Source organism: Clostridium sp. JS66, from assembly GCF_033561535.1.
Taxonomy (GTDB): Bacteria; Bacillota; Clostridia; order Clostridiales; family Clostridiaceae; genus Clostridium_AM; species Clostridium_AM carboxidivorans.
This window is the reverse complement of record NZ_CP131467.1, coordinates 2,018,507-2,076,177: the sequence shown is the minus strand read 5'-3', so window position 1 is coordinate 2,076,177 and position 57,671 is coordinate 2,018,507. Positions and strand designations below refer to the sequence as shown.

Genomic DNA, 57,671 nt, shown 5'->3' with positions numbered 1-57,671 from the left:
TCCCCTTGAATAATTACTTCTTTTGGCACATTTGTTTGAAAAGTAATATTGTGCAGCTCCATTGGTATCAAAAAACGACGAAGCGATGCGCATATCAAGTTGTTTACATCTATCTGCTCGCTTTTAAACACCACAATGCCCGCGTCTATTCGGGATAATTTCAACAGGGAAGTAAGCAGCCAATCCATCTGTACAAACAATTCCTTTGTTTCCCATATCAATGATTTTCGTTCATTTTCGTCAGGGTTATTCTCTAACAGTGATAGAATAAGGTTAACGGATGTAAGAGGGGTTCGGAGTTGGTGTGCTATGTCAGCCATGGAATCAGCAAGATGTTCTTTTTCTTTTTTTAATGCGTCGTTTTGCTCTCGAATACGCAGCGTCATTTTTGTTATTTCGCTTTGCAGAATGGAAAGTTCGCCCTCCTCCGATTCAGCAATATACAGATGGTCAGCATTATGAAGCACAACATCAATTTGATCTGAAATCTGCGCAATGCTTTTATATCGGGCTTTAGTAAAAGCAAAAAACGCTGTTCCAAAGGCGGTGTCAGAAATAGTGGCAAGGATTCCAGCATCTGTATTTATTGCAAATCCAAGTATTATAGTTACGGCAGCTATTAAGGAGAATAAAATGGCAAACTTACGAAACTCTCTATTCCGAAGCATAATTATCCCCCAATCTATAGCCTGTCCCACGAACGGTCAAAATGATTTGCGGGCTTGTTGGGTTATTTTCTATCTTCTCCCTCAGGCGTTTAATGTACACGGTTAATGTATTGTCATTGACAAACTCCCCTGCAGCATCCCACAATTCGTCAAGGAGCCTAGCCCTGGTGATAATACTTTTGGGGTTATTAATAAACACCAACAACAAGCGATATTCTAAGGCTGAAAGAAAAATCTCGCTGCCATCTTTTTTTACTACGCCGCTTGCCATATCCACATGAAGTCCGCAGATTTCAGAAGCCGATGGAGAACATCCGCTTTTTCTTAGGGCAGTTCTGATTCGTGCGATAAGTTCACGGGGACGAAAAGGCTTGGTAACATAGTCGTCTGCACCCATGTTAAGTCCGGTAACAACACTGGACTCATCGCCGGAAGCCGTTAGAAAGATAACGGGAACATCTTGAGTTTCTTTGATTTCTGTACAAACCGTAAAGCCATTTCCGTCAGGCAAAGAAATATCTATAAGCGCCAAGTCAAATTTATTCTCAGCAAGTGCGCCGAGGGCTTCACTTCGTGTAGGGGCGTGGGTGACTGTAAATCCCTCCGAACGTAGCAAAAGTATAAGGTTTTTAGCAATTGCCTTATCGTCCTCAACCAAAAATATATGTTTCATTTATTTTCACCATCCTTTACTTTAATGATCCTATATCGTCCGTCAGCCGATTTTTCAGCATCAGCAGGAACAAGCCATATATTTCCCATACTTTTATCTTTTTTATTTATTATCAACAACATTATAGCTAATTGAACAATTTGTTTCAATGCACTGCAACTCAATCTATTCTATTATCCATTTCAAAATTCCTTAAAAGATAACTGAAAGCACCTGATCCCTGCTTATATCCAAAATCAAAAAAATAATTGTCAAACCATCTGTTGATAAAATATATCTTTAAGATTTATTTATTTCATTATGAAACTAACCATATTTTCTTGACAAGTGCATATCAATGCACATATAATGAAAATATGGATACTAAAACTACTAAAAAAGAAAATGTAAATTCTAAACAATTAGATACTCTTTTAATGCAGGAATTTTTTAAGATTCTTACAGAGCCTATTCGTATTGAATTGATAAAATATTTAGCAATTAATGGTCCTTCTGATATTAGTACTATAGCGAGTAATTTTACACAAGATCGTTCTGTCATATCAAAGCACCTAAAAATGATGAATAAAGCTGGTATTCTGATTTTAACTAAATCGTCAAGACACAGTATTTATCAAGTCGATGGTATAGAGATTTTGTTAAAAATGGAATCTATGGTAGAAGCTATGAAGACACTTCTTAAATATACCTGCAAAGATACTTTTGATTATTTGTATTCTAAGAATATGAATTATAAAAATTATTTAAAACAATTAGAGGAGGATGCACCCATTAAATAGCAAATAAAATTTGCTATTTTTTAAAAGTATAATATGTGCATTCTTGTGCACTAATTAAGGAGGCTTAATATGAAAACCTAATTTTACTTTTTAAAAATATTATGAACTTATTAAAATTAGTAAATGATGTAGGGAGAAATATCTATGATAGAATATATAAATAAATTTGACTTAAGTATACTTGAATTTATACATAACAATTTACAAAACTGTTTTTTTGATAAAATAATGCCACCCATAACGTCACTTGGAGAATATTCAACATTTTGGTTTGTACTAGGATTTGTTTTAATTATAAGTAAAAAATATAGAAAAGCTGGAATCTTAACTGTCCTAGCAGTTCTTTTTACTATTATTATAGATGGAGCTATAATTAAAAACATTGTACAGCGTCCAAGACCTTTTTTACAGGTAACAACAATTAATATGATAATCGCCAAACCATTAGATTACTCATTTCCGTCAGTGCACACGGCAGCAGCTGTTGCAGCATGTTTAGTATTATTTAAAACAATAAAAAAGTATAGTATCCCTTTTATATTTTTAGCCATATTAATTGCATTTTCAAGGCTATATTTATTTGTACATTATCCTTCTGATGTATTGGCAGGTGCTATTTTAGGTCTTATTTCCTCAAAAATCGTATTATATTTTTCAAAAAAGAGTAAATATTTTTCGATATTACGTGAAAATAGTGCATCCAACTAATATTAAATATATAAAGCCAGAAATGCTGTATTGCAAAATTTAGCCAAGCACCAGTACTTAATATTAAAATTATAATGGTGACATTATATTCTCATCCTTGATGCTTTAGTAAAAAAAAAGAACAATACAGAAATAAATTTGATTGAATTAAATTAAATGATTAAAAATTAGGAATAAGGTGATTAATAATGAAAAATATAATATTTTATTTTACAGGAACCGGAAATAGCTTGGCAGTAGCTAGAGATATTGCTGGTAAAATGGAGGATGTAAAGCTTATGTCAATTGCAAAGGGGATAAAAGAAGCTAATATTGATTTGTCACCTTATGACCGCATTGGTTTTGTTATTCCTGTCTATTATCAAAAAGTGCCTACTATTGTAAAACGCTTTATAGAAAAATTAAATTTTAATAAATCACAATATATTTTTGCTGTAGTTACTTTGGTAGGACATTATGGAACAATATTTTCAGAGTTAAAACATTATATATTGCAGCGGAGCGGAACATTAAGTGCAGGTTTTCTAGTGTTTATGCCTGGAAATTATATTATAGACTATAATGCTTTCCCCAAAATAATTCAGCGAATATTTTTCAGCTGGAAAAATAAAAAGGTAATTTATATTTCTTTTACTGTAAGAGAAAAGAAAACTTTATTTGAAAAAAAATGGGCATGGTTTTCTGGACCTTCTGGAATTTTAGGGATTATTAAAAAATCTACAAAATCTGTTGATAAGCCAATGGAAACTCTTGTTGAAAAATCCACAAACTTCAATGCAGATAATAAATGTATAGGATGTGCTTTGTGCGAAAAGATATGTCCTGTAAATAATATACAAATAAAAAACAAACAGCCAAGCTGGGAAAATCAATGTGAACGATGTATGGCTTGTATCCAATGGTGTCCTACACAAGCTATTCAGTACGGCAGTAGAACACAAAAAAGGAATCAATATCATAATCCAGAAATCAAAATATCAGATATGATATCAATTAATTCATGAATCTAAGTACTTCATCTTTATGCAAAGCTAGACGCTCAACAAGACTTTTGCTACTGCTAATTTTTAGAATAAAAATCTACGTTATAAGAAAAAAAGAGACATTTCTAGTTCAAATGTCTCTTTCATCACTTAATATTGTATATATTAACATTTCCATATCACCAAGTATTTCCTTTACATCTTCATGGATCTATTTAACAAGCATATTCCAGAATCCTCCGGCACTAAATGACAATATACATTCCAACATCCTGCCATTAAACATTTGTTTTAATTCGCTTTTACTGCATAACATTAGATTTATAAAAATCCGCAGGCAGCTTAATCTTAAAGGCTGTTCCTATACCAGTTTCACTTTTTACCTCTATAGTCCCTTTGTGACTTTCTACTATCCATTTAGCAATAGCAAGACCTAAACCAGAACCTCCTCTTTTTCTAGAATTTGCTTTATCTACACGATAAAATCGATTAAAAATTTTCTTCAAATCCTCTTTATTTATTCCTTCACCTGTATCCTTTACTTGGAGTTCAATTTGCTTTCTGTTAATCTCCACTTCAACTGTTATTCTACCTAAACATCCCATATGTTTTAAAGCATTATCTATTAATATAACGATAAGCTGCTGAATTCTCTTTTGGTCACCATAAAAATCTAATGAATTTTTTAATTTATTATTAAAAACAATTTCTATTCCTTGCTTTTCTCCAATAGGATAATATGGTTTAAGAGTTTCTTCTATCATATAAGCCAAATTAAAGGTTTCTAAATTTAGCATTTGTTCATTTGTATCTGCTCTTGATAAGGTTAATAAGTCATCTACTAAGGCAGCCATTCTTTTAGTTTCATTCATTGCATTTTCAAGCCATATTATTTGACTTGATACCGTTTCCTCTGTATTATCTAATACAACTTCTAGATTAGTTAGCATTACAGCAAGTGGCGTTCTTAATTCATGAGAAGCATCTGCAGTAAAGTCTAGCTGTCTTTGCCATGCTGCTTGTATAGATTTTAAAACAACTTTAGATAGAAGGGTACTCATACAAAATACCAATATCAAGCATATCCCCGTAGTGATTAAAAGCCTTTGTAATGAAATAGAATTATTAGGTCCGAAATAAATAATTATTGTTAATAAAATAACAACTGAACTAATGACTAGCATATTAAATAGGATAAATCGTATTTGCTTGTCGTATCTACTATAGTAAGCTTACTAAAAAAGGAGCTGTCACAGGTGGTATTTACAAATATATCCGTCATCCTCAATATATCTCTTTGATTATATGTAGTTTAGGTCTTTTACTTATTTGGTCTAGATATATTGTTCTTGTAAGCTTTATAACAATGATTTTTGTATATTACTTTTTAGCACAAGCCGAAGAACAAGAATGCTGTAATAAGTTTGGTAAAAGTTATATTGCTTATATGAACTCAACTAATATGTTTATCCCCTTTATTAAATTCAACAGAAAAAGCATCACCATAAGCTCAGCTTCTAAAACAGTGCGTATATTTAAAATTTTAACACTTTACATTATTACTCTTATAGTTTCTCTCTCTATCGCTTATGGACTACAAAACCTTACTATAGATAGTCTTTACTCTAGCTATACAGATCATTCTGCTAATATCTCGCTTTGCAAAATGAATGATGGCACTATTTCTAAGGTCATGGATATTGCAGAAGAAAACTCTGAATTTAAAGCCTATCTTAATAACTATAATAAAGATACATTTTACCTAAACTACATTTTGCCAACCACTTGGTTTGCTGCTGAAGTACCCATGAATGGCCTTGTTTATCATGCTGGTCACAAATCTCCTGATGATTATGATAAGACTGAGTATAAAATTATATTTACAAAAGCTGTCCTTAAAGAAGGTTCTCCTACCTCTGTAAAAGACATTCTAACTCACCTTGATGTACGTTATGGTATTGTAGAAGTGTGGATAGATTTAAAAACAAATGCAGTAACTAAAGTTTTACCAATGCCTAAAAATGTAAAATATAATGGTATTCCGGAAGCACTTTATTAAATTGATTATCAAATTTGAGAGTTTCATGGGTTTCATTAGTAGAACGAAACCCACGAAATTTCTATTACAAAAAATCCACGTTATTTACGGTACTGTCCACTATATCTAATCTTAAATTTCATCAATGTCATCACTTTTTAATTCCGCTACTATATTAAGTAATATATTTCTACATACAAGAGCATCATATAGTGCATTATGGTCACTAATCATTACATATATTCTTTGGATAAATTTATCCTATTTATTCATTAATTTGCTCAAGTATTTCGACGTATCCTTCTGTTCCATTTACACGGATTCTCTGTCCATCCTTTATAAGCTTTGTAGCATTTTCCACGCTCACTACTGCTGGAAGTCCATATTCTCTTGCAACAACTGCTCCGTGAGTCATCATTCCACCAACTTCTGTAACTAATCCCTTGATAGATACAAATACTGGTGTCCAGCTAGGATCAGTAAAAGTAGTAACTAGTATATCACCTTCTTCAATATTTGCATCTTCGATTTTTAATATTATTCTTGCCCTGCCTTCAATGATACCTGCTGATACTGCTACCCCTGCTAAGGCACCCTCAGGAATCTTGCTTATATCATATTGACTAGAAATAATCTCTCCATCAGAGGTAATTACACGAGGTGGTGTAAGTTTTTGGTAAATCTCATAATCTTCTTGTCTTTTCTGTATGATGCTATAATCTAATTCATTAGTTTTAATCACTTCTCTCAGTTCTTCATATTCAAGATAGAATATATCGCTTGCTTTCTTTATAAGCCCCTGCTGCATTAATCTTTCAGCTTCTTCCATAATAACCTGTTTCACAACCCATTCATACCAGATTAAGACATACTTGTTAAATTCACGATATCCTGCATAATTGCGTAGGACACTGATTACTTTCTTTGCCTTTTTAGCTTTTCCTCTACCTCCTGGCATCTTTTCAAGCTTTCTTAAAATTTCCTGCTCCTTCTCTTCAGCTTCCTTAAGTCCTTGTTTGAATTTAGTTTCGTGAAAATTAGGAGGATAAACCTTAATATTTCCTAGAATCAACGGAACCAATATTGTTGGTTTCTCATTCCATCTAGTCCTGCTTATATCTATTTCAGCAGAGCAACGCATACCATATTTCTTCAGAAAGTTCTTCATTGCATCCTCTACTTCTATTCCTCCTGGAATTTCAATAAGATCCTCAAAAAATCTCTCATCGTTAGGACTTTCCAAATATTTAATTACCTCTGGATACTTTCTTACTACATCTGATACATCTAAAAGTTCAAGACCCATATCTGAAGTAACATTATTGGATACGGATTGAGCTAACATATCTGCTGGATTCTTTTCCTTAAACCATTTCCCCAAATTCTTGTTAATCCAGCTAGAAGCATAGGCTCCAGCAAAAACAACTCCATAAGTATCCATCATATTATCCTTTATTTTAGTCATACTCTTCTCAATAAAATCAAATAACTCACTACCTGAAATTTTTTGTGACTGCTGCTCTAAATCCTTCATAATAGTCCTGCTGCGATCCATATAGAATTCTGCAATAGTAGGATCATTTTTCCTGTAGCATTCTATAGTTTTAACAAGCCACCTGAAAGCCAGTTTAATAGAAACCATTGGCTTTTTTGATTTATAAAGATTATTCATAATATCTTCTCGCTTTAAAACATTATAATAAGCATTTTGCATAAGAACATCCACTGCTGCAAGCCCTTTGACAAAAGATTTCCTCATAATAGGTGATCTTAATTCATTTGATGAGTCCACATATATTCTTCCACCTGCATAGTACATTGGTGTATCTACCATCATCTTAAACAAAACTGCAAAGAAGGTCATGCTTAAAGGTGACATTGCTTCAGTCATCATCTGCCTATGACCAAAGGAAAAAAACACATGAGTTTTATCATCTTTAACTTCTGGGGCAGGATATAAAGTAGTAATAGGACGACTTTGAACAATATATATATTACCTTCATGGATACACCATTCTATATCCTGTGGTCGTCCAAAATATTTTTCTACTTTCCTGCCTATTTGTTCAAGCTGCAGAATCTGCTGGTCCGTTAGGGTTTGAATATTCTGTCTTTGATTATCAATATCTCTTTGCTCAGTTCCACCTTGTTTAAGTCCATAAATAGCAATCTTCTTTGTAGATATCTTTTTATCTATAATCTTGCTTTCTTTAACTTTATATATATCCGCATTCACAAGTCCTGACACTAGCGCTTCCCCTAGTCCATAACTTGCATCTATTGAAACAACCTTCCTATTTGCTGATATTGGATCTGCCGTAAACATAATTCCTGAAGTCTCTGGAAAAACCATCATTTGGATAACTACAGAAAGATATACTTTACGATGATCAAAGTTATTCTGCATACGATATATTACCGCTCTATCTGTAAATAGTGATGCCCAGCACTTGCTAACATGATGAATAATAGAATCTTTTCCTATTATATTTAAATAGGTATCCTGCTGTCCTGCAAAGGAGGCCAAAGGTAAATCCTCAGCAGTAGCACTTGAACGAACTGCATACGCATTTTTTTCACCAAACTTTTTAATAAATGTTGCTATGCCTTCTTCTATATCTTTAGGAATAGTTATGCTTTCAATTAATTTGCGAATTTGGCCACTGATTTCACATATTTTTTCTCTATCTTCAACCTTAAGATGGGATAACTCTTCTAGAAGACTGTTGAAATTTTTATTATTATCAACTACTTTTTTATAGGCAAAAGTAGTAATACAAAAACCTTCAGGAACTTGTATACCGTCAATTCTTGAAAGTTCTCCAAGGTTTGCACCTTTTCCTCCTACTACTGAAAGCTGTGATTTATCAATGTCTTTAAAGCCTAATAAATATGAATTCATTTTTATTCCCCTCTCATCACAATTCATTTAAAAAATCTTTCAACAGTTAACTTTGTATACATCCTACAAATATTCTTCCTTATAAAAATTATTTTTAAGCATATCCAAGCATTTGTTAAACTCATCCAGCATAATTTCAAAATTAATTTCTGTTTTATCTGACATCTGTTTTGTGTACCCATCCGCCATCCACAGAAGCATTTTCATAAGTAACTTTAGATCCACCCCCTCTTTAAACTTAAAAGTATCCACACCATCAAAAGCTATTCTATTTCTAAATTCATCTCCACTATTAAATATATCTCTTAAGTCATCTTTTACCTCTTCATCATTTTCAAAGTATGCACTAGTTAAAAATGAAGGAATTGCAGCATGTTTTTTCATTACAGAGATTTCTATACTAGATGACATTTTAATTCTGTCAAAGAAGTCAGTAATGCTGTTATCAAACTTTTCATTAACTACAGTCATCATAATATTGCCGCATAGATTAACTAGATAAAGGTATAATGCTTTCTTTGTGCCAAAATAGTGAAATACCATAGCCTTTGATATTCCTGCCGCAGTAGCAATATCGCTTATGGAAGTTTTTTTATAGCCATTGGCTCCAAAGGTTTTAAGAGCGGCATCTATAATTACATTTTGTTTTTCCTTAGGTAAACTAAAAAATTTCTCCATACTTTCACCTTCTCATTATATGAACCGAATCGATTTATATAATTATACCTTTATAAACCGATTCGGTCAATATGTTTACACTAAAGAAATTTCTATGTTGTCGATGGTTTCATTGGTAGACAAGAAGTATACCCTTTAAAATTGGCTATATTTCTGATAAAAATCCAGTCTTCACTAACATATTTTCTACTTCACTATATTGATTATTAGGTTCCATTTGACTATCATTTTTCTCATTTGTCCTTGAACATCCACACCACTTTTCATAAAAATATTCTAGGTAATGCTTGTATCCTTTTTCTCTCCAATCATCAATTAAAGACAGAAAGTGTTTATCTTCACTATCGTATTCTAAAACTATATTTTTCAATTCTTCATCATTCAGTTTCTTATATTTGCTAAAATGTATTACTCCTTCTCCACTTAATCGACCTTTCTTTGTCAATTTTATTTTTTCCTCACTTGAATAGCCAAGTATCAATGCAACTATTGGAAAACAATATTTTTTCGGTAAGTTTAAACAATCATATATTCTATTAATGTTTCCCCTGTGTACACAATTGCTGAAAAAAGAATCAATCCCAAGAGATTTTGCAGTAATAGCAGCAGTCTGTGCAGCAAGAATTGTATCGGTGCTACCCGTTATAAAAGCTACAATAGGTATTTCATGTTTATATTGAAATTCTAAATATTCAGCTGAGTCTATCACTCTATTAAAATCAACACAAAATACCAGCATTTTGTCACCAACATATCCTATCTTTTTCATAACTTTTTTATCATCTACAACTATAATAGAATAGGTTTGTCTAGCTGATGCTGTAGCTGCATTTACACATGATTTTAGTATAAGTTCCAAATTATCCTCTGATATATTTTTATCAGAAAACTTCCTAACAGTTTTAAGACTTTTTATTATTTCTATAGTTTCATTCATTTTAATATCTCCTTCAAATATTTTTTAATTTTATAGTGTAAAATATGCTGCATTAATTTATGTCATTTTTTATTCTCCTCCTTTACTAGTTCGGCACCGAACTATAATTGTAAAAAAATTATCGGGTAAAGTTGTTTATTACCCGATCTAATAACATAAGTAAACTTTCAGCTTCTTCTTCTGTAAAATCATAAAAAAACTCTTTAATCACATTATCTGAAATTTCTTTGAAATCTTTCTTTATACCTAACCCTTTTTCGGTTAATACTATATAAGATGATCTCCTATCTTCTAAATTTGCTTCTTTGACAACGTATCCGTTTAATAATAATTTATCCACTAACTGAGTAACTGTAGACTTTGTACGATTAATTCCTTCACTTATTTCTTTCATAGTTAATTTTCCATTATTATCATAGAGTATATCTAATATATTACCATGTGACACTACAAGCCCCTCAATTCCTCGCTTTTTAAGTTCACATTCAATATAATTAAAAATCTCACTTCTTATTTTTGAAACTTTAGATATAGCCAAGTATTTATTCATAATAAGTAATACTCCCATTTTTTTCACTTGATGTTAATACAAGTATAGTACGCTATCGAACTAATGTCAAGTTATATACTGTTTAATCAGTTATCCTTATATAAAAATGCTTGAAGTTAAAATGAATTTTTTACTATTTACACATCCTTCATAGTGCTTCGTAAAATTTCCTAATTATGATATAATATGTGCGTATTGGGGGTGATTTTTTATGAAGGTCTATGATACATTCAGCTTTACATCAGCTTGCTCCTTGCAAGGACTACAACAAACTCAGCTATGCTTTGTTTGGAGCCTAAGTTGTTAAATTAGCTGAACTGCGCACATATTTTAGGCTCTGTAACACATAGCTTTTGTGTATTCTTTGCTTCAATTCTATGATAAGAGTGAAGGAGTAAGGAAATGAAACATTTAAAAGCACAAGATGTGTTGCCAGAGGAAATTGTTAAAATAATACAAAAATATGTAGATGGAGAATATCTTTACATCCCCAGAAAAAATGAAAATCATAAGGCTTGGGGAGAAAAGAGTGGTATAAAGAGTATCCTTAAATTAAGAAATAGAGAAATTTATAAAAAATATATTAATGGGGCTACTATTGATGAGTTAACTCAAGAATATTATCTATCAGAAAAAAGTATAAGAAGAATAATAGGTCAGGAAAAACTTCTATACTCATAATCATTGCGGAGTTATTTATTAGATTGAATGCTTATTTTAAACTATGTTATGATTTCATTGTGGCAATCCAATGAAAGTATCATTTGTATTTTAAGACAAGGTTCAAAAATAAAATGATTGTGAATATGAAATATGTCTTAAATCAAGATGATTATTGTTACTTTCCACTGGAATAATAATAGTCATCTTTTTTAATGGGTTCATAATATAGCTAAATTAAAACAATTCCATACCTATTTTTATTCATAATTAAAATAACACATATTAGAAAGAGGTGCTAATTTTTATGGAAACTTTCATAAAAAAACATGAATATAATTATATAAAAAAATGTTTAAATGATTTAAATAATACTTTTAAAAGCTGTGTAGATATTAATATTGTTGAATCTAGTAAGGCATATATATCTGACAAAATATTAAATACTTTTACAAATTTATCCCATGAACAAAAAGAACTGCTTGATATTAATGAAATAAATGACTCATCACAAATTGATACATATTTAGCTGGATTAGATAAATATGTATATGGAATGCCAAAAGTTACAAATACACAAATCAGCAAACTGTTTAAAAAAGAAAAGAAATTAAAATTGCAAAATCTAGATGCTGAGGATTCAAAAATCGTATATTTAGGTTGGATTGATGAGCCCACTAAAAAGTTATTTGTAGCATATAATATGAATGATAACCTCATAGGTATGACATGCAGAATGCCAAACCATAGTTCAAACAATACCCATATATGTTCACTTTGCAATCATGTAGGAAGACAAAATGAAGTAGCTTTTGTTTCACCTGTCTGTAAAACATCTAATTCAGGGGAAGGTGCCTATAAATCAATAGGCTTTTATATTTGTTTAGATAGTAAAAAATGTAATGAGCGAATTGTCTCTACTGAAAAACTTGAGAGAATTTTAAAAAACGTTAACAATATAAAATGTAAATGATATAGATGCAGCAGCTATTAATTTTCTTATACAAGCAATTACTCAAATATTAAAAATTTAAAGATTATATTGACAATTCAAATATATACTATTATAATAATTTTAAGGTAACTAATTAGTTATTAAAAAATGTTAAGTTAATGCATACTTTTAGTTTTGAAAATAGCTATTTTCAAACTGAAAGTAAATACACAAAAAAAGCGAGGTGAGTCCACCAAAACAGTTAGCTAATCCAAATGTATAATTAAATTAATTTTTAAGTCAAGTTCTCAATTAAAGCTATTTAAAAAAAGTTCTAACTCAGTAATTTTAGTTATTTGTTTAGATTAAAGTTATATGTCCTTATGTGATTTAAAAGCCCAATAGTTAACTATTTATTCTTGTTCGGTTAGTTTAGTTTAAAGGATTAAAGTTAGAAAAAATATAAAAATGGTTAATAAGTTTTAAATTGGAGTTAATAACGATTAAATATTAATATGTTATAGAAATTCTCTTACTATAGTGAGAATTGAGTTACAAAGTTAATTAATCAAGTGAAATTGGAAAATCTAGATGTTACATTTAGGCAAATTGTTTAAGGTGATTATTGTTTGAAAAATAAGTTTGTAAAAGGATAGAAACCAGAGTACCTAATTCAGTATTATAGGTAATCTGGTTTCTGTTTTTTTATTATTAATAAAAAGTACTAACTGAAATATATTTTGTTGAATTGTTAACCATTAATTTAAGTTCTTACTAAGAAAAACATAGTTATTAAATAAAGCAAGTTGTTTCTTTTAATTAGCACGTTTATCCGATCGCTACCATTTCTAATCCCCCCTTCTTCAAGTGTGGAATAAGCAATGCTACGCGCCTGGATAAGTTCTTCTAATACTCAGATGAAGATAGGTATTCCTCACAGGCAAACTCCACCTGAGTCTAAGAATCACTTGATATAAATTATTTGTTTAATTCTTATAAATAGTATATGATTAAAGGATATGGCAGCCAGAAGGTTCTAATTGAGCTTCCATTGAGAGGGAGGAACAATATGAAACTTATTCAGCCAATAAAGGATACTAACTTAATTAATACGGTAAAATCGGAATTGCTTAAGGCCGGATATAAAAATTATTTACTATTTGATATAGCAATAAATACGGGCTTAAAGATTATAGATATAATAAATCTTACAGTTTGGGATGTGAAAAATAAGTCTCAAATTGAAGTAAAGGAAGATAGAACCGGCAAGCTATTGAAATATGCCGTGTCTCCTGAAACTTACAAAGAACTTCAGAAGTTTATACTTGGAATGTCTGCAGGAGAACTGCTTTTTCCAAGTAGAAAAGGTGGAAAAAGTCCTATAACAAACAAGCAAGCCTATAAGTGGCTGAATGAAATAAGCCAAAAACTTGGTCTAGATAATCTTGGCACTCATACACTCAGAAAAACCTTTGGATATCACCATTATAAAAAGTATAATGATATAGCCTTGCTGCAGAACTTATTTAGTCACTCTACCCCTGATATGACTCTTAGATATATAGGTGTTGCTGATATTGAAGCCACCAGCATTGAGGATTTTTTTCAGTAATAACTAAAAGTGAGAACATACATAAGCTTTTATTATCTATGCTCTCATTTTTATTTTCTCCTTACACCATCTACTCTTAATTACAAAAACCTTCTTCCACATGTATTAATTTAACTTTATAAATGGAACACTATAACAATGGAGGTACAAAATAATGAATTTTAACCAATTAGGAATCAGCGAAGATATAGTAAAGATATTAAAAAGTAATGGCATCACTGAGCCCACACCGGTTCAAGCCGAAAGCATCAGTTTTATAAAGAATGGAAGAGATGTTATAGTGGAATCTCAAACCGGCACAGGAAAAACACTGGCGTTTTTGCTTCCCATTTTTGAAAATATCTCAACTAAGGTGGACGCAGTTCAAGCCTTGATTTTAACTCCTACAAGGGAGCTTGCCCTTCAGATAACCGAGGAAGCTCTAAAGCTTAAACAGGCTAAGGATATTAATATATTGGCAGCCTATGGAGGTAAGGATATAGGATCTCAGCTTAAGAAGCTAAAAACAGGTATCCATCTTATTATTGCAACCCCGGGAAGACTTCTTGATCATCTTGAAAGAAAAACCATAGATTTAAGTAAATTAAAAACCTTTGTACTAGATGAAGCAGATCAAATGCTTTTAATGGGCTTTAAAAATGATGTGGAGACAATTATAAAGGAAACCTCTAAAAAACGCCAAACCCTTTGTTTCTCTGCAACCATAAATTCAGATGTTAAAAGACTGGCTTATAGATATACGAAAGAACCGTTAGCAGTAACAATAAATAAAGAAGAAGTAACTCTTGATGCTATTAAACAACAGGTAGTAGAAACTACAGACAGAAGAAAACAGGATGCTTTGTGCGCTGTGCTCAATCAAGACAATCCATATATGGCTATAATATTTTGCAGAACTAAAAGAAGAGCAGACGAACTGGAATTAGCATTATATAAACGAGGCTACGACTGCAAAAAGCTGCACAGTGATATACTTCAATCAAAACGTGAAAGGATAATGAAAGCCTTTAGAAATGGTGATTTTCAATACTTAATAGCAACGGATGTTGCATCTAGGGGACTTGATATAAGCGGAGTCAGCCATATATATAACTATGACATACCTGAAAGTGCAGAAAGTTATATACATCGAATCGGCAGAACCGGAAGAGCCGGAGAGGAAGGCTACACCTGCCTATTTATTGACCCAAAAGACAGATTGAGACTTGAAGAAATAGAAAAAGCTATTAAATTTAAAATACCAAGAAGGGACTTAGGTGAAGAGAAGCATGGCAACAAATAGAAGTGTTACGGGAAATTTCAACTACAACAATATAGAAAAAAAAGATAAAAACTTTATGTACAAAAACCTAGAGAGAAGCAATTGTTATAACTGTGACTTTTCAGGCTCAATTTTTGATTTTGTAAGCTTTAGAGGGGCACATTTTAAATCTACCAATTTCTTAAAGTGCAGCTTTAAATATGCAGAATTTATTGGAACAAATTTAAAAGGCAGTGACTTTAAAAGTTCTATTTTTGAAAATGCTATTTTTGACTCTGTTAAGCTGGAAGATACTAATTTCAAGGATGTAAAGTTTATAAATACTATATTCTTATCTACTGATATGAGCAAAGCTAAAAATATTAATATAAATACCCCTGGCATCAGAATTTTTGAAGAAATGCCAAAATTGGAAATCAGTGACGAGTTAAGAAGTGCTGTTTTAACTGCTATGGAAAACAAGTATATAAAAAAAGCACGAGTCCTTGATACAAAAGACGGCGGCCTTAATACATTAAATATTATGCTTCTACTAGAAAATTTTACAGAAGAAAAAATAATTACAGGACTAAAGTCAATTGTTACAAAGCTAGACAGGGAATTTTACACTTTAAGTTATATAATAAAGTTTTTGAATTTGCAAGAATAACATTGCTTAGAACACTGCCTTTTATAATTTAAAATAGCTTTACCCAAGTAATATCAATGGTTAAAGCTATAAGCTTCACTTACTTATGATAGTCGAGTAGGGAAAGCCTTTACGAACTTTCCCCCTCACAGATTCTGTATGTGCCCAATTAAGGCATACAGCCATCCACTTTATCATTTACACTGGTCTATTGTTATATAAAAAATATAACCTTTAAAATCCACTAACCTTATTTTATTCCTAAAAACTCCTCTTCATTTAAAAACCTTATATTTTGTCCTTTTGCATTTAAATCCACTGCTCTTTTAAGCTTAGTACTCATTTCTTCTCTACACAAATCTTTTACATCTTTCATGTTAGTTACTAAAATTGTGGTTTTTCTTGTAACAGAACTTCCTGCACTTCCTCCAAGTACTCTGACTAATCTCATAGCTTCATCTCTTGGCATAGAGTCCAGCCTTCCAGTGAATACCACTACTTCATTTTTATATGCATCAGCTTTTAATCTTTTAAATACACTTCGTTTTTTAGGAACATAAATTCTATTAGACGTTTTTATTACCGATCCTTTAATACGTGACGGCTTATATCCAATACCATCTACAGTCCCAATACTTACTCCTACCAGTTTAGATATTTCCTCAATATCATCACATTTTAATTCCGCTGCTATATTAAGTAATATATTGCTGCATGCAAGAGCATCATATAATGCATCATGGTGTTTGAACTCATATCCTAAAAAGTCATTTACTGTGTTTAACTTTGCATTTTCAATTCCTTTATAAAAATTTTTGCTAAGTTTCATGGTACAAATATATTTAAACTCTGGCAAATCTATATCATAAAGTTCTGTAGTCTTCCTTAAAACTGATATATCAAAGGAAGCGTTATGAGCTATTACTAAATTCCCATTAAAATAATGCTTAATCTTTTCCCATACCTTATCAAACTCTGGTTCATTCTGAACCGTAGCTGGTCTTATTCCATGAATTCCAATATTAATTGGCATAAATCTCATTTCTTTAGGTCGTATTAAGTGATGTATTTTTTCTACAACATGTCCATTTTTCACAACAGCAATACCAATTGAGCATGGACTATTCCTTCTTTCATTTGCAGTTTCAAAATCTATAGCTGTAAAATTCATTTTTTCCTCCTTAATATTTCTCATTAAATTATATCATCACTTTAAATGAAAAAAAGCATAAGAATTGAGGATGTTCTTAATACCAAGCGTCCTCTTTCTTAAATCACATATCTCATAAGTATTAATTTATTGTTGACATTATCCAACATTATATATATACTAATTACATCCAATATTGGATAGGAGGTGTTTTTCATTATTAAAGTATTGATACTATACTATCTGAGTATTAAACCTACACATGGGTATGAAATTCAGAAATTTATACAAGTAAATCATATGGATAGTTGGACTAAAATCCAATCTGGCTCTATTTATTATGCTTTGAATAAGCTTGAAAAAGAAGGTCTTATTGTATTATCAGAGAAGGCAGGTATTGGAACTAAGGTTCGTAAAATTTATTCAATTACAGAAAAAGGTAAAAATGAATTAAAAGAATTGGTTAAACAAGAACTAAATTGCCAGATCTGTGAGGTTGGCTCTGACAAATTTATCATTTATCCATTGTTAAATACCCTTGATAAGAATGTTATGTTTACTGAGTTAAAAGAACATATTGAAAAGTTGAATGTTCAAAAAAAGCATCTTGAAAAATGGCAAAAAATTAAAGTTAATGAACAAACCTTAGCAGTAGAAAAAATTGCTTTTGAAATGATGTTATCTAATCTTGAATATCAAATTAAGTGGCATAATGCTCTGATTGACGACATGGACGCTTGCATTGAAGCAAGTAATGAAATATCCAATTTAATTTTAAAGTTTGATTTTTCAAATGCAAAAGATATAGAATTTGACATGGCAGAAGATATAGAAAGCCTAAAATATCAAATATTAAATAATCCGGATACTGCACCTGAGAAATTAGATCAATTGATTAAAGCTTTAAAAAGATAATCATTTATCCTATCCTTGAATGGATAGGATAAAAAAACAATGTTTATATCCAACGTTGGATACAAACAAGAAAGGATTGATAAAATGAAAGTTATTGTGCTAATGGGAAGTCCAAGAAAAAAAGATAGTTATAATGTGTGTAAACTAATTGAGGAGATATTACAAAAAAAATGTACTGCAGAGTTTGAATACGTATTTTTGAAGGATTATATGATTGAAGATTGTAAAGGATGTGATATGTGCTTCAAAAAAAGTGAAAACCTATGTCCTTGCAAAGATGATGTACCCCGAATTAAAGAAAAACTATTAAATGCAGATGGTATTGTTTTTGCAACACCTGTATATGCCTATCAAGTACCGTCACCACTAAAGCGATTGTTTGACAGGCTATCCTACCTGTTTCATCGTCAAGAGTTAATAGGAAAACCTGCGTTAACAGTTGTAACGACAGGCGGTGGTGGGCATAAGCAAGTGAGTAAATATCTTAAAATGACCATGTGCGGATGGGGGTGCAATTTAGTAGGAGCAATTAATATTATTTCCCCTATGTTTTTTGAAAACAAAAATGATACTTCAGCATGGGGATACGATGAATACTACCATAAAACAAATGTTCAAAAGATTGAAAGGTTTGGGAAAAACTTTATGGAAATTATAGAAAATAATAAACCACCTATTCCTACCTTTTATGACATTTTTATGTTCAACTGTTTAAGGAGCAAAACTTTCACTTCCCAAGCAGATTATGATTTTTGGAAGGAAAAAGGATGGATAAATTCTAATTATTTTTATGATGTACAAATCAATTTATTAAAAAGAGCATTTGGAAGTGTGTTAAAAACTATCATTAATTCAGTAGGTAAAAATTTAAAAGATAAATCAATCCAATAACGAATATTATGAGCTATTACTAAATTTCGATTAAAATAAAACTTAATCCTTTACCATACCTTATCAAACTCTAGTTCATTCTCAACCATAGCTAGTCTTGTTCAAGGAAAAGGACGTTCTTAATACCAAACGTCCTCTTTCTTAAATCACATATTTCATAAATATTAATCTATTTTCTAATACCCTTAACTTTATCAATTATAGATTTTATTTTTTCCTGTAAATTTATCTCTTTTACCTTTTCCCATACATTTATCATCCCTGTTTTTTTCAATAAACCATTAAACTGTAACTTTAAACTACCATCATCTAGCTTTGTGTTAACTATAGAATATACAACAGGAACTACTATAAAAGTAAGGAAGGTAGCTGCCAAAAGTCCAAACATTATAGTTACTGACATAGGTCCAAACAAGGCACTTTTTGAAAATGCAAGTGGAATTATACCTGTGATAGTTGCCACAGAACTTAATATTATAGGTCTAAATCTTTGGCTTACAGCATGAATACAAGCTTCATCTATGGAAAGTCCTTCTTTCATTCCTTCAATTATATATTCTATAAGCAGTATAGCATTTCTTATAACTACTCCAATTAAGCTTATTATTCCCATTACAGCAGTTAGAGATAATGGCATTTGGAATACTAGAAGTCCTATTACTACCCCTATTAAGGCTAATGGGAGTGAACACATAATTACAAGAGGCTGAACAAAAGATTTAAATTGAATAAATAGCAATATATAAATTATAAGTATAGTAAGTACCCCTGCTAAAGCAAGGCTGGTGAAGTTCTTTTCTATTTGATACTTTTCACCATCATAGATAACATTTACTCCATTTAAATCCATTTTACTTATTTTGCTGCTTAGTGTATCTTCCACATCTACTGAGTTATAACCTGTTTTTACATCGCTGTACACAGTGATAGTTTTATCCTTCTTATAATGTTTTATCTGATCTAGCTCTGAACTCAATTTAACAGAAGCTACTTGTGACAGCTGTACTTTATTACTTGTAACACTGGATTTAATCTGCAAATTTTCAAGATCCTTAACAGAAGCTATATTAGTTTTTACTAGTATGTCATACTCACTTCCATTTTTTCTGTATACAGAACTACTGTAACCTTTTAATGCAATGTTTATTTGTTTTAATATATCTGACTTTAATAAACCAAGGATTGATGCTTTTGCATCATCTATGTTTACTTCATATTGATAAGTCTTTTTTGCAGCATCATCCCTTACATTTAATGTTCCAGGAATGTTTTTTAACGCCTGCTGTATTTTATCGGAAGCTGCATATACTTGATCCAAATCTTCTCCAGTAAGTCTTAATCTTACAGGAGCACCTATAGGTTCAGCTACTTCTAATAACTTTACTGTAGCTGTACCTCCTGAAATTTTATTATCCAGTAAACCTTGTACATACTGAGTCAGCTCTTTATTAGTGCTGAATTTTTTAGTTTTATTTAAATCTACCTTTGCCAAAATTTGAGCAGTATCCTTTGATGGAGTTACCGTAGGCAATGTAATATAAAATCTAGGCATTCCACCACCTATGGCTGAAGTATAGGATGTAACTTCCTTTTGTGACTTTAATACATCTTCCACTTGTTTTACTAACTTTGATGTACTATTAATATCTTCAACTTTTTCATTAGTAACATCTATATATATTAGATTTTTATCTGCATAAGGGAAAAACTGCATTCCTAAAGTTTTTGTTATTCCTACAGATACTACAAATATTATCAAAGCTGCAATAATAACTTTCTTTTTATGAGCAAGTCCATAAGTTAAAAGCTTATGAAACATTCTTTTGATCTTACTTTCCTTGTTAACGCATTTACTCTTTTTAAAAGCTAAAGCAGACATAGCTGGAGTTACAAATAAAGCTGATATATAGGAGCAGGTTACGCAAATTATTACCACTTGAGGTAATGTTTTTAAAAACTCACCTACTTCTCCAGGTATAGTTAACAGTGGTAAAAAAGCTCCAACAATAATTAAGGTGGAAGTAAATACAGGTACAAACAACTTTTTTAAACCTTTAAAAGCCGCCTCATCAGGTTTTTCTCCTTCATCTATACCTACCTGTATAATATCGCCTATTACAATGGCATCGTCCACCAGTATTCCCAGTGCTATAATAAGTGCCGTAGTAGACATTTGCTGGACTTTTATTCCAAGTACGTACATTACTAAAAAGGACATTCCTATAGATATTGGAATAACTGATGATACTACTAAGGCATTTCTAAGCCCCATACCTATAAGTACAACTATAACTACTAAAATTACCCCTTCTTCAAGGTTCTTCATAAAAAATGATACTGAATCATTTACATCCTTAGGTTGATACGTAACTTGATCTATAGTTAAATCTTTTGGAAGCTGCTTTTTTATACTATCCAATTTTTTTGTTATATCATCACCTATTAAAACAATATTCTTATTATCCTGAAAATATCCTGAAAGCAGTACTGCATTGCTTCCATTATCGGTATATTTATAATTAGAATCATCATCATAATCCATAGATACCTTTGCTATATCTTTAATCTTTACAGTTTCTCCACTGTTTCCTGATACGCCAACAATAGTATTTTGTATATCCTGAAGAGATGTAAAAGTACCTGGTGTTTTAACCTTTATTTTTCCAGTAGCTAAATTTAAAGATCCTGAAGGAATATCTATATTTTGTGCTTTCAACACAGAACACACATCTTCAATGGAAATAGGATACTTATTTATCTTAGTCCAATCAACTTCTACCTTTACCTGCTTTTTCTGTTTACCTTCTATATCAAATCTAGAAATACCACTCACATTACTCAATTGTTTCTTTATATCATCTGCATAATTTCCAAGCTGTTCATAGGAATAATTTTTCCCTGATATACTTATAATCATACCTGTGGTTTCTGTTAGCTTAGTATCTATTTTACTCTCCTGACAACCCTCTGGAAGCTCAGATTGTAAATCCTTTATTTTATCTCTTAAATCCCTCCAAGCTTTATCCTTATCTGCATCATTGTTTAAATTTACAATAACTATGGAAGCACTGTTTTGTGAGTAAGATTCTACATAATCAAAACCACTTATTTCTTCCACCTTATCCTCTATTTTTTTTGATACCAGTTTTTCTATATCACTAGGTGAAGCACCAGGATATATGGTAGTAATCATGGCAGCAGGAGATGAAACATCAGGACTTTCTTGCTTAGGAATAATGTGATAACAATAGAAACCACTTATAATAGCAATAAGTACTAAGACAAATATAATCTTTTTATTTTTTATGGCTGCTTTAATTAATCTCATAATTAATTCTCCTTTACTTTATTGCAAGGCTGTAGCCAGCTTTTATGTTTTTCATACCTTCAATAATAAGCTTATCTCCAGACTTTAAACCTTCTGCTGAAACTTTACCCTCATCTGTAGCCCCTAAGGTTACATTTTTTCTAACAGCTCGTCCATTTTCCGATACATAAACATAGTCTTCTCCATCATTTAAAATACTGCTAATAGGAATCCATATTCCATTTTTATTTCCCATGCTAATATAAGTTTTTACAGTATCACCAACATAAAATGTATTATTATCTACAGGTTTTAAAAGCTTAATTTCAGCACTATAGGTTCCAGAGGTTTTATCTGACATTTGGACTATATTTGAAATTTCCCCATCTACCTTATTATTGCTAACTTTAACTTGAGCCTTTGCACCTATTTTTACTTTTTTAACATCATCAGAGGATAAACCTATGGTAACAACTTGATTTTTACTTCTTACTAAAATAACAGGGTTTCCTGCAGGCTGCATTTCTCCTTCTTTACAAAGTACATCTACAACATAACCATCTGAATCGGCAACCAAAGTTCCATCCTGAACTAAATTAGCCTTTGAATCATAATCAGCTTTTGCTGCATTTACTTGTGCTGATAAAGCTTGTTTATCTTCTGATCTACTTCCATTTTGAAGCTGCTGTAAGCTTTGTTTTGCACCATTTAAAGCACTGACAGTACTATCTAACTGAAGCTTACAACTATTTAAATCTTGTTTTGAAATCGCCCCAGCATTATATAATTTCACATTTTTATCATATAGGTCTTTATAATAATTGTAGTTATCCTGTGCATTTTTTACTGCTATATCAGCTTTACTTATGTCTTCTTGCTGTGCTCCATTTACTGCCTTATCATATTGTGCAGAAGCCGAATCCATCTGAGCTTTAGAAGCTTCCATTGCAAAGTTCAAATCACTTTTATCAAGCTCAACTAAAGTATCACCCTTCTTTATCTCCTGACCCTTTGACACATATATTTTAGATATCTTACCTGAACTTTTGAAGGAAAGTTTTCTCACCTCACTGCCACCTGTTATTCCTTCATATTCCAATGAAACAGGATTGTTTTCATTTTTCAGTTCTAAAACTTTAACTGGATAATTTTTAGAAGTATTTTTTTCTGAATCACCCTTACTACCACATCCACTTAGCATAATTACACTTATAAACAGTGAGCAAAAAGATAAAATTTTTTTATTCATGGTATACCTCCTCTAATTTCAATGATATAATGGCTGCAATGTGAAAACACCATAATATTTTGAGTTTCTTTTGTAAAACTTGTATTGAAGTATATAAAACGCTTGTGCAGTAATCAACATGTGTTTATTATAAAGTGTGTGTTGTGTAACTTCAATCATTAATCTACTTATGATTTGTTGGTTACTCAACATATAATAGACAAGTGTTGGATAAATATCATTTTTTTCTCATAGAAACTAAAATATTTTACAGAATGCTTTTTATGCGAAAAAACAAAAAATTTCTATGCAATAAAAAAAGAAGCACTATGCCATCTTTGATAGCAATATATGCTTCTCTAACTTTTTTCAAAAAATACATTATGTTTAATTATCTAATACTCTAACAGATTCCCTCTCGAATATTGATGTACTTAAAGTAATTTCAACTTTCTCTTTCCACTGTGTAATAACATCTACAGCCATTTGTCCCATTTCATAATGAGGAATTGTTAGTGTTGTAAGAGGAGGATTTGTGTACTTTGCATCCTTTATATCACCTATACTGATTACAGAAATATCCTTTGGAATGCTTAATCCATGTTCTCTAACAGCGCTCATAGCTCCAATAGCAATATTATCATTTGCACAACAAATTGCTGTTAATTCTTTACCCTTGGACATCAATGATTTACAAGCATCATATCCCCCTTTTTGAGAAAACTCACTACTGGTAATATACTTCTTATTGTACTCAATGCCAGCAGCATCAATTGCTGCTTTAAATCCCTTTAATCTCTCCATGGATGCAAATATTTTTTGCGGACCACCGATAAAACCGATTTTTGTATGTCTTCGTTGAATTAAGTATTCAGTAACTTTTCTGCCAGCATCAAAATCATTTATCATCACATAGGGAATTTGAATTCCTTGAGGAGCCAAGGATACAATTTTTAAGCCATATTTTTCATATCTCACAACTTGATTCTGAAGCTTTTCTTTATAATCCAGCTGATCAAATCCTCCACCTGCCAGTATTATACCTTTTACCCTATGCTGCCAAAGATGATAATGGTACCTCAATTCATCTTGAGGATTACGTCCTGTATTACAGACAAAAGACAAATAACCAAGTTCACTAGCTCTATTAGTTACTCCATTAGCTATTTCTCCAAAATAAGAATCTGAAACATCTCTTACAATTAGACCTATAATATCGCTAAACTTTCTCTTTAACCCCTGAGCAGCTTTATTAGGGGTATATTGTAATTCATCAATTACTTTCAATACTTTTTCACGCGTAATTGCCGCTACTGGATAATTAACATTATTTATTATACGCGACACAGTAGTAACTGAAACTCCTGCTTGTTTTGCTACATCTACAATCGAAACATTTTTCATATGTATACTCTCCTAAAAAACAAAATTAACGTCAAGTGATTCTTAGACTCAGGTGGAGTTTGCCTGTGAGGAATACCTCTCTACATCTGAGTCTTAGAAGAACTTATCCAGGCGCGTAGCAGTGCTTATCCCCAACTTGAGGTATTAGCAATGGTAGCGATCGGATAAAACGTTTTCTTTAATTTACATCATTCTTTAATTACATATAGTTAAAAATATTATAATATATACTTACATCTAGAAATTATCAAAAGCCACAGTCTTATAGAGATTAATATACATATACATTATAAAAAATTTGTATTTAAATTTTCTCATTCATGCATATTATATATAATTTTTAACATATTAACAATATAAAAAAGTAATAAGTATGATAAAAAAAAGCTTTTATTTTAAAAAAATCAATATTCACAAGAAATATTTCATTTTTTTACATTTAATTATAGCATTATTCAGTTGTATTGCAACAAGTATATTTCTATCCATAAACTTTTTAGAAAATATTATCTGTATTTTTCTTACATTAAGCTGATGGAACTGCTATTTTTTTAATGTACCCAGATTTAAATATTATAATAATAAAAGCATTAATTTTTCATATAAATATCTAAATGAAAAATTTAGATACTTAGCTGATGATGTTGACTTTATCGATATTTTTAAGTTTTATAAAAGTTTCATTTAGCTTATAATCATACTAGTCAAAATGGTACATATGTTCAAAAAACAGTATAATTTTTAAAAAATTTAAAAAATTGTTGACACGATAGAAAACGTTTTATATAATAAAATTACAGAAAACGTTCTCTATCAAATTATGACATACTTTTCCCACAATATATGCGTTTCTTAATATTAAGAAACGCATATTAAATAATATGATAAGTAAACGTTTTACCATTTTTTTGTGTTCTAGACACAGCGAAAGGAAGGATTGTTAATATGAATGAAAATGCAAATTTAAACTCTTCAACAAACCGTGCCTCAGAACTCCTTACTCGTCTAGCAAGTATCCCTTTTTCACGATGGCATATCAAACCACGTGTTATTATAGGTACTGCTACATTTTTTGATGGTTTTGATTCACTATCTCTTGCATATGCTATGCCAGTTTTAATTGGATTATGGCATTTAACTGCTGGTCAAATTGGAATGCTAATTGCAGCAGGTTACTTAGGTCAAGCAGTAGGTGCACTTATTTTTGGTGTTATAGCAGAACGCTTTGGTCGTGTAACTAGTGTAAAAGGTTCTATCTTTCTAATGTCTGTAATAGGAATTGCATGTATGTTTGCTGGCAATTATAATATATTGTTTACATTACGATTCCTGCAAGGTGTTGGATTGGGCGGTGAAGTTCCTGTTGCTGCCACTTATATAAACGAATTGTCAGCAGCACATGGGCGTGGAAAATTCTTTATGCTCTATGAGATGATATTTCCTATTAGTTTGATGCTAACTGCACAAATTGCAGCTTTTATTGTACCACATTACGGTTGGAAATGGATATTCTTGATAGGTGGTGCAGCAGGTTTAATTATTCTACCTCTTTTCTTTACACTTAAAGAATCACCACGTTGGTTAATTTCTAAAGGTAGACTTGATGAGGCTGAACGTGTTATTAAAGAAATGGAAGCAAGTACAGATGTGCGTGTACCTGTTAGTATGGATGTAAACAAACCAGTAGTTAAAGCAAAATGGACTGAACTATTCTCACCATTCTACCGCTGGAGAACACTAGTAGTATGGGGATTATGGTTTTCAGCATACTTTATATCTAATGGTTTAAATAACTGGCTTCCTAGCTTATACAAAACTGTTTACAAACTTCCACTTTCAGAATCTTTACATGCAGCATCCCTTACAAATATTGTTCAAGTAGTTATAGTATTAACATGTGCATTGCTAATTGATAAGATTGGACGTAGAAGATGGGCAACTGTGGCTTTCCTTGTTGCTGGTTGTTTACTTGCAACACTATTCTTAAATGGAGCAGGATCTGCAAAAAGTGTTATGTACTTGGGATCATTATCTTATGGTGTTATAGGATCAATTACTGTTTTGCTATACCTTTATACTCCAGAAATATATCCTACAAGAATGAGAGCTCTTGGAACAGCATTTGCTACAACATGGCTTCGTCTTGCTTCCGCAATAGGACCTATGATAATTGGAATCGTATTAGATGCTAAAGGAATTTCATATGTATTTCTTGGTTTTGCAGTTATTTGTATTATAGGTTCAATAATAGCTACACGAATGGTTGAAACAACCGGAAAATCCTTGGAAGAAATTGCACCTTAAACAAAAGTTAATTCACCCTTCCCTAATATAAAGAAAATTGGGATGCTGCCTAAATGCAGCATCCCAATTTGTTTTTGCCAAAGTATTTTATAACTTAAATTTATTCATTTGCACTTCAAGTTCTATTGATAATTGTTTTAAAGAATTTGCATTGGTTAAAAATTCATCCATTGTTGCTGTAATCTCTTCTCCAGATGCTGAAACTTCTTCTGTGCTTGCAGCAATTTCTTCTGAAACTGCAGATATGTTTTGCATTTTAGCTATTATTACATCTTTATTATTAGTAGTTTCTTCTGCCTTTTCCTTAACTAATTGAATTTGCGAAGTTAGTTTATTTATTGAAGCTAATATTTCTCCAAATATAGTTTTTGTTTCAAAAACAGCACTATTCTGTTCTTTTACACTGTTCTTTGTTTCCTCCATTGCTTTAACTGCTGTTTGTGCCTTTCCTCTAATACTACCAATCAATGCTTGAATCTGTTCAGTTGCATAAGTAGATTCTTCAGCAAGTTTACGAATTTCATCTGCCACTACAGAAAATCCTTTGCCAGCCTCACCTGCTCTTGCCGCCTCTATTGCAGCATTTAATGCTAACAGGTTAGTTTGTGATGATATTTGATTAATGGTATCAGTAATAGCACTAATTTCATTGGATGATTTATGTACATCCAGCACAATGTCATTAACCTCCATTGTAGATTTATCAGTATTGGCAGATTTTTCAGTAAGAATTTCCACTACTTCTAATCCTTTTTTGCTTAACCTATTGGTATTTTCTGATTCATTAGACATTTTATTTGTAAGTTCAGAAATATTATCTATTTTATTGCTAACCTGTTCTAATTCTTTAACTCCTTCATCTACATTCATTGACTGATTTGAAGTTCCATCTGCAATTTGACCTATTGTTGCTGCCACTTCTTTAACGGCATCATCACTTTCCTTAGCCATTGAAGTTATTGTATTTGAATTTTCATTTAAAATATCAGCAGATTCTTTTACATTGCATATCAATGTTCCTATACCTTCTACCATTTTATTAAAATCATTTCCTAATTTTCCGAACTCATCTTTGCTATTAATATCTGTCCGAATTGACAAGTCACCATAAGCCGCCTTATTAAATGCATTTTGTAATTTAAATATGTTTTTTGTGATCCTTCTACTCACAATTAATGCTGCTATTCCCGAAAGTACAAGCATTATAAAAATAAATGCAATTGAATACTTTTTTAAATAATTAAGATCATTGTTTATTTCAGAGTTAGGCATTGACGCAAATAACTTCCAATTGGTCAATTTATTTGTGTCATAAATAATAATATTATTGGCATTTTTAGCATTATCTTTTTGAAATCCTGATTCTCTGTTTTTTGCCATTTCCCATATTGACAATTTTTTTATTGTATCTGTACCTATTAGCTTTTTATCAGGATGAGCTACTAAAATACCCTTTGAATCAGTTACATATATATAACCTTTCTGTCCAATTTTTATACTTGATAGTTTATTGGATAACTTATCAAGATTTATAGTTATTCCTATAACTCCAATTACCTGATTATTATTTTCAACAGTCATAGAAATTGTGACAAGATTTTTCTTGGTCAATAAACCAACATATGGATCAGAGTAAAATACCTTTCCCTTTTTAGCCATAGCACCTATATACCAAGGTCTGGTTGTTGGATCTAGTGTAGTGCTGCTTTCAGGACATACATACACTGTTTTATCAGGTAATCCAAATATAACACTTTCAATGCATTCATTACTAGATTTTACATCTTTAAAAATAGAATTTAATATTGATACATTCTCCGGATGTGCTTTTATTTCTTTTATATATGAATTATTATCCATAAATATTAAAGGTGTAGACATTCCTTCAAAAAAGTTTTCTATTCCTCTATTAACTTCTTGAATTGTTTGGCTAGTTGAAACTTCAAACCTATTTCTCACAATACTGTCAGTTTTAATATTAGAGAAAATGCCTAAAGATATTATTGGAGCGATACCGATAACTATCATAATAAGCATTAACTTGTTTTTTATACTTGAAAATGTATTTTTAGTTTTCACAAATTTATCCCCCTCATTCTTTAACTTTTATAAAAATCAGCCTATATCTTGTATATGTCAATTGAAGATATAGGCTGATTTTTATTTTTTATCTTTATATAAATAATCTATTTTAATACATTTATGATATCACCAATTTTTTCAATAGAAACAGTAATTTCATCTCCAGACTTCAACCACTCTTGTTTATCTTCTGGATAAGTTGAAATAGCTCCTCCAGGTGTTCCAGTAAAGATGATATCTCCAGGCTTTAGTGTCATATAATTAGATATGTAACTTACCATTTCTGCACAATCAAAAATCATATCTCTAGTATTGCCATATTGCCTAAGTTCTCTATTTACTTTACACTGGATTTTTAAATTTGAAGCATCTATTTCATCAGCTGTTACCAAACAAGGTCCAATAGGTGCAAAATTATCACAGGTTTTTCCTATTAACCATTGATGAGTTTTGCGTTGAAGGTCTCTAGCAGATAAATCATTTCCAGCAGTATATCCAAACACACAGGAAAGTGCATCTTCTTTAGAAACATTTTTAGCTTCTTTTCCAATAACAATAACTAATTCTGCTTCATAGTCAAATTTTTCACCACACTTTGGTAGAGAAATAATTTGATTATGCGCAGCAAGTGCATTGTTGAATTTACTAAATATCACTGGCAAAGCTTTAACATCTGCATTAGATTTTTGTGAATGAGTTATGTAATTTGAAGCAATACAAAGAATTTTTTCTGGTTTTATCACAGGTGGAGCATAAATAATTTCATCTTCAGGAATTGTTTCTACTCCTTTTTTCATCAATTCATTTAATTGGAGTAAAGCTTTTTCTCCTTCATCAATAACTTCCTCTATAGTGTTATATGATTTAAGAGAATAATCTTCAGCAGCTTTTACTGCATCTATAATACCGTTCTCTGTCTTAATACCTAACCTAATTTTTTCTCCAACTTTAAAATTAACTAGCTTCATAGTAATCTCTCATCTCCTTTACTTTAATCTCATAATCTATAATAAAGAAAATACACACATTATCATACACACTTTAAAATATGTATGATAATATGCATATTTTCTTTATGTAAGGGTTAATCATAGCTTTATTTAAGGAGCAATCTCCTCAAGTACTTTTTCACGTGTTTCAATCATTCTTGTAGCTATTAATGAACCTATAATACAAATAATTGCAAAACCAACAAATACATATGAAATTCCTTTAGCATCTAATACAATTCCAATTATCATAGGCCCTATTGCAGAAGCAAGACGAAGCCACGTTGTAGCAAATGCTGTTCCAATAGCTCTCATCCTTGTAGGATATATTTCTGGAGTATATAAATAAAGAAGAACAGTAATTGATCCTATAACACCATAAGCTGATGATCCTAAGTACATAACACTTCTTGCAGATTTTGCTCCAGTAAGGAAAAGTACTAGTAGTAAACAACCAGCTATAAGGAAGGCCGCAGTTGCCCATCTCTTACGTCCAATCTTATCAATAAGAAATGCACATGCTAATACCATAACTACTTGTATAACATTTGTAAGTGATGCTGCATGTAAAGATTCTGATAGTGGAAGTTTGTAAACAGTTTTGTATAAGCTAGGAAGCCAGTTATTTAAACCATTAGATATGAAGTATGCCGAAAACCACAATCCCCATACCACTAAGGTTCTCCAGCGATAAAATGGAGAGAATAATTCTTTCCAATCAGCTTTTTTAGCTGGCTTGTTTATATTCGTCATATTTACAGGCAAACGCTTATCTGTACTTGCTTCCATTTCTTCAATGACACGTTCAGCTTCATCGAATTTTCCTTTACCTATCAACCAACGTGGTGATTCTCTAAGCATAAAGAAAAGTGGCAGCATAACTAAACCTATTGCACCACCCAGTAAAAACATCCATTTCCAACCCAAGCTTGGTACAACTATGGCTCCAATCTGTGCAGTTATCATTAAACTAATAGGAAATATCATTTCATACACCATAAAGAACTTTCCACGGCCTTGAGCTCGTGATAATTCATTTATATATGTAGCAGCAATAGGAACTTCTCCTCCTAGTCCAACGCCTTGTAAAAATCTTAGTGTAAATAATATATTATAATTGCCAGCAAACATACATGCAATTCCAACCACAGACATTAAAAATATGGAACCTTTTATACTAAATATACGACCAAAGCGTTCTGCTATAACACCAAAAATAAGTGCACCTACTGCTTGGCCTAAATATCCTGCTGCAATTAGCATTCCAATTTGACCAGCCTTTAAATGCCATAATCCAATTAAAACTGGCATAGCATATGCAAGGGTTAATGAATCAAAACCATCAAAAAAAGTAGCAGTACCTACAATAACTCGAGGCTTAATGTGCCATCGTGAAAAAGGAATACTTTCCATACGTGCAAGAAGCTGTGAAGCACGATTTGGTGAAGAATTAGAATCTGAAATTATTGAACTTTCACTCATATTAACTACTTCCTTTCACTGTGCTCAAAGCACACAAATAGTGATATCGTTTACTCATAACGTTATTTAATGTGCGTTTCTCAATGTTGAGAAACGCACATTTTATATCACACTAAACTAAATTAACTTTTTCAACACCTGAATCAGCTAATGCTTTAGTAACAACATCTATTTCATGTTGGTTTAAAGGCATTAGAGGTGGTCTCATCAATGGTGATGTGAATACTTTACGTTGTACTAAGAATTCTTTCATTCTTGCATGAGCTTCTCCTGTAGGTTCTCCTATTCCATAGATACCTTGAGCTGCTGCAAATAATTTTTCATTAACCTTTTTAGCTTCTTTTAAATCTTCATTTTGAACAGCTTTAAATAAAGCAGTTATTAATTCTGGTACGCAGCCAGAGAAACCTATTAATGCTCCATCAAGTCCTTGAATCATTGTTGATAAAACATTTTCATCGTGGCAAGTAAGCAATGTTGTTTCAGGTGTCTTTTCTCTTAATATACGAACGTCTCTTTCATATAGAGGCATGTCTCTAGTTCCCATCTTAACTGCTACAACATTTGGAATTTTGCACATTTCTAATAATAAATCTATTGGATAAAATGATTTTGTATTTGAAGGATAAAGATGTATAAATATTTTTATATTTATAGCTTCTGCAACATCTTTTACAAATTTAAGAGCTCCTTCTGGTTTAATACCAAATCTTAACCATAAGTGTGGTGGCATAAGTAAAATTCCATCAGCTCCTGCTGCTTCTGCTGCTTTAGCTTGATTTATAGCATCAAAAGTTCCTTCTGCACAAACTCCTGAAATGATCTTAACTTTGCCTTTAACTCTGTCAGCTGCTAATTTTGTAACATGTGCTCTTTCTTCATTTGAAAACCCTGTTATTTCTCCAGTATGTCCATTTGTAACTAATCCTGCTATTCCTTTGTCAGCATATTGAAGTAACCAGTCTATATAATTGTTGAACTCCTTTTCATTGATTGAATAATCATCGTTTAGTGGTACCATTATTGCTGGATATATTCCACCCCATTCTCTTTTCATTATTAAATTCCTCCATTTGTAAATGATTTTTTAAACAAACCCTCTTCAAAATTTTTGACACTATATTTTTTATAAAATAATTTTGATACAAAGTAACTTTATCAAAATTATGTCATATTTTGATAGGGAACGTTTTCTATGTCTTTATTATATAAAACGTTTTCTGTAATGTCAACAAGTTTTTTGAAAATTTTTAAGAATTATATTCATCAAATAAAAATATCATTTTATATTTTAAGCATTTGTGTTAATATCGACAACTTAATTTCAAGCCAACCATGAACCTTCAAAAGCTTTAAAAATCAACTATTTAGTAACTACTTAAATCTAAATAGTTATCCCAAAAACTATTTTTCTAATAATCTAATAATTGGCACAAACTTTATAATATCTAAATTTAACGACACTAAATAAGTAGCATTTATATCCATTTAACTTAAAAATATTACAGACAACGTTTTCTAATATTCTCTGTGAATTATAAATATTATGCATTGCCACAGAAAATAGTGTTATAATATGGGTACAGAAAATAGTAATATTTTTGTCATTCATATTTTAAAGGAATAGATGTTTTCTTATTGCACTCTATCTCTTTGCCACATTGTTAATATGCTAAAAATTGTATATAATATAAAAGTATGAATTTCTTTTTAATATAAATTTAAAGAAAACATTTTATCCGATCGCTACCATTGCTAATACCTCAAATTGGGGATAAGCACTGCTACGCGCCTGGATAAGTTCTTCTAAGACTCAGATGTAGAGAGGTATTCCTCACAGGCAAACTCCACCTGAGTCTAAGAATCACTTGACCTTAATTTTGTTTTTTAGGAGAGTATATATATGAAAAATGTTTCTATTATTGATGTTGCAAAACAGGCAGGTGTTTCAGTTACTACTGTCTCACGTATAATAAATAATGTTGATTATCCAGTAGCTGCAAGTACGCGTGAAAAAGTATTAAAAGTAATCGATGAGTTACAATATACCCCTAACAAAGCTGCTCAAGGATTAAAGAAAAAATTCAGTGACATTATAGGTTTAATTGTAAGAGATATTTCTGATTCTTATTTTGGAGAAATAGCTAATGGCGTAACTAATAGAGCCAGTGAACTTGGTTATTTATCTTTTGTATGTAATACAGGTCGTAACCCTGAAGATGAATTGAGATACCACGAGCATCTTTGGCAGCACAGGGTAAAAGGCATAATACTTGCTGGTGGAGGACTTGATCAATTGGATTACAAAAAAAAGCTTGAAAATCAACTTTTAAGACATGAAAAATATGGCTTAAAAATCGTATCTTTAGCTCCTCAGGGAATTGAGATCCCCTATGTAATGATAAATGACTTCGATGCGGGTAAGAAAGTTACAGAGTACTTGATTCAACGAGGACACAAAAAAATAGCTTTTATGGGAGGGCCATCAAAAGTATTTACTTCCATAGAAAGACTAAAAGGATTTAAAGCAGCAATTGATGCTGCTGGTATTGAATACAATAAGAACTATATTACTAGTAGTGATTTCTCACAAAAGGGAGGATACGAAGCCTGTAGTTCATTAATTTCTAAGGTTAGTGACCTAACTGCAATTTGTTGTGCAAATGATAATATTGCCATTGGAGCTATGAGCGCCATTAGAGAACATGGACTTAGCATTCCAAAAGATATTTCTATAATTAGTATAGGCGATATAAATGAGGCAAGATATACAACGCCTCCTCTTACCACTCTAACCATTCCTCATTATGAAATGGGACAAATGGCTGTGGATGTTATTACTCAATGGAAAGAAAAAGTTGAAATTACTTTAAATACATCAATTTTTGAAAGAGCTTCAGTGAAAGTACTGGATCATTAGTCATAAAGTATTTTTATATTTTATTAAACATAAAAAATAAATACGAAGAATATTAAAATGTACCCTACAAAATAGATATTTAAATCTATCTTGCAGGGTACATTTTATTTTACAAGTGCAGTCCATAAATAGGATATTGGCATTACGAGTATAAGCGCAGGTAACATATTGGCAATTGGAAAAGCTTTTATACCACTTATACGAAAGCCTGTTGCCAACATAATCATGCCACCACAAGCACTAAAATCTGCCACCATTGCAGGTGTGGTCATTGGCAATATAATTGACGCACTAAAAAATAAGCATATCAGTACAACAAATTGTGGAACACATATGGTCAAAACTATATAACCAAGGGCTGCTGCAAAAATTCCTGCTGTGAAAAGGTCAAGAAATGCCTTTGTTATTAGTATAGAATGATCACCTGTCATTCCTTCTTTTAATGCACCAAATATTCCTGTACCACTGGCGCAAAACAAAATTACTATACCAACAAACTTTTCCATAAATTCTTTTTGATCATTTACAGTCCCTTTATTAGAAAATATTTTTTCAATTGGTCCACGTATATGATGAACACACCATTCAATTCCATTTTCAAATTTAGTAAACTCACCTATAGCACTGCCAAGAATTAATGATAAGACAACTGCAGGCATTGCATTCATCTTTAATATTAAACTCACTCCCATAGCCATAGATGCCACACCAGAGGTTAAAGGTAAACTTGCACGTGCTCTTTCCGGAATTTTATCTCCTAAAAACGCCCCAACTAGGCCTCCTAAAAATACTGCCAAACTATTAATTATAACTCCAATAGGCATACTAATAATCTTCCTTTCGTTTATTGAAGCTTATGATCATAAACACTCAAATTCTATATTAAATATTCTCTAACCAAACCAAGTTTACAAGCTGTATCTACTACTGCCTTTGAAACAGCTTCACAAACACCTTTATCAAACACACTAGGAACTATATTATCTTCAGTTAATTCACTATCTTTTATTAAGTCTGCAATTCCTTTTGCAGCTGCAATCTTCATTTCGTCACATATCTCTTTTGCTCTAACCTTTAATACACCATTAAATAAACCTGGAAAAACTAATACATTATTAATTTGATTTGGGAAATCTGATCTTCCTGTAGCTATAACTCTAGCTCCACCTGCCTTTGCCAGATCTGGCATTATCTCTGGAGTAGGATTAGCCAATGCAAAAATTATACAGTCTTTATTCATTGCTTCAACCATTTCTTTAGTTAATACGTTGCCATCTGAAACACCTATAAATACATCTTTTGCCTTAATTACATCTGCTAAGGTTCCTTTTTCAAAATTTCTATTGGTTATTTGTGCCACCTTACTTTGTGCATCGTTTAAGGCACTATCACCTTCAACAAGTGCTCCATTTATATCACATAAAACTATATTTTTAACCCCAGCTGACATCAAAAGTTTAGCTGTAGCAATACCAGATGCCCCAGCACCATTTATAACAACCTTTACTTCTTCTATATCTTTGTTAACTAGTTTTAAAGCATTATACAAACCTGCAAGCACTGCAATTGCAGTTCCATGCTGATCATCATGATATACGGGTATATCCAGTAATTCTTTCAATTTATTTTCAATATAAAAACATTCTGGTGCTTTAATATCTTCTAAATGTATTCCGCCAAAACCTGGAGCAATATTCTTTATAGTATTTACTATATCATCTGGATCCATTGAGTCTAAGCTTATAGGAATAGCGTCAACATCCCCAAACCTTTTTAACAATAATGCTTTACCTTCCACTACTGGAAGTCCTGCTTCCGGTCCAATATTGCCCAAGCCAAGAACTGCCGTTCCATTTGTAATTACAGCAACAGTTTTTCCTTTCATTGTATACTGATATGCATTATTTTTATTTTTAGCTATTTCCAAACAAGGCTCAGCTACTCCAGGAGTGTATGCCACTGCTAAATCTGTACTATTAGCTACAGGCATTGTGCCTACAATTTCTATTTTACCTCTTTTTTCTTTATGTAATTTTAAAGATTTTTCCCTTACATTCATAGTTATTGTCCTCCCTTTTCATCCATTTCAGCATACTATACGTTTTATTTGCAGAAATATTTGATGAATTAAAAAATTTGTACTTACAAATATATATATTAATAATCTAAAAATACACATATCATCATACACATATCGGGTCCATGTGTATGATGATATGTGCACTCATCTTACTTGCATAAAATAACACTACCATTTATCTATAATATTAATTTAATATGCGTTTCTTTATACTAAGAAACGCATATATTGTCAAATTAAACTAAATTAACTTTTTCAACACCTGAATCAGATAATGCTTTAGTAACAACATCTATTTCATGTTGGTTTAAAGGCATTAGAGGTGGTCTCATTAATGGTGATGTGAATACTTTACGTTGTACTAAGAATTCTTTCATTCTTGCATGAGCTTCTCCTGTAGGTTCTCCTATTCCATAGATACCTTGTGCTGCTGCAAATAATTTTTCATTAACTTTTTTAGCTTCTTTTAAATCTTCGTTTTGAACAGCTTTAAATAAAGCAGTTATTAATTCTGGTACGCAGCCTGAGAAACCTATTAAAGCTCCATCAAGTCCTTGAATCATTGTTGATAAAACATTTTCATCATGACAAGTAAGTAATGTTGTTTCAGGTGTCTTTTCTCTTAATATACGAACGTCTCTTTCATATAGAGGCATGTCTCTAGTTCCCATCTTAACTGCTACAACATTTGGAATTTTGCACATTTCTAATAATAAATCTATTGGATAAAATGATTTTGTATTTGAAGGGTAAAGATGTATAAATATTTTTATATTTATAGCTTCTGCAACATCTTTTACAAATTTAAGAGCTCCTTCTGGTTTAATACCAAATCTTAACCATAGGTGTGGAGGCATAAGTAAAATTCCATCTGCTCCTGCTGCTTCTGCTGCTTTAGCTTGGTTTATAGCATCAAAAGTTCCTTCTGCACAAACTCCTGAAATGATCTTAACTTTGCCCTTAACTCTGTCAGCTGCTAATTTTGTAACATGTGCTCTTTCTTCATTTGAAAATCCTGTTATTTCTCCAGTATGTCCATTTGTAACTAATCCTGCTATTCCTTTGTCAGCATATTGAAGTAACCAATCTATATAATTGTTAAACTCCTTCTCATTGATTGAATAATCATCATTTAGTGGTACCATTATTGCTGGATATATTCCGCCCCATTCTCTTTTCATTATTAAATTCCTCCATTTGTAAATAATTTTTTAAACAAACCCTTTTCAAAACTTTTGACATTACATTTTTCACAAAAACATTTTATTATGTTACCTTTATTCCAATATTTTTAATGTAAAACATTTTTATCAAAATTATGTCATATTTTGATAGGGAACGTTTTCTATGTCTTTATTATATAAAACGATTTCTATAATGTCAACAAGTTTTTAAAAATTTTTAAGAATTGTTTCATTAAAGTAAGAATATTATGTGATACCTTAAATTCTTATAAATCTACATGCATTTCTCCCCCTCATTAAATGAATTACAAATCTCTTAATTTTATAGGCACTATAAGAGTTTACAGCTGTACAAGTAATATAATAATTCATATACTTACCTAAAAAATCAGAAACTTTATAATATCCTAATCCTTTGATTAATCATTATAATATTTAAATTTACTTGTACTAAAAGTATTAATTTAATGTAATTTTTTAACAGGAAACGTTATCCTAAAATTTTTCTATAGATATTGAATGTTGTATATTGTAAAATAGCAGATAGTGTTGCAATATGTAATGATACTCACTTTTTATACTTAAGAAAAAATTATTTTCAAAGCATAATTGCATTTTCTATGATTTATATTGATATAAAACACTTGTATTTTTATCAACATGTGTTTATTATGTAATATATATAGTATAATTTTAATCGTCAATCCATTTAAGATAAAAATATTCTTTCTGGAGGTTTTATTATGGAAGAAAAGAAGCTCGATAGGCGTATAAGAAAAACAAAACAAACCTTACTTCAAGCCTTAACAAAACTTATGTCTAAGAAGAAAATTAATAATATTACAGTAAAAGAACTTACTGATTTAGCTGATGTTAATAGATCAACTTTTTATCTTTATTATAAGGACATATTTGATATTGTAGATAAAATAGAAAGTGAACTCATTAACGATTTCAGCGAAACTTATGACAAATTTTCAAAAGAAGCTACTACCTATGATGATTTATTCCATTTTTTCATCTATCTATTTGAATTCGTACAAAATAATGGTGAAATGTTTGAAATATTTCTTTGCCAAAGTGGCGAATATACTTTTATAGAAAAACTTAAAGATGCTATAAAACACTGTAAAATTCCTCTAGATGATACATCATCAGAAGTAGAAGCTAAGTATTGTATGCCTTTTGCTATATCAGGCTGTATTGGGGTAGTACAACAATGGCTAATTGATGGCATGAAAACTTCTCCTAAAGATATGGCTGGCATTCTTGTTAAGATGCTTTAAATTTTAAAAGAAAAATTTATTATAAATATAGTAAAATGTCCTATTTTCAATATTGATTGGAGTTGAACTAAAATGAATAAACTTGTCAGTATTTTTAATGATGTCATTGGACCAGTTATGACAGGTCCTTCAAGTTCTCACACAGCTGGACCTACTAGAATAGGTAACCTTTCTAAACAATTTATTGCAAACGATTTATTAAAAGCAGACATATATTTTGAAACTAAAGGTTCCTTTGCTATGACTTATAAAGGTCAAAGAAGTGATAAAGGACTGGCAGGAGGACTTTTAGGCTGGGAACCTGAAGATGTAAGAATGGTTAACTCTCTAAATGAAGCCGAAAAATGTGGTATAAAAATTACATTTAGCATAGCTGATTTTAACGCACCGCATCCTAACACAGTAAAACTTGTACTAACAGATATCAATCATAATAAATTCTATATTACAGGCCTTTCAGTAGGTGGTGGAATGATAGAATTAATTGAATTTAATGGATATAATATTTCAATTTGTGGAGATTTCTATGAACTTATCTTAATATTCAATTCCTACAAAGATAATTATGGTAAAACAATTTTGAAAGTATTAAAGGAAAACAATATTGAACCAGAATATGTGAATACTTTTGAAAACTCACAAGGTACATTGATTAATATTAAATTATCTAAAAAATTGTCTAAAAAAATCCTTGATAAAATAAAAAAACTTACCTCTCCAGATTATATAAAATTGATTTCACCAATTTTACCTATATTGTCTAGAAAAAACTGCTCAGTACCCTTTAATAGTGCTAAGGAAATACTAAAATATGCAGAAAATGAAAATAAGGATTTATTTCAAGCTGCTGTGTTTTATGAATGCACTAGAGGAGGCATTACTGAACAAGAAGTTATAAATAAGATGAAATACATACTAAAAATAATGAAGGAGTCAATTGAAAAAGGTCTTCATGGAAATGCTAAAATGCCATATATTCTACAGCATCAAGCTCATCTAGTTAAAAAAGCAGAAGCTGAAGGACGTCTGATAAACGTTGGTGTTTTAAATAAAATAATATATTACTCCATGTCCTGCATGGAAACAAGCAGTTCCATGGGAGTTATTGCCGCCGCTCCTACTGCAGGTTCCTGTGGTATAATACCTGGTACACTAATTTCTATATGTGAAGAAATGAACTTAGATGATGAAAACTGTGTTAAAGCATTATTTTGTTCAGGACTTATAGGAGTCCTTATTGCATCTCACGCCACTTTTGCTGCTGAAACCTGTGGATGCCAAGCTGAATGCGGTTCTGCCTCCTGTATGGCTGCTGCTGGTATAGTGTACCTTGCTGGAGGAACAATTCAGCAGTCAATAACTGCAGCTTCTCTAGCATTGCAAAATGTATTGGGTTTGGTGTGTGATCCAGTGGCAGGACTTGCAGAAATACCATGCATGACTAGAAACATAATGGCAGCTTCCAATGCAGTTTCATGTGCAAACATGGCTCTTGCAGGCGTTAGTGAAGTTATTCCATTGGATGAAGTAATTGATTCAATGTACAGTGTTGGCAAGATGCTTCCAAGAGAGCTGAGATGTACATGTTTAGGTGGACTTGCGGATACTAAAACAGGCCAAAATTTTAACAAGAACCTTCAACAAATTGAGTATTAAATTTTCTCTTTAGTAAGCTTAAATATACCTTTCACTTATAGGTATCTTTTTGGATAGTATGCTACCTTTAAGTGCCTTCTATCTTTTTTGATTGCATTGTTATATATTAATAGTATGAATTTATTAATATATACAATCAAAATGAGGTGTAAAAATGAAAGTATTACTTATTAATGGTAGTCCTAAAAGTAATGGATGTACTTATACAGCTTTAACTGAAATTGCTAAAGAATTAGAAAAGGAAAACATCGAAGCTGAAATCTTCCATGTTGGAAACAAACCAATCCGTGGCTGCATGGCTTGTGGAGGTTGTTCAAAAACTGATGGCAAATGTGTATTTAATGATGATACTGTAAATTTAGCTTTAGAAAAAGCTAAACAAGCTGATGGATTCATTTTTGGTTCACCAGTACATTATGCTAGTGCTTCTGGTGCAATTACATCTTTTTTAGATAGATTCTTTTATGCTGGAAACTGTTTTCAATACAAACCTGGTGCAGCAATCGTAAGCTGTCGTCGTGGTGGTGCTACTGCCGCTTTTGAACAGTTAAATAAATACTTTACTATATCCAATATGCCTATTGTATCTTCTCAATATTGGAATATGGTTCATGGTAATACTCCAGAAGAAGTTAAACAAGATTTAGAAGGAATGCAGACAATGAGAACTTTAGGTAAAAACATGACCTGGCTTTTAAAATCTATCCAAGCCGGTAGGAAATCAGGAGTTCAATTACCAGAAAAAGAACCTAAAATCTTTACTAACTTCATACGTTAAAGCCAATAAAACTAAATTTAATGATATAAACATACTAAAACCATTCTTTATTATGACATGTTTTTGTTTTTTAACATGTCAAAAGCTGTTATAAAATTTTTATTTTATAACAGCTTTTATTAAATGTTCCTATTTTTGTTGTATACAAATATTAAAATTCATTTTAATTTAGCAAATTATTTCGTATTGTGAAATAATTACTTATACTATATTGAAATTTTTCCTATAGCCATCATATATGCACTTATAATCGCAAAGATTATTAATACTATTACTATAACCTTCTCTATATTATTAAAAGGGACTTGATTTTCTTCTTTCCTAGCTTTATAGAAAACTACAATTCCACCTGAAAATAATATAGTAAGAAGAAGCATATAGCTCAAACCTGCTGCATATATAAGCCAAATTGCATATATAACTGATAAACCTGATATCACCATATCTCTAATTCTTTTATTATCACCTGTATCATATGTTTCCTTAGTTATAGTTAATTTTAGCGAGTATAGTGCACAGAAAAAATATGGTACTAATACAGCAGAGCTTGCAATAGCATATAATATCTGGTAAGAACTTTTAGAAAAGAAAGCCCATATCAAGAAAAGTTGAGTTAGCACATTTGTAACCAAAAGAGCATTCTTAGGAGCACCATTTTTATTTTGTTCTGTGAAAAATTTTGGAAATGCTCCACCTTTACCTCCTGAATATGATAATTCTGAACATATCAAAGTCCATCCAAGGAATGCTCCCAATAAAGATATTATTAAACCTATATTTACTACTATTGCACCCCATTTACCAACCATGTATTCTAACGCATATGCCATAGAAGGACTTTTTAATTGAGCTAACTGAGATTGTTTCATTGTGCCAAGTGCCAATAATGATACTAGAACATAAATTACAAGTACGCCTAATAATCCTATTATAGTAGCTTTACTTATATCTTTTCTTACTTTTGCTTGTTTTGAAAATACAACTGCACTTTCTATGCCGATAAATGCCCATAAGGTTATAATCATCGTACTTTTCACCTGAGTTACTACGCTTCCAATATTTGTACTCATATTTCCCCAAAAATCTAATGTAAATATGTTAACTTTAAACATAATTATTGATACTATTATGAATACAAATATAGGTATAAGTTTTCCAATAGTAGTTAAAACGTTTACCCACGCAGCTGTTTTTACACCTTTTAATATGAGCGTATGAACTCCCCATATTAATATAGCTTCACCTATAAGTGCAGGTAAATTATTGCCATCTCCAAATATAGGCACAAAATACCCTATTGTGCAAAAGAGCATAACCAAATATGAAACATCACCTAACATTGAACTTACCCAATGTCCCCAGGCACAATTGAATCCTATATATTCACCAAAACCTTCTTTAGCGTAACTATATATTCCACAATCCAAATCTGGCTTTCGCTGAGATAAACTTTGGAATACAAACCCAAGTGCCAACATTCCAATTCCAGTAATGATCCATGCTATAATAATTGCACCAGCACTTGCTCCTTTTGCCATATCTGCTGGAAAAGAAAAAGCGCCTCCACCAATTATAGAACCAATTACTAATCCGATCAATGGTATAAGTCCTAATTTTCCTTCTTTTTGGCTTTCCACCTTGCTTTCCATACTAACACCCCTTCTTATAAATATTAATAATCTTTTGTTAGACTAAACAAACATTAATTTTATAATTTATGTATATATAATTTCTGCTGATATTTTTATATCTATTTTTTAATAAAGCTCACATAAAATTTAAGCCTACGAATTCTTTTCATTTATTTCATCGTATACTATTGTTAACATCCCAATATTCTATTGAAATTGGGTATAATCGCTGCAATGCACCCAGATAAGTTCTGCCAAGATTCAGTTGGATTAAATACATAAATGCCTAAGTGGCATTTTATTAACTTTGTTCCAGAAAAATTAATTCTTATAAGCAAACTAATTACTTAATAAAGTTACTGCCAGATAAATTATATCTGGCAGTAAACAATTATAATTTAATATTATCCTAACTTGATTCTATTAGTAAACATTTAATATAAATGATATTAAATGTTTACTAATAAGTATGATAAATAAAAATTATACTGTTATAGTTGTACCAGCTATACCCTTTATAGCTTCTTTAGCTTTTTCAAGTGAAGTAATAACTGCCTTTCTTGCTAATTTTGATTCTACAAATGTAAGAGCTGCTTTAACTTTTGGAAGCATCGAACCTGGAGCAAAATGTCCTTCTTTAATGTACCTTTTAGCTTCATCCACTGTCATCTCAGAAATATTTTTTTGATTTGGCTTGCCAAAGTTAATTGACACTTGTTCTACTGCAGTTAAAATAATCAACGCATCTGCATCCAATAATTCTGCAACTTTTTCAGAAGCAAAGTCCTTATCAATTACAGCAGGAACTCCTTGGAGTTGCCCATTCCCTTTATCAACTACAGGAATACCACCTCCACCTACTGTGATAACTACATGTCCATTATTAACTAAAGTCTTGATTATTGGTTCTTCAACTACAGTTTTAGGCATTGGTGAAGGCACTACTCTTCTCCATCCTCTGTTTGCATCTTCTTTCATGATATATCCTTGTTCATCCATAAGCTTCTTAGCTTGTTCTTCTGTAAAAAAGGATCCTACAGGTTTAGTTGGATTATTAAAAGCTGAATCGTTTTCATCTACTACAACTTGAGTAATTATTGTAGCAATTTCTTTATTTATCCCTCTTTGCTTCATTTCTTCCTTTATTGCCTGCTGAAGCTGATACCCTATGTAACCTTGGCTCATCGCTCCACATTCAGGAAAAGGCATAATTGAGTTCTGATCATTTACTGCAGCTGCTGTCTCATATGTAGATACCAACTGGCCGACCTGAGGTCCATTACCATGTGCTATTATAACTTCATGTCCTTCTTCAATAAGGTCAACAATTGGCTTTGCTGTTTCTATACAAGTCTTAAGCTGTGCCCCAGCTGATTTATCTTTAGGATTAGCCTGTAATGCATTTCCACCCAGCGCCACTACTATTCTCGCCATATTCTAATTCTCCTCCTATTTAATCTCCAAGTGTAGCAACCATAACTGCTTTTATAGTATGCATTCTGTTTTCTGCTTCATCAAATACTACTGAATATTTACTTTCGAATACTTCATCTGTAACTTCCATAGAATCAAGTCCGAATTTACCATGTATTTCTTTTCCTACTTTTGTTTTTAAATCATGGAAGGATGGCAAGCAATGCATGAATTTAACTTTAGAATTTCCAGTTTTCTTTAACATCTCCATATTAACTTGGTATGGAGTTAAAAGCTTAATTCTTTCTGCCCATACTTCATCTGCTTCTCCCATAGATACCCAAACATCAGTATAGATAACATCACAATCTTTGACTCCTGCATCTACGTTGTCAGTTATTGTAATCTTGGCACCAGTTTCTTCAGCAATTTTTTTGCATTTATTAACTAAAGCTTCTTCTGGGAATAATTCTTTTGGTGATACAATTCTGAAATCCATTCCCATTTTAGCAGCTCCGATCATAAGAGCATTTGCCATATTATTTCTTCCATCTCCAGTATATGCAAATACGACTTTATTAAGTGGTTTGTCAAAGTGTTCAATTGCTGTTAAGAAGTCTGCAAGTACTTGAGTTGGATGGTCAGCATCTGTTAAACCATTCCAAACTGGAACTCCTGAATACTTTGCTAAATCTTCAACAGTTGATTGAGAAAATCCTCTATATTCAATACCATCATACATTCTTCCAAGTACTCTGGCTGTATCTGCTGCTGATTCTTTCTTGCCCATTTGACTACCTGTAGGTCCAAGATATGTTACATGTGCTCCTTGATCCATTGCTCCAACTTCAAATGCACATCTTGTCCTAGTTGAATCCTTTTCAAATAAAAGTACTATGTTTTTTCCTTTTAACTTTTGCTGCTCTATTCCTGCATACTTTGCCTTTTTAAGATCTGCTGCAAGATCAAGCATAAATTTTATCTCCTTTGGTGTGAAGTCCATTAAAGTTAAAAAGCTTCTGTTTCTTAAATTGTACATTATTATTACCCCCTGTAATTTGATTATGACTTATTCTAAAACGGCAAATTCAAAATAAATCATTTTAAATCAAAAAAATTTTTAAAAAAATTAAAAAACTAAGTTTAATTTACCGTTTAGTATATTATATACTCTAGTATGCAAGTTACTTGTTGCATAAAAAACTGCTGACAAAATATGTTTGTCAGCAGTTCAAATTTTAAATATTAATATTGTTTCTTAATTATCTTGGCATTTAAGTATAAGTCCTTCAAAAAACTTATTTATAGAAATTTTTCCTCCTACTTTTCTTTTATGGTTTATATAATCCATTTCAGCTTTTACACTGGCAAAATCAAAAAGTACATTTGCATAAATGTGAAAAGTATCATCATCATAATTTTCAATACCTAAATTAGCTATATTGGTAAGTCCACACTTTATTGCTCTTCTCATTCTTTGTTTTACAATATTAGGACTATCTCCTAAATAACCATTTAAGCTATCCAAATCGCATTTCGTAAAACTTTTATCGTTTTCTAGAAGATATAAGCATATTTTAATTATATCGTTTGTCCCCTTTTCTCCAAGCATCCCAAGCATTCCTACAATATGCTTTATCTTCATTAAATTTTTATTTTCATCTTTTTCACTTTTGTTTGAAGTTTTAAGCATTTTTTTTATATTAGACAGTGTATTTCCCATTTCAATTTTTTCTGCCACTTTTGAAATTACTTTTTGAACCTCAATCTTATTTATGGGTTTGTTTATAAAAAATTCTATTCCTGCCTCATAAGAATCAGCTCTTAGTTCACTATCTAATACCTTAGATATCATAATAAAATAAATATCTGGTTTTAAATTTTTAATCTTTTTTACAAGAACATTTCCATCCATTTCAGGCATAAGAAGATCTACAAGCACAATATCAGGTTTAAATAAGAGTATATCATTAAAAGCAACTTTAGCATCACAGGAACTTCCTATAATTTCAAAAAAATTATTTTCTTCTATTATCATCGTAAGTATTCTTACTATGTTTATATCATCATCTATAATATAAAATTTCATTTTACTGTTTCCTCCAATTTATCTTCCCTTATTTTTATAATAAATTTTGTTCCCTTTCCTTCTTCCGAATCAACTGATATTGAACCAGAAAAAACATCATCTACAATTCCTTTTACATGAGCAAGGCCTATCCCTCTACATATATCACCAGTTTTTTTATTAAATTTTGTTGAAAATCCCGGATTAAAAATATATTCAATGTTTTCACTCTTTATACCTGATCCATTATCGGATATTTCAAAAATGCATTCTCCTTGTTTTTTGCTAATTACAATCCTTATATAACCATTTTTCTCTTTTTCCATAGCTTCAATGCTATTATAAATTAAATTTCTTATTACTGATACCAAATAATAATGTTTCTCTATGCTAAAATTATCATATATCTTAAAATCCAAGCATACTCTTAATTTATTTCTTCTTATGTATTGTTTTATATCAGCTTCAATAATATTTATAATATCTTTAATATTCATTTTAATGTTCTCATTTTTTTGATCAAACATTTCCTCCAATCCTTTTATAACATTATCGTAGTCATTCTTTATTTCATGGACATCTTTTGCCACAGCTAAAGACGTATTTTCAAATTCAATGGGGTAATTGTTTTCAGACAGCCTTTTGTAAAGATAATAAGCTTTTTTCATAACATCTTCAATATCCATTTTATTTTTTTTCATAAAATATATTTCGCTCTTTACATTTGAAGTAATAAGTATAAGTTTTCTATATCTTTCCTCGTGTTCTTCTCTTACAAGTAAATAATTATAATACCTAAGAATCAATATTATGCATACTGCAAGTATTGATCTTAGAAGAGCCACAATTGCTAAATCCTGAAACATAAAATATTTATATCCTTGGAAATTTATCAAAGCTCCTAATTCCAAAACATTTGAAATAAAATCACTTGTGAAAACTGAAACAAAAAAATTCGTCAAATTAGCATCTATTCTTTTCCAATATATAAAATAAAATAGCACACCATAAGTAAAATAAAATAAAATATCAGTACCAACGAGATGAATTACTTGATTTAAACTGGTATTACTTATATAAAGCATAAACCCTCTGTAAATTGGAGATACTATTCCAGTTACAAAAGTTAATCCTATAGGATTGAATTCCCTATTAAAATAAAGAAGGACTGGCAATATAACTACAGCTAATGTTATTGTAAAACCACTTACAAATAAATTGATTTCTACTTGTGACGTAAGTGCAATAAATGTAGCAACAATAAAAATAGTTTTTATTTTTTTCATAATGTATTCCTTTCTTTTATTGATATATCTATTACATTCCATTCATATTTTAACATCATATATTTCAAAATTCAAAATCCGATCGTTTTTGTTAAACAATTAACATTTTAATTTTAGTTTGATTATATTTTATTCTACTTATAATTGCAATCATTTATAAATATAAATCAACCCCCTAGTCAATAAAACTAGAGGGTTATGTGTTAGCTTTTCAAAATGATATAAACATTCTTTATGTGATTATGTTTTTAAAACATTCTATATCACATAAGAATGTTTTATTTTTTACTTACAAAATTTTATCATCCAAGTCTGTGAATTATCAGCATTTACAATTACACGTATCTCTAATCTTGTGGTATCTCAATGTCTTATTCACAAACAAATATAATAATGAATATCATATTTATATAATCATATTAGGAGGATTAATCTATGTTTTATTCTCTATATCCATATACTCAATCTTACAGAGCCAAATATTATATAAAGATAAATACTCAGTCTCACACTCTTACTTTATTTAGAAATAATAATATTTACAAAACTTACAGGGTTGCTGTTGGAAAACCCTCTACACCAACCCCTAAAGGAACTTTTAAAATAATTAATCGTGCTATAAACCCTGGTGGTCCATTTGGTTCAAGATGGTTAGGCTTAAATGCACCTTATGGTGACTATGGAATACATGGTACAAATGCTCCTTCTTCAATTGGGAAAAATATCTCTAATGGATGTATAAGAATGTTTAATAATCAAGTTATTGAATTAAGCAACCTTGTTCCTATAGGCACAGTAGTCATAATAGTATGATATCACTACCCTCATAATTATTTAATTGCCAAATAATTCAACTGCTTGTTTCATTTTTTTTATAATATCCACACCAAATGGACAGTTTTTCATGCATATACCACATTCTATACACTCATTTGCCTGGTGCTTCAGTAAGTCATAATGATTCTTCAATGTTTCAGGAACGGTTTCTTGTATTAATGCTAAATCTAAATATTTATTTACTGATGCAATATCTATGTTTTTTGAACACGGTGAACAATGCCCACAATACATGCAATGTCCACTAAATGAACTTCTTGGAGCATTTGCAAGAACTTCACTATAATCTTTTTCTTTATCTTCTGCAGTAACATATGCAGTTGCTGCAAGTATTTGATTTGTATCAGATACTCCAACCATTACCGATGCAACTGATGGCCTGGTTAAACAATAATGTAAGCATTGTACTGGTGTTAATGCTTTTTCAAAAGGCGATTCTTTATCGCTTAACAACACTCCAGCACCATATCCTTTCATAACAGTTAAAGCAACACCCTCATTTTCACAAGTTTGATACAACTTATCACGTTTTGGATCAATACCCTCATAAGTCCTGTTTTTAAAAGTACTTTCTTCAAATAGTATGTTTACATCCTCGCTAGCAGGCAGCATATCATAAGCAGCATTAATACTAAATAAAATTACATCAATTATTCCTGTTTTAACTGCCTTAAAAGCAATATCTGGGTTATGTGTTGATATTCCTAAAGACTTTATAACTCCTTTTTCTTTTAATCCTTTTGCGTATTTAATTATTTGTCCATTAAAAATGTCATTAAAATCTTTTTCATCATCAACATAGTGAATCATTCCTACATCCACATAGTCAAGCTTCATTCTTGTTAAAAAATCTTCATATGCATTGACAACTTCATCAATATCTCTTGTACGTCGATATTGTCCTTTATCCCAGGTAGAGCATAAATGTCCTTCAATTACAACGCTGTTTCGGGGGTATTTGCTTAATGCTTTACCAACATTACTTCTAACCTCCGGATTTGAATTATATATGTCAATAAAGTTAATACCTTGTTTCATTGCAGTATCAATAATTTTTTCACAATCCTCATAATTTTTATTTTCAAATCCCTCACCGCCAATACCAATGGCACTTACTTTAATTCCTGTTCTTCCTAAAATTCTATATTCCATATCATACACCTCCTAATCAAAAATAGCATTAATATTTAATCATCTGTTCTTCTCAATTCATTTTCTTTTATAACTACTCCTTGTTCATATCTTTCTATTTTATAATCCAAACGTTCTATTGTTTTCTTTATATCTTCCATTTTTTCTACCAATTGTTTACGCTGATCAGTTAGCAGCTCTTTTCTTGCTTCAATTGTTTCATTGCCCTGCTTAAATAATGTAACATACTCAATTAATATTTCAATGGGAAGGCCTGCACTTCTCATACATTTGATAAATTCAACCCACTTGCAGTCTTCCTCTGTATAATCCCTTATTCCACTTTTATTTCGATTTACTTCTGGAATCAGTCCGACACGTTCATAATAACGAAGAGTATCTGCTGAAAGTTCATATTTTTTGCTTACTTCTGTAATCGTCATAGGAATTTCCCTCCTTTTTCACATTATAACCTTTGGAATATTAGATTATAATTTATTAATTATACTGGCATTATATGCTGCACCAAACCCGTTATCTATATTTACTACACTCACACCACTAGCACAACTATTTAACATGGATAACAATGCTGCAACTCCTCCAAAGTTGGCTCCATAACCAACACTTGTTGGAACTGCTATAACAGGTTTGTCCACAAGTCCTCCTATAACGCTAGCTAGAGCTCCTTCCATTCCTGCAATCACTATAACAACTTTTGCTTCTCTAATAATATCTAATCTTGCAAAAAGTCTATGTATGCCTGCAACCCCTACATCAATTACTTTTTCAACTCTATTTCCTAATATTTTTGCAGTTTCATAAGCTTCCTCTACAACAGGTAAATCAGAAGTACCTGCTGCAACTATAGCTATATAACTCTCTGTAAGAGGCTGCTTTTTCTTCTCAATTGTTATTGTTCTACCAAGTTTATTATATTCTGCTTCTTCACATATTTCCTTTACTGCATTGTACATTTCTTCATTAGCTCTAGTTCCTAATATATTATTACCTTTTGCAAGCATGAATTTAATAATATCTTTAACTTCACTTACTGTTTTTCCTTCACAATATATTACTTCTGGATAGCCAACTCTCATTTCTCTATGGTTATCTATTTTAGCAAAGCCTAAATCCTTAAAAGGTAAATCCTCTAATTGCTTAAGTGCCTCTTCTACATTTATTTTATTATCTTTAACCCCTTCTAATAAAATTTTAATTTCTTTCTTATCCACTTTTTCCTCCTAACATTTTTATCTATCATTTCATACATACTTTTAAAATCATCCTTATGATTAAAGTTCATTTAAACCCAGAAATCACTTGATATCTTGTTTGTATACTTCTTTATATACCTTATTTATAGATATATTTTTTTCTTTTGCTATGGCTTTGCATTCTTCATACTCTGCTTTATATTTCACAAGCTTTCCTTTATGATAAGCTTTTTTTATTGTAATATCTCCATATTCCGTTTTTACTTTTGAAAACTCTCTATTTAACATTATTTTTTCAACTCTATATTTTCTAACACCTATTGAAGTTGTTTCTTCAAAAATTACATCTAGAACATCTTTTTCATTTTTTCCGTTAACTAGTACACTTAATTTTGTTCCTGGTCTTCCCTTTTTCATAAATATAGGTGTTTTAAATACATCTAAAGCTCCTGCTTCAAATAGTTTTTCTTCTACATATCCATAAAGTTCTGGATTCATATCATCTATATTGGTTTCTAAAATATATTGTTCTTCTATTTCTTCAGTGCTTTCCTTCTCACCTAAATATACTCTCAATACATTTGGAATTTCTAAATCTCTGTGACCTATTCCATATGCAATTTTTTTAATTGAAAAATCAATATTTCTTGTAAATTCACAAGCATTTGCTGCAAGTATTGCTGCTCCAGTAGGAGTTGTAGTTTCAAATTGTACAATTCCAACATTTATAGGAACATTTTTTAAAATTTCTACTGTTGCAGGAGCTGGTACTGGCATAAGACCATGTGCACATTTAACAAATCCTCCTCCAACTTGAACTGGAGATGCAATAATTTTATCAACTTTTAAATAGTCTAAACAAACTGCTGCTCCAACTATATCTACAATTGAATCAATAGCTCCTACTTCATGAAAATGTACTTCATATATATCTTTCCCATGGACCTTTGCTTCTGCTTCTGCAACCTTCATAAACATATCCAAACTAAGCTTTTTAACCTTATCATTTAAATCACTGGAATTTATTATTTTCTCTATATCTTTCAAGTTTCTATGGTGATGCTCATGATTGTGAACATGTTCTTCGTGGTTATGTTCATGATTATGATTATTTTCACTACAATGCTGCTCATCCTCACTATGGTGATGAGAATGTTCATGGTTATGTTCAACATGTAAAACTTGCTCTGAACTATGTGTACCATTTTTTAATATAACATCTACTCTAGTTCCTGTTATTCCAAGCTTAGCAGAATTTTCAACTTTTATTTCATATTCAGAATCTAAGTTAAGCTTTGAAAGCTCCTGAATTAAATATTCTTTTGGAACCCCTAAATCTATTAATGCTGATAAATTCATATCCCCACTTATTCCACAGAAACAATCATAATATAAAATCTTCATTTTTATTACCCCTTCTTACCCTTTAAATTTTCTAGTCATGAATTTTTACATCTTAATATTCAATATTATAATACTTGAATCAGCTTTGCATTGAAAGTTTTTATCTGTCTTTGCTGATTTTAATTACATTCTCAATGTTTTAAATTGTATTTCCTAGTTTAAACTATTAATAATCTTTATATCTAATACCCTACCACTTAGAGTGCACTCCAAGTCAAGAAGTTTTTTTAATCCGCGTTCTATATCATGATAAACTAATGTAAATCCATCCTAATTCATTAACTTCAGCTTGAATTATCTCATTATCAAAAGTGGGCTACAAATACTGCAACCCACCAAATTATTTAGAATTGAAAATCAGGATAAGCAGAATACTTTACAGACAGTTTACATGGATTATAATTCTCCTTAAACCTTCTAAGACCAGCTATCCCCATGTCATCTTCCTTGTTAATGAACTCCACATTCATATTCTTGGACATCTCATTTATCATATAAGCATGAACTCCTCTGTGGCTGTTATCAGTAAGTTCTACATGAGAAATAGCCATATCACCAGTTATTTCTTCATATATACAGTATGCCTGCATATCACTGCCATTCCATACTATACCTCCTTTTAAATTTAACTTGTCTATACAGTCCAGTATTTTCAATGTTGGCTCTACAACATCAGTTTCAGCGTAATGTTTTAGTGTAAATTCCTTACATTTCTCAATATTAGAAACTATATCGCTGCTGTAAACTGGAGTGAAGTTTTTCAGATAATTAGAAAGATTGTTTCTCTGTTTTCTAAAATCATGTCCTTCATAATCTGCCAGTGATGAGTTTGAATATATATAATCAAATGAATTTCTATCTTCCTGGATTTTGTAATTCATAGATCTAAATATTTCAATATGACTATCTGGTATCTTTGTAAAATAAGGTCTCAACTGATGCTTATGGCAATATTGCAAAACAAGCTTTATACCATATTCGGTATCTCCCAGTGGCATATAAAAGGATGGTTTCTCATAACCTGAATATATGATTATTGTCCTATCATCATGGTATATTTTTAATTTATAGAGTTCACTGTACATATAAATATATGAAAATACATAATCTGAACCTATATAATCAAAATCCTTAAAAATCTCTTTATCATTCATGGATATTTTCTTTAACTTTAATATTTCTTCTTTATCTTTAAAAAGTTCTTTATCATTTAATATTTTTAATTCCAATGTTTCTTCCTCCAGTACTATTTTTTTATTTATTATAAAATAGTAGTAGAATATCACTTAGAGTAACACTCAAAGTCAAAAGGTTTTTTCAAAATAAAATTATCCTCATCATCAAATATTATATGTTCTGATGGTGAGGATGTTTATTACTATTTACCTGATCTCCACTGCTGATTTTCAAATGTATTTGCTACCTCTTTCAAGTGTTTTGTAATTTCAATATGTTGAGGGCAACTCTTTTCACATTTTTTACATTCAATACAATCAGATGCCTTACCATGTGTTTTAGTATAATTATTATAATATAAGTTATGTGTTGAAAATCCCTGATTTAACGCCTGCTTTTCTGCATTATATAGTGCAAAGTATTTTGGTATTGCAATTTTCTTTGGACATCCATCTACACAATACTGACATGCAGTACAAGGTATTGCAATAGCTCCATTAATAATTTTAACTGCTTTATTTACAATATCGTATTCTTCTGAAACAAAAGGTTTAAACTCCTGCATATATCCTGTATTATCTAATAGCTGTTCCATAGAAGACATTCCGCTTAGTACCATCATTACATTTTCATGACTTGCTGCAAATCTAACTGCCCAAGATGGTATAGACATATCTGGATGATATTCTTTAAACAATTTTTCTACTTTCTCAGGTACTTGTGCTAATGTTCCACCCTTAACTGGTTCCATAACAATAACTGGCTTATTATGTTTTTTAGCTACTTCATAACACTTTTTAGACTGAATACTTTCGCTCTCCCAATCCAAATAATTTAACTGTAACTGAACAAAATCCACTTCTGGATGTGCAGTTAATATTTCGTCTAATAGGTCTGCTGTATCATGAAAAGAAAAACCAATATTTCTAATTTTTCCTTCTTCCTTCTTTTTTTGAATGAATGAAAATGCATCTAATTTTTTTGCAATTTCATAATGAGATACACCTAGACTATGAAGCAAATAATAATCGAAATAATCTACTCCAATCTTTTCTAATTGTTCATTAAAAATTTTATTCAAATCTTCTTTTGTTTTCAAAAACATAGTTGGCATTTTTGTAGCAACAGTAAAGGAATCTCTTGGGTGACGTTTCACCAATGCTTCTCTTAATGTAGTTTCACTTATAAAATTATGATACATATAAGCTGTATCAAAATAAGTAAATCCTCTTTCTAAAAAAGTATCCACCATTTTATTTAACTGTTCAAAATCAATACTTGATTGATCTTCTTTATTTTTAAGTGGTAAACGCATAAATCCAAATCCTAATTTTTTCACTTTTTGTACCTCCATATATATCATATTCTATTAATGAATATGCTTATTCAAATATTGCAGCTGCTTTTTTAAGCTCATCAATAATCTTGATGTGCTGAGGACAAACACTCTCACACTGACCACACTCAATACAAGCAGATGCACTATTTAAGTTATTACCTTTTGTATTCCACGCATAAGAACCCTTTGCAGCCTGTTCATTATTGTATATGTTAATCATATTCATAGACTTGAATATACCTGGAATTGCTATGGATTGTGAACATCCTTTCATACAATAAGCACATGACGTACAGGGAATTGATGAAATTGCATTAAGTTCCATCTGAACTTTATTGATAATCTCATACTCTTTTTCAGTAAGCGGCTCAAAATTTTTCATGTATGAAATATTGTCCTCTATCTGCTCCATATTCGACATTCCACTCAACACAGCAATAATGCCATCCAGTGACGCTGCATAACGAATTGCCCAAGAAGGCAAAGACGCATTTGGATTAGCATCCTTAAAAATCTTTTCCACAGCAGGCGGAGGTGATGCTAATATTCCGCCTTTTACTGGTTCCATGATAACAACTGGCTTACCGTGTTTTCTAGCAATCTCGTAACACAGTTTGGACTCAATCATCGGATTATCCCAATCTGCATAGTTGATTTGAAGTTGAACAAACTCCATTTCAGGATGTTCTGTTAGAATCTTATCCAATACAGCCGCCTTGTCGTGAAATGAGAAACCTAAGTGATGAATCAGACCCTCCTTCTTCTTTTGTCTCAGAAAGTCCCAAATTCCAAACTTATCAAAGGACTGAGTACGTGATTCACCCAGGTTATGCAATAAATAAAAATCAAAATATCCTGCTCCTGTTCTTTCAAGAGATGTGTAGAACATCTGCTGTGCTTCTTCTTTGTTTTTTGCGCCTGACCATGCAGGTAATTTTGTTGCAAGCAGATATTTATCACGCGGATAACGTTCTACCAATGCCTCTTTTATTGCGCGTTCAGAATTTCCATTATTATAACCATATGCTGTATCAAAATATGTAAACCCCTTGGATAAAAACAAATCAACCATCTTTTTTACCTGCTCAATGTCAATCTCACCATTTGACATTGGCAGACGCATAAGCCCAAATCCTAATTTCGGAATACTCTGTCCTAAATAATTTTCCATTCTATCTATCTCCTTTTCAATATTTTACATTTTCTTAAACAGTTTCATTAATTTAGATAAGTGAATTCAATCCTTGTATATAAATTTTACTACTTAGAGTGAACTCTAAGTCAAGCATTTTTTAAATTATTTTCCCTAAAATGAAAAAGTAAATTCTTGTTTGCAATAGTAAATTCATGTCTGATGATTTTAGTCCTGCACAAAATGTGGTATGGTAGTCTTGGTTAGTGGATTTCTCCTGTATAACAAGGAGGGTTTAAATTATGTATAATAAAAAAGTTTACGATCAGAAACATCTTACCACAACACAACGTATTAGAATTGAAAAAGGATTAATGGATGGTACTTCTTTCGCTTCTATTGCTAGGAATATAGAAAAACATCCCACTACAGTGGCAAAGGAAGTGAAAAAGTACCGCTTTTTCCCACCCCGTGATAATCCAGATAAAAAGCTTCAGTGTGTGCATTTCAAAAGCTGTCAGATGCGTTTCCTCTGTAATGATAAGGACTGCGTTAAAATGTGTAAAAGCTGCTATGACGTAGCACACCGTATTTCCAAATGCATTCTTATCTGCCCAGAATACCATGAACCTCTCTGCCCACAGATTCAGAAAGCACCTTATGTCTGCAATGGTTGTCACAAAGTAAAGCGCTGTGAAAAGCAGCATGCCTTTTACTCTGCTCAACAGGCTGACGAAGCTTCACAGCAACTGCTAGTATCCTGCAGATCCGGCATCAATCAAGATACTGTAGATATTACACTATTAGATAACTTGATTTCTCCGTTATTAAAACAGGGACAGTCACTGGCCCACATTTATGCTTTTCACGGACAGGAAATCCCATGCTCTCGCAGAACTCTCTACAATTATATTGATAAGGGAGTCTTCACAGCTAAAAACATTGATTTGCGCCGTAAGGTACGCTATAAATGTAAGCCACGCAAAAAGCCGCACCAGAATCAGCCTTGCGGCAAAGGAGTTTCGTATCGGACGTACTTATGAGGATTTTCAAAAATACATGCGTGAGCATCCTGATGTCCCAGTTGTGGAAATGGATACAGTTGAGGGAGGACGTGGCAATAGCAAACATGCTTTTCTCACTATGCTATTCCGTAACTGTTCACTTATGCTTATTTTTGTTCTGGAGGAAAAAACTCAGGATTGTGTAATTGAGGTATTAGATATCCTTACAGAGAAGCTAAACATTGAGATCTTTAAGGAAACTTTTCCTGTCATTCTCACAGACAACGGAACGGAGTTCCAATTTCCTACTCGTTTGGAGTGTAATAAAAATGGTGAAATCCGTACTCATATTTATTACTGTAATCC

At 31.2% G+C, this 57,671-nt stretch carries 50 protein-coding genes (2 of these 50 running past the window's edge); 19 read left to right on the top strand and 31 right to left on the bottom strand.

All coding sequences use genetic code 11. The annotated features are described in order from the left end of the window. The 3 genes in view from Q6H37_RS09685 to Q6H37_RS09675 are tightly spaced (each overlapping or abutting the next) and all read right to left on the bottom strand, a layout consistent with a single transcriptional unit that may run on beyond the window. Positions 1–668: the 5' portion of a HAMP domain-containing sensor histidine kinase gene (locus Q6H37_RS09685; RefSeq protein ID WP_318741383.1), read on the bottom strand. The gene continues 322 nt to the left of window position 1, outside the view; 668 of the gene's 990 nt are visible here — the first part of the coding sequence; its start codon is at positions 666–668; its stop codon lies beyond the left edge, outside the window. After that, positions 655–1,341, bottom strand: a complete 687-nt coding sequence (locus Q6H37_RS09680; protein WP_318741381.1) for a response regulator transcription factor — start codon at positions 1,339–1,341, stop codon at positions 655–657. Before Q6H37_RS09680 ends, Q6H37_RS09685 begins: the two co-directional genes overlap by 14 nt. Next, a complete protein-coding gene (locus Q6H37_RS09675) occupies positions 1,338–1,490 on the bottom strand; it encodes a hypothetical protein (RefSeq protein WP_318741379.1) in 153 nt (50 codons plus the stop codon). The genes Q6H37_RS09680 and Q6H37_RS09675 overlap by 4 nt, the downstream gene beginning before the upstream one ends. Before the next feature lie 207 nt (positions 1,491–1,697). Between Q6H37_RS09675 and Q6H37_RS09670 the strand changes: the two genes are divergently transcribed. From Q6H37_RS09670 to Q6H37_RS09660, 3 genes are all read left to right on the top strand, one after another. Further along, complete coding sequence (locus Q6H37_RS09670; RefSeq protein ID WP_318741377.1) at positions 1,698–2,120, top strand: helix-turn-helix domain-containing protein; 423 nt, start codon at positions 1,698–1,700, stop codon at positions 2,118–2,120. A gap of 144 nt (positions 2,121–2,264) precedes the next feature. Then, entirely contained in the window at positions 2,265–2,828 is a 564-nt protein-coding gene (locus Q6H37_RS09665; RefSeq protein WP_318741376.1) for a phosphatase PAP2 family protein, read from the top strand. A gap of 188 nt (positions 2,829–3,016) precedes the next feature. Then, entirely contained in the window at positions 3,017–3,832 is an 816-nt protein-coding gene (locus Q6H37_RS09660) for an EFR1 family ferrodoxin (RefSeq protein WP_318741374.1), read from the top strand. Between the two features lie 281 nt (positions 3,833–4,113). Here the strand turns inward: Q6H37_RS09660 and Q6H37_RS09655 are convergent, their stop codons facing one another. Next, a complete protein-coding gene (locus Q6H37_RS09655; protein WP_318741372.1) occupies positions 4,114–4,890 on the bottom strand; it encodes a sensor histidine kinase in 777 nt (258 codons plus the stop codon). Between the two features lie 119 nt (positions 4,891–5,009). Here Q6H37_RS09655 and Q6H37_RS09650 point away from each other — a divergent pair, with 119 nt between their 5' ends. Then, on the top strand, positions 5,010–5,870 hold the full coding sequence (locus Q6H37_RS09650; RefSeq protein ID WP_318742975.1) for an isoprenylcysteine carboxylmethyltransferase family protein: 861 nt from the start codon (positions 5,010–5,012) through the stop codon (positions 5,868–5,870). 244 nt (positions 5,871–6,114) lie between these two features. On the opposite strand, the gene ppsA is transcribed toward Q6H37_RS09650, so the two are convergent. The 4 genes from ppsA to Q6H37_RS09630 all read right to left on the bottom strand — a co-directional run bounded on the left by ppsA (position 6,115) and on the right by Q6H37_RS09630 (position 10,916). Beyond that, a complete protein-coding gene (gene ppsA, locus Q6H37_RS09645) occupies positions 6,115–8,751 on the bottom strand; it encodes a phosphoenolpyruvate synthase (RefSeq protein ID WP_318741370.1) in 2,637 nt (878 codons plus the stop codon). Between the two features lie 63 nt (positions 8,752–8,814). Next, positions 8,815–9,429 (bottom strand): TetR/AcrR family transcriptional regulator, encoded by a 615-nt coding sequence (locus Q6H37_RS09640; protein WP_318741368.1) that lies wholly within the window; start codon positions 9,427–9,429, stop codon positions 8,815–8,817. 145 nt (positions 9,430–9,574) lie between these two features. After that, a complete protein-coding gene (locus Q6H37_RS09635; RefSeq protein ID WP_318741366.1) occupies positions 9,575–10,366 on the bottom strand; it encodes a nitroreductase family protein in 792 nt (263 codons plus the stop codon). A gap of 118 nt (positions 10,367–10,484) precedes the next feature. Continuing rightward, complete coding sequence (locus Q6H37_RS09630) at positions 10,485–10,916, bottom strand: MarR family transcriptional regulator (protein WP_318741364.1); 432 nt, start codon at positions 10,914–10,916, stop codon at positions 10,485–10,487. Positions 10,917–11,318: 402 nt separating this feature from the next. On the opposite strand from Q6H37_RS09630, the gene Q6H37_RS09625 reads away from it, so the two are divergent. The 5 genes from Q6H37_RS09625 (at position 11,319) to Q6H37_RS09605 (ending at position 16,032) form a co-directional block, all read left to right on the top strand. After that, positions 11,319–11,597, top strand: coding sequence for a CD3324 family protein (locus tag Q6H37_RS09625; protein WP_318741362.1), 279 nt, complete (start codon positions 11,319–11,321; stop codon positions 11,595–11,597). Positions 11,598–11,883: 286 nt separating this feature from the next. Next, entirely contained in the window at positions 11,884–12,549 is a 666-nt protein-coding gene (locus tag Q6H37_RS09620) for a FusB/FusC family EF-G-binding protein (RefSeq protein ID WP_318741360.1), read from the top strand. A gap of 1,030 nt (positions 12,550–13,579) precedes the next feature. Next, positions 13,580–14,122: a tyrosine-type recombinase/integrase gene (locus tag Q6H37_RS09615; RefSeq protein WP_318741358.1), complete on the top strand. Its 543-nt coding sequence runs from the start codon at positions 13,580–13,582 to the stop codon at positions 14,120–14,122. Positions 14,123–14,276: 154 nt separating this feature from the next. Next, complete coding sequence (locus Q6H37_RS09610) at positions 14,277–15,404, top strand: DEAD/DEAH box helicase (protein WP_318741356.1); 1,128 nt, start codon at positions 14,277–14,279, stop codon at positions 15,402–15,404. Continuing rightward, positions 15,391–16,032 carry a pentapeptide repeat-containing protein gene (locus Q6H37_RS09605; protein ID WP_318741354.1) on the top strand — a complete coding sequence of 214 codons (642 nt, stop codon included), beginning with the start codon at positions 15,391–15,393 and terminating at the stop codon, positions 16,030–16,032. The genes Q6H37_RS09610 and Q6H37_RS09605 overlap by 14 nt, the downstream gene beginning before the upstream one ends. A 229-nt stretch (positions 16,033–16,261) precedes the next feature. Here the strand turns inward: Q6H37_RS09605 and Q6H37_RS09600 are convergent, their stop codons facing one another. Then, entirely contained in the window at positions 16,262–17,182 is a 921-nt protein-coding gene (locus Q6H37_RS09600) for an exonuclease domain-containing protein (RefSeq protein ID WP_318741352.1), read from the bottom strand. A gap of 186 nt (positions 17,183–17,368) precedes the next feature. Between Q6H37_RS09600 and Q6H37_RS09595 the strand changes: the two genes are divergently transcribed. Then, positions 17,369–18,076, top strand: coding sequence for a PadR family transcriptional regulator (locus Q6H37_RS09595; RefSeq protein ID WP_318741350.1), 708 nt, complete (start codon positions 17,369–17,371; stop codon positions 18,074–18,076). A 39-nt stretch (positions 18,077–18,115) separates the two neighbouring features. Continuing rightward, a complete protein-coding gene (locus Q6H37_RS09590) occupies positions 18,116–18,967 on the top strand; it encodes a flavodoxin family protein (protein ID WP_318741348.1) in 852 nt (283 codons plus the stop codon). Between the two features lie 169 nt (positions 18,968–19,136). Here Q6H37_RS09590 and Q6H37_RS09585 read toward each other — a convergent pair whose 3' ends face one another. The 3 genes from Q6H37_RS09585 to Q6H37_RS09575 all read right to left on the bottom strand — a co-directional run bounded on the left by Q6H37_RS09585 (position 19,137) and on the right by Q6H37_RS09575 (position 24,906). Further along, the gene (locus Q6H37_RS09585; RefSeq protein ID WP_318741345.1) at positions 19,137–22,295 is read right to left on the bottom strand and encodes an efflux RND transporter permease subunit; all 3,159 of its coding nucleotides are present in this window, start codon (positions 22,293–22,295) and stop codon (positions 19,137–19,139) included. A 13-nt stretch (positions 22,296–22,308) separates the two neighbouring features. Next, the gene (locus Q6H37_RS09580; RefSeq protein ID WP_318741343.1) at positions 22,309–23,523 is read right to left on the bottom strand and encodes an efflux RND transporter periplasmic adaptor subunit; all 1,215 of its coding nucleotides are present in this window, start codon (positions 23,521–23,523) and stop codon (positions 22,309–22,311) included. A gap of 366 nt (positions 23,524–23,889) precedes the next feature. Continuing rightward, positions 23,890–24,906 carry a LacI family DNA-binding transcriptional regulator gene (locus Q6H37_RS09575; RefSeq protein WP_318741341.1) on the bottom strand — a complete coding sequence of 339 codons (1,017 nt, stop codon included), beginning with the start codon at positions 24,904–24,906 and terminating at the stop codon, positions 23,890–23,892. Between the two features lie 945 nt (positions 24,907–25,851). Between Q6H37_RS09575 and Q6H37_RS09570 the strand changes: the two genes are divergently transcribed. Continuing rightward, entirely contained in the window at positions 25,852–27,210 is a 1,359-nt protein-coding gene (locus Q6H37_RS09570) for an MFS transporter (protein ID WP_318741340.1), read from the top strand. 87 nt (positions 27,211–27,297) lie between these two features. On the opposite strand, the gene Q6H37_RS09565 is transcribed toward Q6H37_RS09570, so the two are convergent. From Q6H37_RS09565 to Q6H37_RS09550, 4 genes are all read right to left on the bottom strand, one after another. Further along, positions 27,298–29,289: a methyl-accepting chemotaxis protein gene (locus Q6H37_RS09565; protein ID WP_318741338.1), complete on the bottom strand. Its 1,992-nt coding sequence runs from the start codon at positions 29,287–29,289 to the stop codon at positions 27,298–27,300. Between the two features lie 107 nt (positions 29,290–29,396). Then, entirely contained in the window at positions 29,397–30,260 is an 864-nt protein-coding gene (locus Q6H37_RS09560) for a fumarylacetoacetate hydrolase family protein (protein ID WP_318741336.1), read from the bottom strand. A gap of 132 nt (positions 30,261–30,392) precedes the next feature. Continuing rightward, positions 30,393–31,763: an MFS transporter gene (locus Q6H37_RS09555; RefSeq protein WP_318741334.1), complete on the bottom strand. Its 1,371-nt coding sequence runs from the start codon at positions 31,761–31,763 to the stop codon at positions 30,393–30,395. A 112-nt stretch (positions 31,764–31,875) separates the two neighbouring features. Next, positions 31,876–32,820: a dihydrodipicolinate synthase family protein gene (locus Q6H37_RS09550; RefSeq protein WP_082141596.1), complete on the bottom strand. Its 945-nt coding sequence runs from the start codon at positions 32,818–32,820 to the stop codon at positions 31,876–31,878. Between the two features lie 846 nt (positions 32,821–33,666). On the opposite strand from Q6H37_RS09550, the gene Q6H37_RS09545 reads away from it, so the two are divergent. Next, a complete protein-coding gene (locus tag Q6H37_RS09545; protein WP_318741329.1) occupies positions 33,667–34,683 on the top strand; it encodes a LacI family DNA-binding transcriptional regulator in 1,017 nt (338 codons plus the stop codon). A 104-nt stretch (positions 34,684–34,787) separates the two neighbouring features. Here Q6H37_RS09545 and Q6H37_RS09540 read toward each other — a convergent pair whose 3' ends face one another. From Q6H37_RS09540 to Q6H37_RS09530, 3 genes are all read right to left on the bottom strand, one after another. Further along, a complete protein-coding gene (locus tag Q6H37_RS09540) occupies positions 34,788–35,507 on the bottom strand; it encodes a DUF554 domain-containing protein (RefSeq protein ID WP_318741327.1) in 720 nt (239 codons plus the stop codon). 53 nt (positions 35,508–35,560) lie between these two features. Then, positions 35,561–36,742, bottom strand: coding sequence for an NADP-dependent malic enzyme (locus Q6H37_RS09535; protein WP_318741325.1), 1,182 nt, complete (start codon positions 36,740–36,742; stop codon positions 35,561–35,563). A gap of 257 nt (positions 36,743–36,999) precedes the next feature. Then, a complete protein-coding gene (locus Q6H37_RS09530) occupies positions 37,000–37,944 on the bottom strand; it encodes a dihydrodipicolinate synthase family protein (RefSeq protein WP_318741323.1) in 945 nt (314 codons plus the stop codon). A 746-nt stretch (positions 37,945–38,690) separates the two neighbouring features. Here Q6H37_RS09530 and Q6H37_RS09525 point away from each other — a divergent pair. From Q6H37_RS09525 to Q6H37_RS09515, 3 genes are all read left to right on the top strand, one after another. After that, positions 38,691–39,233 carry a TetR/AcrR family transcriptional regulator gene (locus tag Q6H37_RS09525; protein WP_318741321.1) on the top strand — a complete coding sequence of 181 codons (543 nt, stop codon included), beginning with the start codon at positions 38,691–38,693 and terminating at the stop codon, positions 39,231–39,233. Between the two features lie 72 nt (positions 39,234–39,305). Continuing rightward, the gene (sdaAA, locus tag Q6H37_RS09520) at positions 39,306–40,889 is read left to right on the top strand and encodes an L-serine ammonia-lyase, iron-sulfur-dependent, subunit alpha (protein WP_318741319.1); all 1,584 of its coding nucleotides are present in this window, start codon (positions 39,306–39,308) and stop codon (positions 40,887–40,889) included. 154 nt (positions 40,890–41,043) lie between these two features. Further along, positions 41,044–41,667, top strand: coding sequence for a flavodoxin family protein (locus tag Q6H37_RS09515; RefSeq protein WP_318741317.1), 624 nt, complete (start codon positions 41,044–41,046; stop codon positions 41,665–41,667). A gap of 206 nt (positions 41,668–41,873) precedes the next feature. Here the strand turns inward: Q6H37_RS09515 and arcD are convergent, their stop codons facing one another. The 5 genes from arcD to Q6H37_RS09490 all read right to left on the bottom strand — a co-directional run bounded on the left by arcD (position 41,874) and on the right by Q6H37_RS09490 (position 48,065). Beyond that, the gene (arcD, locus tag Q6H37_RS09510; protein ID WP_318741316.1) at positions 41,874–43,316 is read right to left on the bottom strand and encodes an arginine-ornithine antiporter; all 1,443 of its coding nucleotides are present in this window, start codon (positions 43,314–43,316) and stop codon (positions 41,874–41,876) included. Positions 43,317–43,781: 465 nt separating this feature from the next. Then, positions 43,782–44,732: a carbamate kinase gene (gene arcC, locus Q6H37_RS09505; RefSeq protein WP_318741314.1), complete on the bottom strand. Its 951-nt coding sequence runs from the start codon at positions 44,730–44,732 to the stop codon at positions 43,782–43,784. Positions 44,733–44,751: 19 nt separating this feature from the next. Continuing rightward, on the bottom strand, positions 44,752–45,750 hold the full coding sequence (gene argF / locus Q6H37_RS09500) for an ornithine carbamoyltransferase (protein WP_318741312.1): 999 nt from the start codon (positions 45,748–45,750) through the stop codon (positions 44,752–44,754). Between the two features lie 219 nt (positions 45,751–45,969). Next, positions 45,970–46,800, bottom strand: coding sequence for a DNA-binding domain-containing protein (locus tag Q6H37_RS09495; protein WP_318741310.1), 831 nt, complete (start codon positions 46,798–46,800; stop codon positions 45,970–45,972). Then, a complete protein-coding gene (locus Q6H37_RS09490) occupies positions 46,797–48,065 on the bottom strand; it encodes an ATP-binding protein (protein WP_318741308.1) in 1,269 nt (422 codons plus the stop codon). The genes Q6H37_RS09495 and Q6H37_RS09490 overlap by 4 nt, the downstream gene beginning before the upstream one ends. Positions 48,066–48,500: 435 nt before the next feature. Here Q6H37_RS09490 and Q6H37_RS09485 point away from each other — a divergent pair, with 435 nt between their 5' ends. Further along, complete coding sequence (locus Q6H37_RS09485) at positions 48,501–48,878, top strand: L,D-transpeptidase (protein ID WP_318741306.1); 378 nt, start codon at positions 48,501–48,503, stop codon at positions 48,876–48,878. 21 nt (positions 48,879–48,899) lie between these two features. Here the strand turns inward: Q6H37_RS09485 and Q6H37_RS09480 are convergent, their stop codons facing one another. From Q6H37_RS09480 to Q6H37_RS09450, 7 genes are all read right to left on the bottom strand, one after another. After that, positions 48,900–50,054, bottom strand: coding sequence for an aldo/keto reductase (locus tag Q6H37_RS09480; protein ID WP_318741305.1), 1,155 nt, complete (start codon positions 50,052–50,054; stop codon positions 48,900–48,902). 35 nt (positions 50,055–50,089) lie between these two features. Then, positions 50,090–50,476: a MerR family transcriptional regulator gene (locus Q6H37_RS09475; RefSeq protein ID WP_318741303.1), complete on the bottom strand. Its 387-nt coding sequence runs from the start codon at positions 50,474–50,476 to the stop codon at positions 50,090–50,092. Positions 50,477–50,521: 45 nt separating this feature from the next. Continuing rightward, on the bottom strand, positions 50,522–51,268 hold the full coding sequence (gene larB / locus Q6H37_RS09470) for a nickel pincer cofactor biosynthesis protein LarB (RefSeq protein WP_318741301.1): 747 nt from the start codon (positions 51,266–51,268) through the stop codon (positions 50,522–50,524). A gap of 84 nt (positions 51,269–51,352) precedes the next feature. Further along, positions 51,353–52,654, bottom strand: coding sequence for a nickel pincer cofactor biosynthesis protein LarC (gene larC, locus Q6H37_RS09465; RefSeq protein WP_318741299.1), 1,302 nt, complete (start codon positions 52,652–52,654; stop codon positions 51,353–51,355). A gap of 344 nt (positions 52,655–52,998) precedes the next feature. Further along, on the bottom strand, positions 52,999–53,883 hold the full coding sequence (locus Q6H37_RS09460; RefSeq protein WP_318741297.1) for a phosphatidylglycerol lysyltransferase domain-containing protein: 885 nt from the start codon (positions 53,881–53,883) through the stop codon (positions 52,999–53,001). Positions 53,884–54,032: 149 nt separating this feature from the next. After that, complete coding sequence (locus tag Q6H37_RS09455) at positions 54,033–55,184, bottom strand: aldo/keto reductase (RefSeq protein ID WP_318741295.1); 1,152 nt, start codon at positions 55,182–55,184, stop codon at positions 54,033–54,035. A gap of 28 nt (positions 55,185–55,212) precedes the next feature. Beyond that, positions 55,213–56,340: an aldo/keto reductase gene (locus tag Q6H37_RS09450; protein WP_318741293.1), complete on the bottom strand. Its 1,128-nt coding sequence runs from the start codon at positions 56,338–56,340 to the stop codon at positions 55,213–55,215. A gap of 263 nt (positions 56,341–56,603) precedes the next feature. Between Q6H37_RS09450 and Q6H37_RS09445 the strand changes: the two genes are divergently transcribed. Then, positions 56,604–57,344, top strand: a complete 741-nt coding sequence (locus tag Q6H37_RS09445; RefSeq protein ID WP_318741291.1) for a helix-turn-helix domain-containing protein — start codon at positions 56,604–56,606, stop codon at positions 57,342–57,344. Positions 57,345–57,360: 16 nt separating this feature from the next. After that, on the top strand, positions 57,361–57,671 hold the 5' portion of the coding sequence (locus tag Q6H37_RS09440; protein WP_318741289.1) for a hypothetical protein. Its footprint extends 271 nt past the window's final position; 311 of the gene's 582 nt are visible here — the first part of the coding sequence; it begins with the start codon at positions 57,361–57,363; the stop codon falls past the right edge of the window.

Excerpts from the sequence above, each read along its gene's own strand:
- Q6H37_RS09680 (WP_318741381.1), bottom strand. The coding sequence starts at position 1,341 with ATGAAACATATATTTTTGGTTGAGGACGATAAGGCAATTGCTAAAAAC.
- Q6H37_RS09670 (WP_318741377.1), top strand. The coding sequence starts at position 1,698 with ATGGATACTAAAACTACTAAAAAAGAAAATGTAAATTCTAAACAATTA.
- Q6H37_RS09665 (WP_318741376.1), top strand. The coding sequence starts at position 2,265 with ATGATAGAATATATAAATAAATTTGACTTAAGTATACTTGAATTTATA.
- Q6H37_RS09660 (WP_318741374.1), top strand. The coding sequence starts at position 3,017 with ATGAAAAATATAATATTTTATTTTACAGGAACCGGAAATAGCTTGGCA.
- ppsA (WP_318741370.1), bottom strand. The coding sequence starts at position 8,751 with ATGAATTCATATTTATTAGGCTTTAAAGACATTGATAAATCACAGCTT.
- Q6H37_RS09640 (WP_318741368.1), bottom strand. The coding sequence starts at position 9,429 with ATGGAGAAATTTTTTAGTTTACCTAAGGAAAAACAAAATGTAATTATA.
- Q6H37_RS09635 (WP_318741366.1), bottom strand. The coding sequence starts at position 10,366 with ATGAATGAAACTATAGAAATAATAAAAAGTCTTAAAACTGTTAGGAAG.
- Q6H37_RS09630 (WP_318741364.1), bottom strand. The coding sequence starts at position 10,916 with ATGAATAAATACTTGGCTATATCTAAAGTTTCAAAAATAAGAAGTGAG.
- Q6H37_RS09625 (WP_318741362.1), top strand. The coding sequence starts at position 11,319 with ATGAAACATTTAAAAGCACAAGATGTGTTGCCAGAGGAAATTGTTAAA.
- Q6H37_RS09620 (WP_318741360.1), top strand. The coding sequence starts at position 11,884 with ATGGAAACTTTCATAAAAAAACATGAATATAATTATATAAAAAAATGT.
- Q6H37_RS09615 (WP_318741358.1), top strand. The coding sequence starts at position 13,580 with ATGAAACTTATTCAGCCAATAAAGGATACTAACTTAATTAATACGGTA.
- Q6H37_RS09610 (WP_318741356.1), top strand. The coding sequence starts at position 14,277 with ATGAATTTTAACCAATTAGGAATCAGCGAAGATATAGTAAAGATATTA.
- Q6H37_RS09605 (WP_318741354.1), top strand. The coding sequence starts at position 15,391 with ATGGCAACAAATAGAAGTGTTACGGGAAATTTCAACTACAACAATATA.
- Q6H37_RS09600 (WP_318741352.1), bottom strand. The coding sequence starts at position 17,182 with ATGAATTTTACAGCTATAGATTTTGAAACTGCAAATGAAAGAAGGAAT.
- Q6H37_RS09590 (WP_318741348.1), top strand. The coding sequence starts at position 18,116 with ATGTTTATATCCAACGTTGGATACAAACAAGAAAGGATTGATAAAATG.
- Q6H37_RS09585 (WP_318741345.1), bottom strand. The coding sequence starts at position 22,295 with ATGAGATTAATTAAAGCAGCCATAAAAAATAAAAAGATTATATTTGTC.
- Q6H37_RS09580 (WP_318741343.1), bottom strand. The coding sequence starts at position 23,523 with ATGAATAAAAAAATTTTATCTTTTTGCTCACTGTTTATAAGTGTAATT.
- Q6H37_RS09575 (WP_318741341.1), bottom strand. The coding sequence starts at position 24,906 with ATGAAAAATGTTTCGATTGTAGATGTAGCAAAACAAGCAGGAGTTTCA.
- Q6H37_RS09570 (WP_318741340.1), top strand. The coding sequence starts at position 25,852 with ATGAATGAAAATGCAAATTTAAACTCTTCAACAAACCGTGCCTCAGAA.
- Q6H37_RS09560 (WP_318741336.1), bottom strand. The coding sequence starts at position 30,260 with ATGAAGCTAGTTAATTTTAAAGTTGGAGAAAAAATTAGGTTAGGTATT.
- Q6H37_RS09555 (WP_318741334.1), bottom strand. The coding sequence starts at position 31,763 with ATGAGTGAAAGTTCAATAATTTCAGATTCTAATTCTTCACCAAATCGT.
- Q6H37_RS09550 (WP_082141596.1), bottom strand. The coding sequence starts at position 32,820 with ATGAAAAGAGAATGGGGTGGAATATATCCAGCAATAATGGTACCACTA.
- Q6H37_RS09545 (WP_318741329.1), top strand. The coding sequence starts at position 33,667 with ATGAAAAATGTTTCTATTATTGATGTTGCAAAACAGGCAGGTGTTTCA.
- Q6H37_RS09540 (WP_318741327.1), bottom strand. The coding sequence starts at position 35,507 with ATGCCTATTGGAGTTATAATTAATAGTTTGGCAGTATTTTTAGGAGGC.
- Q6H37_RS09535 (WP_318741325.1), bottom strand. The coding sequence starts at position 36,742 with ATGAATGTAAGGGAAAAATCTTTAAAATTACATAAAGAAAAAAGAGGT.
- Q6H37_RS09530 (WP_318741323.1), bottom strand. The coding sequence starts at position 37,944 with ATGAAAAGAGAATGGGGCGGAATATATCCAGCAATAATGGTACCACTA.
- Q6H37_RS09525 (WP_318741321.1), top strand. The coding sequence starts at position 38,691 with ATGGAAGAAAAGAAGCTCGATAGGCGTATAAGAAAAACAAAACAAACC.
- sdaAA (WP_318741319.1), top strand. The coding sequence starts at position 39,306 with ATGAATAAACTTGTCAGTATTTTTAATGATGTCATTGGACCAGTTATG.
- Q6H37_RS09515 (WP_318741317.1), top strand. The coding sequence starts at position 41,044 with ATGAAAGTATTACTTATTAATGGTAGTCCTAAAAGTAATGGATGTACT.
- arcD (WP_318741316.1), bottom strand. The coding sequence starts at position 43,316 with ATGGAAAGCAAGGTGGAAAGCCAAAAAGAAGGAAAATTAGGACTTATA.
- arcC (WP_318741314.1), bottom strand. The coding sequence starts at position 44,732 with ATGGCGAGAATAGTAGTGGCGCTGGGTGGAAATGCATTACAGGCTAAT.
- argF (WP_318741312.1), bottom strand. The coding sequence starts at position 45,750 with ATGTACAATTTAAGAAACAGAAGCTTTTTAACTTTAATGGACTTCACA.
- Q6H37_RS09495 (WP_318741310.1), bottom strand. The coding sequence starts at position 46,800 with ATGAAATTTTATATTATAGATGATGATATAAACATAGTAAGAATACTT.
- Q6H37_RS09490 (WP_318741308.1), bottom strand. The coding sequence starts at position 48,065 with ATGAAAAAAATAAAAACTATTTTTATTGTTGCTACATTTATTGCACTT.
- Q6H37_RS09485 (WP_318741306.1), top strand. The coding sequence starts at position 48,501 with ATGTTTTATTCTCTATATCCATATACTCAATCTTACAGAGCCAAATAT.
- Q6H37_RS09480 (WP_318741305.1), bottom strand. The coding sequence starts at position 50,054 with ATGGAATATAGAATTTTAGGAAGAACAGGAATTAAAGTAAGTGCCATT.
- Q6H37_RS09475 (WP_318741303.1), bottom strand. The coding sequence starts at position 50,476 with ATGACGATTACAGAAGTAAGCAAAAAATATGAACTTTCAGCAGATACT.
- larC (WP_318741299.1), bottom strand. The coding sequence starts at position 52,654 with ATGAAGATTTTATATTATGATTGTTTCTGTGGAATAAGTGGGGATATG.
- Q6H37_RS09455 (WP_318741295.1), bottom strand. The coding sequence starts at position 55,184 with ATGGAGGTACAAAAAGTGAAAAAATTAGGATTTGGATTTATGCGTTTA.
- Q6H37_RS09450 (WP_318741293.1), bottom strand. The coding sequence starts at position 56,340 with ATGGAAAATTATTTAGGACAGAGTATTCCGAAATTAGGATTTGGGCTT.
- Q6H37_RS09445 (WP_318741291.1), top strand. The coding sequence starts at position 56,604 with ATGTATAATAAAAAAGTTTACGATCAGAAACATCTTACCACAACACAA.